Below are 55,630 nucleotides of genomic sequence, written 5' to 3'. Positions count from 1 at the left end.
CGTGCTGGACGAGCTGGTCGACGAGATGCTCCAGGACGGCCCGCCCGCCGACCTGACCGCGACGATCCTGAGTCCGTTCCCCATCGCCGTGATCTGCGAGCTGATGGGCGTCCCGGCCGCCGACCGCCACCTCTTGCACACCTGGACCCAGCTGATCCTGTCCTCCACGAACGGCGCGTCGGTCAGCGAGAAGGCCAGGGGCGAGATGGCCGTGTACTTCGGCCGGCTGATCGGCGACCGGCAGGGCGGCGGTGCGGGCGAGGACGTGACCTCACTGCTGGGCGCGGCCGTGGGCCGTGAGGAGCTGACGCTCGACGAGGCGGTCGGTCTGGCGGGCCTGATCCAGATCGGCGGCGAGGCGGTCACGAACAACTCCGGGCAGATGTTCCACGTTCTGCTCACCCGCCCCGACCTGTGCGAACGCCTGCTCATCGAACCGGAGTCGCGCCCGCAGGCCATCAACGAGCTGCTGCGCTGGATTCCGCACCGCAGCGCCGTCGGGCTCTCCCGGATCGCGACGGAGGACGTGGAGATCCAGGGCGTACGGATCCGGGCGGGCGACGCGATCTATGTGTCCTACCTGGCCGCCAACCGCGACCCGCAGGTCTTCCCGGACCCCGACCGCATCGACTTCTCGCGCAACCCCAACCCCCATGTGGCGTTCGGGTTCGGCCCGTACTACTGCGTGGGCGGCATGCTCGCCAAACTGGAGTCCGAGCTGCTCGTCGGCACGCTGCTGGACCGTGTTCCGGGCCTGCGACTGGGGGTTCCGGCCGGCCAGGTCCCGTTCAAGAAGGGCGCGCTGATCCGCGGGCCCGAGTCCCTGCCGGTCACGTGGTGAGCGCCTCATGACGGCAACCGAAGGGCTGCTCGTGCCGCCCGGCCACGGCCGCACGGTCCGCACACCCGCCCAGCAGGTCACCTTCAAGGTCACCGGCGCCCACTCCCGCACGGCCTCCAGCTTCGAGGTCCTCGTGCCCCCGGGCTTCGACGTGGGGGCCCATGTGCACACGCGCAGCGAGGAGTTGTTCTACGTCCTCGAAGGCGAGCTCGACGTGCTCGCCTTCGAGCCGCGCGTCCGGACCCCGGACAACTGGCAGCGCTGGGAGTCGACTTCGGGCAACCGGGTGGTCCGGGCCACCCCGGGCACGGTCATCGTCGTACCACCGGGGTGCCCGCACGCCTTCGCCAACCCCACCGGCGTACCGGCGAGGATGTTCTTCCATGCCTCCCCGCCGCCTGATCACGAGCGGTACTTCGAGGAGTTGCTGGAGATTCTCGACGCCGGTGGCGCACCGGACCACGAGGCGATCGAGGAGTTGCGGTCACGGTACGACATTCAGCAGCTGACTCCGCTCGGGCATCGTTAGAGCCTGTGTCACATCCCCGGCCGGGCGCCCGCCGCCTGGCCCGCACTCCCCCACTGCCTTAAGGGCGTGGGGGACCCCCAGCCGCGTTGCCGAAACGCCCACGTGGCTCCTCCCCCACGCTCGAACCGGCTTCGCTCGGCTCGCGCGGGGGCACCCCCATCGAGGGCACTCCGGCGCCTTGCGATCGCACGCTCCCCCACTCTCGGCTGCGCCCGAGCGGGGGGACCCCATGACGACGTGCGCGGATCCGACCGGGGATAGGACACAGGCTCTCAGCGGATCGGCATCCCCGACAGCGTACGGGCGATCACCAGTCGCTGGATCTCACTAGTGCCCTCGAAGATCGTGTAGATGGCCGCGTCACGGTGCATCCGCTCCACCGGGTACTCCCGGGTGTAGCCGTTGCCGCCGAGGATCTGCACCGCCTGAGCGGTGACCTTCTTGGCCGTCTCGCTCGCGAACAGCTTCGACATCGAGCCCTCGGCGGCGGTGAACCGCTTGCCGTTGATCGCCATCCACGAGGCCCGCCACACCAGCAGACGCGCGGCGTCGATGGACGTACGCATGTCGGCCAGCTGGAACGCGACGCCCTGGTTGTCGATGATCGGCCGCCCGAACTGCTCCCGCGTCTTGGCGTACTCGAGCGCCACCTCGTAGGCGGCTCGGGCCGTGCCCACGGCCATGGCGCCGACGGCCGGGCGGGACGCCTCGAACGTGGCCATGGCCGCGTTCTTCACGCGCTCGCCGTTGCCCGCCTTGGCCTTCTCCCGGGCACGGGCGAGGCGCTCGTCGAGCTTCTCCTTGCCGCCGAGGAGGCAGGAACCGGGCACACGGACGTTCTCCAGGACGACCTCGGCGGTGTGCGAGGCGCGGATGCCGTGCTTCTTGAACTTCTGGCCCTGGGACAGACCGGGAGTGTCCGGCGGGATGATGAAGGAGGCGTGCCCCTTGGAGCCGAGTTCGGGGTCGACGACCGCGACGACGACGTGGACGTTGGCGATGCCGCCGTTGGTCGCCCAGGTCTTGGTGCCGTTGATCACCCACTCGTCCTTGGCCTCGTCGTACACGGCACGCGTGCGCATGGAGGCGACGTCGGAGCCGGCGTCGGGCTCGGAGGAGCAGAAGGCGGCGACCTTGACATCGTTGACATCGCCGTACATCTGGGGAATCCAGGTGCCGATCTGCTCCTCGGTGCCGTTGGCGAGCACGCCGACGGCGGCGAGGCCGGTGCCGACGATGGAGAGGGCGATGCCCGCGTCACCCCAGAACAGCTCCTCCATGGCCATGGGGATGCCGAGGCCGGTGGGATCGAAGTACTGCTGGGCGTAGAAGTCCAGGGAGTAGATACCCACCTTGGCGGCTTCCTGGATGACCGGCCACGGAGTCTCCTCACGCTCGTCCCATTCGGCGGCCGCGGGGCGGATCACCTCGGCGGCGAACCCGTGGAGCCAGTCCCGGACCTCCTTCTGTTCGTCATTGAGCTCCATGGTGAACTCGGCCATGACCCCTCCAGCGATGCCCTAAGGTGTTACTTGCGGTAACTCCGAGTCTGTTACCGGCTGGTAGGAAAAGTCAACTCTCGAACCCCCTCGGCAGCCCGTTCGATCCGAAGGTGCCATTGGGTGTTAGTTTGCGCAGGCATCACCGAAATCAGCACGGGTGGGGAGAGGCTCATGGACACCACGCAGCGGACCGACCAGGAACGGTCCGCCGACCGCCGCCGGCGCGAGCTGCTGGAGGCCGCCGACAAGGTGGTGCTCCGCGACGGCCCCGGGGCGTCGATGAACGCCATCGCCGCCGAGGCGGGCATCACCAAGCCGATCCTCTACCGCCACTTCGGCGACAAGGGGGGACTGTACGCCGCCCTCGCCAAGCGTCACACGGACGCCCTCCTCGATTCACTGCGGGCGGCGCTGGACGCTCCGGCCGAGCGCCGCGAGCGGGTCGAGGCGACGCTCGACACCTATCTGGCAGCCATCGAGGCACGTCCCCAGGTATACCGCTTTCTGATGCATCCAGCGGAGGGCGGCCAGCCGGGCGACCAGGGCTTCGACGTGGGCCTGCACTCGGCGCCGCTGCTCCGCCGCATGGGCGAGGAACTCGGGACGGTCATCGAGGAGCGAGTCGACCTCGGCCCGGACAGCCGGCAGCTCGCCCGGGTGTGGGGACACGGCATCGTCGGCATGATGCATGCCGCCGGGGACTGGTGGCTGGGGGAACGGCCTTGCACACGTGCGGAGTTGGTGCGGAGTCTGGCGGATCTGCTGTGGGGGCGGCTGGCGGCGGCGGGGGACAAGGTCGGCGGTCCGGGGTTCTGAGGCGCCCTGAAGGGGCGCGGGGCTGTGACATGTGCGGCTCCTCCCCCACTCTCGGCTTCGCTTGAGCGAGGGGACCCCCATCGTGGGCGCGAGCAACCGCAGACGGCCCGCAGACGCTCATCGAACCTCAACGCCCCACGGCGCTCGCGCAGCCTGCCGCAGCACACGCCGCTTACGCCACCCCGAGAGACGGTCCACATACACCTGCCCCTCAAGATGATCGCACTCGTGCTGCAAGCACCGCGCGAAAAAGCCCGTGCCCCGCACCCGCACCGGCTCGCCCTCCCACGTCACGCCCTCGACCACGGCCTCGTCATACCGCTCCGTCCCCGCCTCCAGCCCCGGCAACGACAGACACCCCTCCGGCCCCCGCAGCACCACACCGTCCGTCTCGACGAGTCGAGGGTTGACCACATGGCCGACATGGCGGACGTCCTCGTCGTCCGGGCAGTCGTAGACAAAGACACGCAACGACCGGCCCACTTGATTGGCGGCGAGGCCGACCCCCTGGGCGGCATACATCGTGGCGAACATGTCCTCCACGAGATCCGCCAGTTCATGGCCGAAACCGCTGACCTCGTCACACGGTGCGTGCAACACGGGGTCACCCAGCACAGTCAGGGGGAGAACGCGCCCTCGGGCGCCCGGTATCGAGCCGTGTCGCATGGCCGTAAGAGTACGGTCCTCCCCCTTCGTTCCGGTGCCACGATGGTGCCGCGATTCGGGCGCGTGAGTGGATCTCGATAGGCTTTGGTCCACACGTTGCCGGTACTGGGCGCGACGGGGTACGCAAGGAGGATCGAGAACTGATGGCAGGCAACTCGGACCCGCTCACGCCGCGGGCCAAGCTGGCCGTGACGGCGGGCAAGGCGGTCGCGGCGGCATCGCGTGCCGCGGGCCGCGGCAGCGGATCGGTGATCGGCGGCCGGGTGGCGCTCAAACTGGACCCGGACCTCCTCGCCCGGCTCGCCCAGCACCTGGACGTCATCCTGGTGTCGGCGACCAACGGCAAGACCACGACCACCCGTCTGATCGCGGAGGCCCTGGGCGCCGCGGGCCCCGTCGTCTCGAACGCGCTCGGCGCCAACATGCCGGCCGGCATCACCTCGGCGCTCGCGGGCGGGTCGGACGCCAAGTTCGGTGTCGTCGAGGTCGACGAGAAGTACCTCGCGGGGGTGGCGCGGGACACCGACCCGAAGTGCATCGCCCTGCTCAACCTCTCCCGTGACCAGCTCGACCGCGCCGCCGAGACCCGGATGCTCGCCGAGAACTGGCGCGAGGGCCTGTCCGGTTCGAAGGCCGTCGTGGTGGCCAACGCCGACGACCCGCTGGTGGTGTGGGCCGCGTCCTCCTCCCCCAATGTGATCTGGGTCGCCGCGGGGCAGATGTGGAAGGACGACGCCTGGTCCTGCCCGTCCTGCGGCGGTGTGATGCAGCGTCCGGGCGACGACTGGTTCTGCGGCGAGTGCGGATTCCGGCGGCCGACGCCCAGCTGGGCGCTCTCCGGCGACCACGTCCTCGACCCGCACGGCTCGGCCTGGCCGATCCACCTCCAGCTGCCGGGCCGCGCCAACAAGGCCAACGCCACCTCCTCGGCCGCCGTCGCCGCCGTCTTCGGAGTGCCGCCGCAGGTCGCCCTGGAACGCATGTACCAGGTCCAGGCGGTGGCCGGGCGCTACGACGTCGTGCAGTTCATGCAGCGCGACCTGCGCCTGCTGCTCGCCAAGAACCCCGCGGGCTGGCTGGAGACGTTCTCGCTGATCGACCCGCCGCCGACCCCGGTGATCCTTTCCGTGAACGCGCGCGGCGCCGACGGCACCGACACCTCCTGGTTGTGGGATGTCGACTACGCGCGACTGACCGGCCACCCGATCTTCGTCATCGGCGACCGCAAGCTGGACCTCGCGGTGCGCCTGGAGGTGGCGAACCAGCACTTCCAGGTCTGCGAGAACGTCGACCAGGCCGTGCAGATGGCCCCGCCCGGCCGGATCGAGGTCATCGCGAACTACACCGCGTTCCAGGACCTGCGCCGCCGCGTGGGCAACTGACCAAGAAGGACGATCACTTCATGAGTGACAACAGCCTGCGGGTCGTCTGGGTCTACCCGGACCTGCTCAGCACCTACGGCGACCAGGGCAACGTCCTCGTCGTGGAGCGCCGGGCCCACCAGCGCGGCCTCGACGTGGCGCGCCTCGACGTGCGCAGCGACCAGCCGATCCCCACCTCCGGAGACATCTATCTGATCGGCGGCGGCGAGGACCGCCCCCAGCGGCTCGCGGCCGAGCGGCTGCGCCGCGACGGCGGACTGCACCGCGCGGCCGGCAACGGCGCGATCATCTTCTCGGTCTGCGCCGGGTACCAGATCCTCGGCCACGAGTTCATCAACGACCTCGGCCAGCGCGAGCCCGGCCTCGGCCTGCTCGACGTGGTCTCGGCGCGCGGCGAGGGCGAGCGCTGCGTCGGCGACGTGCTCGGGGACATCGACCCGCGCCTCGCGCTGCCCCCGCTGACCGGCTTCGAGAACCACCAGGGCATCACCCACCTCGGCCCCACCGCGCGCCCCTTGGCGCAGGTGCGCCTCGGCAAGGGCAACGGCACGGGTGACGGCACGGAGGGCGCGTACAACGACACGGTCTTCGGCACGTACATGCACGGACCCGTGCTCGCCAGGAACCCGCAGATCGCGGACCTGCTGCTGAAGCTGGCCCTCGACGTCAACGCGCTGCCGCCGACCGACGACCGCTGGTACGAGGCGCTGCGCAACGAGCGGATCGAGGCGGCTCAGGAGCAGCCCGCGTAAGGCTGGAGGCCCGGTGGGGCGTGTGAGAAACGGTTCCTCAGTGCCCGTCCGGCAGCCCGTCTGACAAGGGCTCCGCTCACGTGTGCGGGGGCGTCCAGCAGGCGGACGCCCGGTACGGCCCCACCCCCTGCCGCCGGTAGGGTGGCGGGGACTCCTGCCGGACAGCGTGGTCCGGTCCCCGGCCCACGTTGAGAAGGTATTTCGGGCTATGCGCATTGGTGTCCTCACGTCCGGCGGCGACTGCCCCGGGCTGAACGCCGTCATCCGGTCCGTCGTACACCGCGCCGTCGTCGACCACGGCGACGAGGTCATCGGCTTCCGGGACGGCTGGAAGGGTCTCCTGGAGTGCGACTACCTCAAGCTCGACCTCGACGCGGTGGGCGGCATCCTCGCCCGCGGCGGCACCATCCTCGGCTCCTCCCGGGTCCGCCCCGAGCATCTGCGCGACGGTGTGGAGCGGGCCAAGGGCCATGTCGAGGAACTCGGACTCGACGCGATCATCCCGATCGGCGGTGAGGGCACCCTCAAGGCGGCCCGGCTGCTGTCCGACAGCGGCCTGCCCATCGTCGGCGTGCCGAAGACCATCGACAACGACATCGCGGTCACGGACGTCACCTTCGGCTTCGACACGGCCGTCGGTGTGGCGACCGAGGCCCTGGACCGGCTGAAGACCACCGCCGAGTCCCACCAGCGCGTGCTGATCGTGGAGGTCATGGGCCGCCACACCGGCTGGATCGCGCTGCACTCGGGCATGGCAGCCGGTGCCCATGCGGTCGTCGTCCCCGAACGCCCCTTCGACATCGAGGAGTTGGCCGCGCGTGTCGGCGAACGCTTCGAGGCGGGCAAGCGGTTCGCGATCGTCGTCGCCGCCGAGGGCGCCAAGCCCAAGGCGGACACCATGGAGTTCGACGAGGGCGGCAAGGACGTCTACGGTCACGAACGGTTCGCCGGGATCGCCCGCCAGCTGTCGATCGAGCTGGAGCAGCGCCTCGGCAAGGAGGCCCGCCCGGTCATCCTCGGGCACGTCCAGCGGGGCGGTACTCCGACGGCGTACGACCGTGTCCTCGCCACCCGGTTCGGCTGGCACGCCGTGGAGGCCGTGCACCGCGGGGAGTTCGGGCAGATGACCGCGCTGCGCGGCACGGACATCGTGATGGTGCCGCTGGCGGAGGCGGTCAGGACGCTCAAGACCGTTCCGGAGGAGCGGTACGCCGAGGCGCAGTGCGTCCTCTGAGCCGTACGTAGCTGAAACCGCCCCCGGTCGCGAGCGCGGCCGGGGGCGGTTCTACCCTGGTGCGGACAGATGGCGCACAACCAGTACGAACCAGGAGCCGGCGGATGGATCACAGCGGGCACGGCACGACCATGGATCTGCCGCCGTTCACGCTGGGGCGCGGGCTCGAATGGTCGGCGGACCCGTTCTTCCTCATCGGCTGCCTGGTGGCGCTGGGCCTGTACGGCTGGGGGGTCGCGCGGCTCGTCCGGCGCGGTGACAAGTGGCCGGTGGGCCGCACGGTCGCGTTCACCGTCGGGGTGCTGACCGTCCTGCTGGCGATGTGCACCAAGCTGAACGACTACGGCATGGTCATGTTCAGCGTGCACATGGTGCAGCACATGGTGATCAGCATGCTCTCCCCCATCCTGCTGCTGCTCGGTGCGCCGATCACCCTGGCGCTGCGCGCGCTGCCGGTCGCGGGACGGGACCGCAAGGGCCCGCGCGAACTGCTGCTGGCACTGCTGCACAGCCGCTACATGCGTATCGTCACGCACCCCGTGTTCACCATCCCGATGTTCATCGCGAGCCTGTACGCGCTGTACTTCACACCGCTCTTCGACTTCCTGATGGGCTCCAAGCCGGGGCACATCACGATGATGGTGCACTTCCTCGCGGTCGGCCTGGCCTTCTTCTGGCCGATCATGGGCGTGGACCCCGGTCCGCACCGCCCCGGTTATCTGATGCGGATGCTGGAGCTGTTCGCGGGCATGCCGTTCCACGCGTTCTTCGGTATCGCGTTGATGATGGCGTCCGAGCCGATGGTGGAGACGTACAAGAACCCGCCGGCCTCGCTCGGCATCGACGCCCTCTCCGACCAGAACATGGCGGGCGGCATCGCCTGGGCGTTCAGTGAGATCCCCTCCGTGCTGGTGCTGATCGCGCTGCTGTTCCAGTGGTACGCCTCCGACCAGCGCCAGGCCCGCCGTCAGGACCGTGCCGCGGACCGCGACGGCGACAAGGAGCTGGCGGCGTACAACGCCTATCTGGCCTCACTCAACGCACGCGGTCGCTGAGTTTCCTTTCCTCCGTCACACCCCTTTTCCTTCTTCGGGTCACTCGCCCCACTCGCATAATTCCCCTTGACTGAAAGGCTTTTCCATTCAGTAGCATGATGTGTGAGCCCTGCTTCCGCTCTGCAGGGTGACGGGGGAACCGCCGGGGGGGAGCGGTCATGACAATGCGCACATGTTTGCGAAAGGCCGGTAAATCAGCGGCTCGAAGGCTCGCTTTTCTGCTGGTGGGGGGTCTGATCCTCAGCGGATGCACCGAGGGTCAGCGGTCGTTCGTGGTGAAGGCCGTCGCTGTCGGCGTTCCTTCTCTCGCACCTTTTTTCGATGAGGGTAGCGGACTGGGCGAGGACCAGCCCGATGTCCTGTCCGAGCAGCCGCGGAGCGGCCTGCAACAGGGCAACACGCCTGGTCTGTACGGGGGGACACGCAAGCCGAAGGTCTGTGACGTCGACCGGCTGAAGGATTTCCTCACCGATCCCGGGAACCGGCGAAAGGCCCAGGAATGGGCTCGTGTCGTGGGCATTACCCCTGACCGGATCGACGGCTACCTCGATTCGCTCACTCCCGTCCTGTTGCGTCACGACACTCTCGTAAAGAACCACGACTACAAGAAAGGCAAGGCGGTCGCCTTCGACGCATTGCTGGAGGCGGGAATCGCGATTCTGGTGGACGAGCAGGGGCTGCCCGCCGTGAAGTGCTCGTGCGGAAATCCGTTGCGTACCTTCGACAAGAATCCGCGGAATATGACGGTCAAGTTCCAGGACGGCAACGAAGAGTGGGAGGGCTACGACCGTTCCGCCGTGCTCACCGTCAAACCCTCGTCCCAGCCGCTGAAGCAGATCGCGCTCGTCGACGTGGAGGACCCGCAGCTGGGCATCAACCGCCAGGTCGGCGACGACGAGGGCGCGAACGACGAGGCGTTCGACACGAGCGAAGAGCGTGCCGTTCCGGACGTGACCGACATGACCTTCGCCGCCGCCAGTCAGCGGCTGTCCGAGGAGGGCCTCGCCGCCGGCCACACCGGGGACGAACTGCCGCCCGGGGACGCGGTGGTGACCGGGTCCGATCCGGGGCCGACGACGCCTCTGCCGTTCGGGGCGTATGTGATGTTGAGCGTCGACCAGGGGTCCTCCGGGGGGTCGGGTTCGGGTGAGGGCTACGACTCCGGCTCCTCGGAGACGGAGACGGATCCGGATCCCGGCAGCACGGACACCTCGGATCCGGATCCCGGCACCACCGACCCCTCGGAGCCGGAGTCCTCGCCGGGCGGGGCCGGGGAATCGTCACCGGGCGAGGAGTCACCGTCGGGAGGCGGAGACACACCAGGGGCCGGGAACACACCTGGAGGTGGCGACACACCGGGTGGTGGCAACACTGCGGGTGATGGCAACGCACCTGGAGGTGGAGACACCCCCGGAGGCGGCGACCCACCAAGTGGCGGCGGCACCCCCGGAGGCGAAGACACACCAGGCGGCGGCATCACCCCGTCGGGCAGTGAGTCGACGCCCGTCGAGAAGCCGCCGCCCCCGGACCCCATGGACCCGGCGCCCACCACGTCGAGCGCACGGCCCCCCGATCCCGCGCCCGACGACCCGGTGTTCAGCGAACCGGCATCCAGCGGCCCTGTGTCGAGCGAACCGGTGTCGTCCGGTGACCCGGCCGCCCCCGACGTCCCCGCCGAGAGCCCGGTCCAGGCACAGGCGAGGCACCGCCCAGGCACCGCGGAATCCCGGGAGTGACCCGATGGCATCAGGATCACCGCAGTCGGGAGTCGGCCGGGTCATCGCCGACCGGTACCTCCTGCTGAACCGGCTGGGCAGCGGCGGCATGGGCCATGTCTGGCTGGCCCACGACCAGCAGCTGGCCTGTGAGGTCGCGCTCAAGGAGATCGTGTTCCGTGACCCGGCCGAGGCCGACCTGGACCGCGCGGCCCGGGTCGCGCGGGCCCGCGCCGAGGCCCGGCACGCCGCCGGGCTGCGCGGCCACCCGCACGTGGTGACCGTGCACGACGTGCTGGAGCACGAGGGCCTGCCCTGGATCGTCATGGAGTACGTGGCGGGCGCCCTCGACCTGCGCGCCCTGGTCACCCGGCGCGGGCCCCTCGCCCCCGCCGAGTGCGCCCGCATCGGGCTGGCCGTGCTGGACGCGCTGACCGCCGGGCACGAGCGGGGCGTCATGCACCGGGACGTGAAGCCGGCCAACATCCTCCTGGCGCCCGACCGCACCGGGTCGCCGTACGCCCGGATCCTGCTCACCGACTACGGCATCTCCGTGCAGCCGGACGGCGGCGAGACCCGGTACACGCGCACGTCCGTGCTGGTCGGCACCGCCGGGTATCTGGCCCCGGAGCGGGCGCAGGGCGGGCCGCCGACGGCCGCGGCCGACCTGTTCTCGCTGGGCTGCACGCTCTACTACGCCGTCGAGGGGTACAGCCCCTTCGAGCGGGACTCGGAGCTCGCGGCGCTCACCGCGGTCGTACTGGAGGAGCCGCGTCCGACGCTGCGGGCGGGCGCCTTGGAAGCGGTGCTGGCCGCCATGCTCGCCAAGGACCCCGTCCACCGGATCGCCGTGGAGGAGGCCGAGGCCGCCCTGTCCGCGATCGTGACGCCGCAGACGCACCCCCGGACCCAGCTCGACCTGGGGTCGCAGCCGCAGTGGGCGGACGGGGCGACACGGACGGCGGCCCCTCGGAACCCCGGCCCCGCCGAACCCTGGTACGGCCCGTCCGCCGCGCAGGGGTCCTCGGCACCGCCGGTCCGCGAGGAGTGGCCCGTCCGCCACGAGACCCCGCTCGCCTGGCCTGCCCCACGTGCCACGGTCACGGGCACCGGACGTCGCCGGCGTCAGCGCTCCCGTGTCGTGCAAGCCGTCGTGGCGTCCGCGCTCGGGCTGGCCCTCCTGGGCGGCGGGGCCTGGTACGCGATGGGGATACTGCCGGAGGACGGCGATGCCGACGGGAAGCCGTACGGGGACGCCGTCGGGCTGACCGAACCGCTCAAGGACGGCGATTGCGTGAACGCCGCCTGGCCGGACGCGCCCTTCACCGGCACGCCCCGGCTCCAGGTCGTACGGCAGTGCGTCAGCCACGACACCGACGGACAGGTGATGGCGGTGTACGAGGCCGCCTCCGCTCAGGACGCCCGCGCGGGCGGCGCCGCCCAGTGCGAGCAGCTCACCGAGGAGGCCCGCGAGAAGCTCGCGGACATCCGTACGTACGCCGTGATCCCGACCGACGACGGCTTCGACACCGCCGGGCACCGCGTCGTGTGTCTGCTGATGGGCGCGCACCGGCCGGTGTTCGGGCCGATCGGGGACCATCGCGAGCCGGGCATGAAGTTCATCGACACGGCCACCATGCAGAAGCAGGACTGCCTCGACCAGCTCAGCGACACCGGCGCCCGGCTCGTGTCCTGCGAGGAACCGCACGACGAGCGGGTGCTCGGATTCACCCGGATGGCCCCGGAGACGACGTTCGAGGAGGCGAAGAACCGGGCGCGCGCGGCCTGCGAGAGGGATCTGCCGCCGGAGGACTACGGGTACGACCCCAGTTTCTACGCCTCCGACTACTGGATCAGCGACAACGGCTGGAAGAGGACCACTCATTTCGTCGTATGCACTGTTGTTCCCGAAAACGGGGGCACCATGGAGGGTGACGAAGTCTGAGGAGGGTGTCGCGATGCCCGGTTCTACGAAGGCGATGGGGGTGCTCACCGTCGGTGGGCTCGTCGTGGTGACGGCCTATTCGGTGGCCCTCGGGTCGAACGGCTGGCTGTGGTTCGGCTGGGTGGTCCTCGGCATGATCACACTGGGCATGGTGGCATCGCGCAGCACCTGAGCGCGCAGCGCGCCACCTGACCCTCATTCGCGGGACAGCCGTCCCCCCGAATGCACGCCCGGCTGGTACTTCGGCAGCCGGGCGGTGATCTTCATGCCCGCCCCGACCGCGGTCTCGATGACGAGGCCGTGGTCGTCGCCGTAGACCTGGCGGAGCCGGTCGTCGACGTTGGACAGCCCGATGCCGCCCGAGGGGCTGACGTCGCCGGAGAGGATGCGGCGCAGCAGTTCGGGGTCCATGCCGACGCCGTCGTCCTCGATGACGACCAGGGCCTCGGCTCCCGCGTCCTGGGCGGTGATGCTGATGTGGCTCTTGCCTGCGGCAGTCACAGTCCTGCCCTCCAGGCCGTGCTTGACGGCGTTCTCCACCAGGGGTTGCAGGCAGAGGAAGGGCAGCGTGACCGGCAGGACCTCGGGGGCGATCTGGAGGGTGACGGAGAGGCGGTCGCCGAAGCGGGCCCTCACGAGCGCCAAGTAGTGGTCGATGGCGTGGAGTTCGTCGGCGAGGGTGGTGAAGTCGCCGTGTCTGCGGAACGAGTAGCGGGTGAAGTCGGCGAATTCCAGGAGGAGTTCGCGGGCGCGCTCGGGGTCGGTGCGGACGAACGAGGCGATGACCGCGAGCGAGTTGAAGATGAAGTGCGGGGAGATCTGGGCGCGCAGGGCCTTGATCTCGGCCTCGATGAGACGGGTGCGGGACTGGTCCAGGTCGGCCAGCTCCAGCTGTACGGAGACCCAGCGGGCGACCTCTCCGGCGGCCCGGACGAGGACGGCGGATTCGCGGGGCGCGCAGGCGACGAGGGCGCCGTGGACGCGGTCGTCGACGGTGAGGGGGGCGACGACGGCCCAGCGCAGCGGGCAGTCCTGTTCCTCGCACGTCAGCCGGAAGGCCTCGCCGCGGCCGGTCTCCAGGGGGGCGCCGAGCCGTTCCGTGATCTCGGCGCGGTGGTGCTCGCCCACGCCGTCCCAGGCTAGGACCGAGTCGTGGTCGGTGAGGCACAGCGCGTCCGTGCCGAGCAGGCTGCGCAGCCGCCTGGCGGACTTGCGGGCCGTCTCCTCGGTGAGGCCCGCGCGGAGCGGGGGTGCGGCGAGCGAGGCGGTGTGCAGGGTCTGGAAGGTGGCGTGCTCGACGGGGGTGCCGAGCCCGCCGAGCGCCCGTGGCCGGGCGGTACGGCGGCCGAGCCAGAAACCGGCCGCGAGCAGCGGCAGCACGGCCACGACCAGCCCGGCGACGAATCCGTTCATCTCACCGCTCACCGCCTCCACGCCTCGATCTCCTTCTCGTCGACGGCGGCCCGCACCTGACCGCCGGCCAGTTCCTCCGGCAGATGGAACCGCGCCAGGACGGCCGCCGTCCCCGCCGGCACCTTTCCGGGCGTGGCCAGCGACACCAGCACCATCGTCAGAAACGCCAGCGGCACCGACCAGAGTGCGGGCCAGGCGAGCAGCGCGTGCAGCGTGCCGCCCCCGGGATATCCGGCCATGGTCGCCGCGACCGCGACCAGCGCCGATCCGCCGCCGATCAGCATCCCGGCGGCCGCGCCCGGCGGGGTCAGCCGCCGCCACCAGATGCCGAGCACGAGCAGCGGGCAGAACGACGAGGCGGACACGGCGAAGGCGAGTCCGACCGCGTCGGCCACCGGCAGCCCGCCCACCAGCACGCTCGCGGCGAGCGGTACGGCCATGGCGAGCACCGTGCCGAGCCGGAAGTGCCGTACCCCGCGCGCGGGCAGCACGTCCTGTGTGACGACGCCCGCCACGGCCATGGTCAGCCCGGACGCGGTGGACAGGAACGCCGCGAACGCCCCGCCCGCCACCAGCGCGCCCAGCAGGTCTCCGCCGAGCCCGCCGATCATCCGGTCGGGCAGGAGCAGCACGGCCGCGTCGGCGTCGCCGGTGAGGGTGAGCTCGGGGGCGTACAGCCGCCCCAGGGCGCCGTAGACGGGCGGGAGGAGGTAGAAGGCGCCGATCAGCCCCAGGACGACCACGGTGGTGCGGCGGGCGGCGACGCCGTGCGGGCTGGTGTAGAAGCGGACGACCACGTGGGGCAGGCCCATGGTGCCGAGGAAGGTGGCGAGGATGAGTCCGTACGTGGCGTACAGCGGGCGTTGCTCGCGGCCCTCGGCGAGCGAGGTCGACATGCCGCCGTTGCTGCCGCGGTCGGCCACGGGGACGGGGTCGCCCTCGGCGAAGGTCAGGCGGGTGCCGCGGTCGATGCGGTGGGTGCCCGCGGGCAGGTCGACGCGCTCGTCCTCGTAGGCGCGGCCGTTGACGGTGCCGGTGGCGGTGATGTTCAGCGGGCGGGTGAGCTTGAGGTCGAGGCTGTCGTCGACGCGGACGACCCGCTGTTCGCGGAAGGTCGCCTGTTCGTCGAAGGCGTGCCGCGGCGCGCCGTCGCCCTGCCAGGCGAGGACCAGGAAGAGGGCGGGGACGAGCAGGGCGGTGAGTTTGAGCCAGTACTGGAACGCCTGTACGAAGGTGATGCTGCGCATGCCGCCCGCGGCGACCGTGGCGACCACGACGGCCGCGACGATCACGCCGCCGAGCCAGTCGGGCGCGTCGGTGAGCACGGCCAGGGTCAGCCCCGCGCCCTGGAGCTGGGGCAGCAGGTACAGCCAGCCGACCCCGACCACGAAGGCCCCCGCCAGCCGCCGTACCGCCGGGGAGGCGAGCCGGGCCTCGGCGAAGTCCGGCAGGGTGTACGCGCCCGAGCGGCGCAGGGGGGCGGCGACGAAGAGGAGGAGGACGAGGTAGCCCGCGGTGTAGCCGACCGGGTACCAGAGCATGTCGGGGCCCTGGACGAGCACGAGGCCGGCGATGCCCAGGAAGGAGGCGGCGGACAGGTACTCGCCGCTGATCGCGGCGGCGTTCAGTCTCGGGCCCACCGTGCGGGAGGCGACGTAGAAGTCGGACGTCGTGCGCGAGATGCGCAGGCCGAACGCGCCGACGAACACGGTGGCCACGACGACGAGGGCGACCGCGGGGACGGCGTAGTTCTCGTTCATCGTGCGTTCTCGGTCATCGTGCGCTCTCGTTCATGGGCTCAGCGGTCCTCGACGAGCCGGACGAAGTCCCGCTCGTTGCGTTCGGCGCGCCGGACGTGCCAGCGGGCGAGCAGGACCAGGGGCGGGTAGACGCCGAAGCCGAGGACGGCCCATTCGAGGCCCGAGCTGTCCGGCATCGAGTAGAACACCAGGGGCAGCGGGCCGACGAGCAGCACGAGGACCGCGAACACGCCCACGGCGGAGCGGAGCTGGCTGCGCATGAGGGAGCGGACGTAGGTGTGGCCGAGGGTGGTCTGTTCGTCGATCTCGGTGCGGGGGCGGTAGTAGCCGGACGTGCGGCGGGTGCGCCGGGGCACCCCGGTGACGACGACGCGGCGTTCGCTCGGATCGTGGGGCATGTCCGCCTCCTCAGCTCGTGGTCCGGCGCATCAGCAGGTCACGCAGCTCGCGGGCGTGGCGACGGCTGACCTGGAGTTCGATCTCGCCCACCAGGACGCTCACGGTGCCCGCGTCCAGGCGGAGCTCGCCGATGTGGCGCAGGGCGACGAGGTGGCGGCGGTGGATGCGGACGAAGCCGCGGGAGCGCCAGCGTTCTTCGAGGGTGGACAGCGGGATGCGGATGAGGTGGCTGCCCTGGCCGGTGTGCAGCCGCGCGTAGTCGCCCTGGGCCTCGACGTGGGTGATGTCCTCGACGGCCACGAAGCGGGTCACTCCGCCGAGCTCGACGGGTATGTGGTCCGGGTCGGGTTCGTGCACCGGTATCGGCGGGGTGGAGTCGAGGAGCTCGGCGGCCCGTCGTACGGCCTCGGCGAGGCGCTCTCTGCGGACGGGCTTGAGCACGTAGTCGACGGCCTTGAGGTCGAAGGCCTGGACGGCGAAGCCTTCGTGGGCGGTGACGAACACGACGAGCGGCGGCCGGGCGAAGCCGGTGAGCAGCCGCGCCAGGTCGAGGCCGTCGAGGCCGGGCATATGGATGTCGAGGAAGACGACATCGATCGCCTCGGGGCCGTCGGGGCCGGACTCCAGGGCCCGGTTGATCCGGCGCAGCGCCTCGGTCGCGTCGCTCGCGCCCTCGGCACTGGTGACCCGGGGGTCCGCGTTCAGGAGGTAGAGGAGTTCCTCCAGGGACGGTTTCTCGTCATCGACGGCGAGCGCGCGCAGCATGAACGTGGAGTGTAGGAGCAATTCGCACGCCTGCACATGCGCGGGCGGCGGACACCGTCTCCGGGCGGTCGTCGCTGGATACAGTGCCCGCATGAACAGCAAGTCCGCGATGTTCGACGAGCTCGACCGCAAGATCGTCACGGCTCTGGTGGCGAACGCCAGAACCAGTTTCGCCGAGATCGGCGCGGCCATCGGTCTGTCGTCCACCGCGGTGAAGCGGCGCGTGGACCGGCTGCGTGAGACCGGGGTGATCACCGGGTTCACGGCCACGGTGAAGCCCGCGGCGCTGGGCTGGCGCACAGAGGCGTACGTCGAGGTGTACTGCGAGGGCGCGGCGCCGCCCCGGCGGCTCGCGGAGGTCGTACGGAACCATCCGGAGATCACCGCGGCGATGACGGTGACCGGTGGCGCGGACGCGCTGCTGCATGTGCGGGCCGTCGATGTGGAGCACTTCGAGGAGGTGCTGGAGCGGATCAGGGCGGAGCCGTTCATCCGGAAGACGATCAGCTACATGGTGCTCTCGCACCTGCTGCCCGAGAGCCCCGAGGCGGGGGCCACACACGGCCCCGAGGCGGGGACCGTGCACGACGCACCAACCGTGCGCTGAGCAGCCCCAGCACGCAGGATTCCTGCGCCGACACGCAACGCTCGTCGCTTGTCGCTCCTCTCCCCCGGTTCTTACCTTGGTGTCATCCCTCAGCCCGACACCGCAGGAAGCGGAGGAACCCCTCTGTGCCCGACAGCCGTGTGCCGCGCCCCCGGCGCTTTCTCGTCTGTGAACCCAGACATTTCGCCGTGCAGTACGCGATCAACCCCTGGATGCATCCCGATGTACCCGTCGACGTCGATCTCGCGCAGGACCAGTGGCAGGACCTGATCCGCGCCTACCGCGCCCACGGCCACGCCGTGGACACCGTGGAGCCGGTCGCGGGTCTGCCCGACATGGTCTTCGCGGCGAACTCCGCGCTCGTCCTCGCGGGCCGTGTCTTCGGCTCGCTGTTCCACGCGCCCGAGCGGCGCCCCGAGTCCGTCGCCTACGACACCTGGTTCAAGACCGCCGGGTACGACGTGTACCGGCCCGAATCGGTGTGCGAGGGCGAGGGCGACCTGATCCCGACGGGCCGGTACGTCCTGGCCGGCACCGGATTCCGTACGACGCCCGAGGCGCATCGCGAGGTGCAGGAGTTCTTCGGTGTCCCGGTGATCGGTCTGCGGCTGGTGGACCCGCTGTTCTACCATCTGGACACGGCGCTGTTCGTTCTGGACGAGAACAACGACGAGAACAACATCGCGTACTACCCGGAGGCGTTCTCGCCGGGCAGCCGCGAGGTGCTCGCCCGGCTCTACCCGGACGCGGTGCTCGCCACCCGCGAGGACGCGCTGGCCTTCGGCCTGAACTCGGTGTCCGACGGCCGCCATGTCTTCATCTCACCGCGGGCCGAGGCGCTGGCCGCCGAGCTCGCGCGCCACGGCTACGTTCCCGTCCCCGTCGACCTGTCGGAGTTCCACAAGGCCGGCGGCGGCATCAAGTGCTGCACTCAGGAGATCCGCTCATGACCGCACTCGCCCGCACGCGTTCGTCCGACGACCTGATCCGTGCCGAGGAGCCGGTCCTCGCGCACAACTACCACCCGCTGCCCGTGGTCGTCGCGCGAGCCGAGGGCGCCTGGGTGGAGGACGTGGAGGGCCGCCGCTATCTGGACATGCTGGCCGGCTACTCCGCCCTCAACTTCGGCCACCGACACCCGGCCCTGATCGAGGCCGCGCACCGCCAGCTCGACACGCTCACCCTCACCTCGCGCGCCTTCCACAACGACAAGCTCGCCGAGTTCGCCGAGGGCGTCGCCGAGCTGACCGGCCTGGACATGGTCCTGCCGATGAACACGGGCGCCGAGGCCGTGGAGAGCGCCGTGAAGGTGGCCCGCAAGTGGGCGTACGAGGTGAAGGGCGTGCCCGCCGACCAGGCGACGATCGTGGTGGCGGCCGACAACTTCCACGGCCGTACGACGACCATCGTCAGCTTCTCGACCGACCCGGTGGCCCGCACCGGCTTCGGCCCCTTCACACCGGGCTTCCGCGTGGTCCCGTACAACGACCTGGCCGCGCTGGAGGCGGCGGTCGACGAGACGACGGCCGCCGTGCTGATCGAGCCCGTCCAGGGCGAAGCGGGCGTGATCATCCCCGACGAGGGTTACCTCACCGGCGTCCGCGACCTGACCCGCCGTACGAACTGCCTGTTCATCGCGGACGAGATCCAGTCGGGCCTGGGCCGCACCGGCCGCACGCTGGCCGTGGAGCACGAGGGCGTCCTGCCGGACATGGTGCTCCTCGGCAAGGCCCTCGGCGGCGGCATCGTGCCCGTGTCGGCGGTGGTCGCGCGCCGGGACGTGCTGTCGGTGCTCCACCCCGGCGAGCACGGTTCGACCTTCGGCGGCAACCCGCTGGCCGCGGCGGTCGGCTCGGCGGTGGTCGAGCTGCTGCGCACCGGCGAGTTCCAGCGCCGGGCCACCGAGCTGGGCGTCGTCCTGCGGGGCGGTCTGGAGACGTTGGTGGGCAGGGGGGTCGTCGGCTTCCGGGCGCGCGGGCTGTGGGCAGGCGTCGACATCGACCCGGCGATCGGCACCGGGCGCGAGATCAGCGAGCGCCTCATGGGTGAAGGCATCCTGGTCAAGGACACCCACGGCTCGACGATCCGGCTGGCTCCGCCGCTGACCATCACCGCCGAGGAACTCCAGGGTGCCCTTGGGGCGTTGGAGAAGGTGCTGACGCAGGGGGTCTGAAAGCCGGCGTGTCACCGGCCGAGGGCTGTGTCTACTGGCGTCTACGGGCCGAGCAATGCCATCGGACGACAGAGAGTGACACCTTGGTGGTGACGCCCGACGACGGACGCGCCTAAACTGATCGCTCCCCCGGGGGAACAGAGGAGTGCGCGGTGTTCTACTACCTGCTCAAGTACGTGATTCTCGGACCGCTGCTGAGACTGGTCTTCCGCCCTCGAATAGAGGGCCTCGAACACGTACCGTCGTCGGGCCCGGCCATCGTCGCGGGCAACCATCTGTCGTTCTCGGACCACTTCCTGATGCCCGCCGTCCTCAAACGGCGCATCACCTTCCTCGCGAAGGCCGAGTACTTCACGGGCCCCGGCATCAGAGGGCGCCTGACGGCCGCATTCTTCCGCAGTGCCGGGCAGATCCCGGTCGACCGCTCCGGCAAGGAGGCGGGCCAGGCCGCTATCCGCGAGGGGCTCGGTGTACTGCGCAAGAGCGACCTGCTCGGTATCTATCCCGAGGGCACCCGCTCCCACGACGGCCGCCTCTACAAGGGCAAGGTCGGCGTGGCGGTCATGGCCCTCAAGGCGCAGGTCCCGGTGATCCCCTGCGCGATGATCGGCACGTTCGAGGCGCAGCCGCCGGGCAAGATCATCCCGAACATCCACCCCGTGGTGATCCGCTTCGGCGAGCCTCTCGACTTCTCCCGCTATGCCGGCATGGAGAACGAGAAGGCCGTCCTGCGCGCCATCACCGACGAGATCATGTACGCGATCCTCTCGCTCTCCCAGCAGGAGTACGTCGACAAGTACGCGGCGGTCGCGAAGGCGGAGGACGCCGAGGCGGCGAAGGAGCGCAAGTTCCCTCGGCTGCCGCTGAGTTGAGGCGCGCGATCTGCCGAGAGCAGATCGGGTGGGATCTCGCCGGGTGAGCCCGTACGGTCGCCGCATGAGACGTGCTGTGGTGATCGGAGCGACGGGACAGATCGGCCGCGCCGCCGTGGGCGCGCTGGCGCGGGACGACTGGGAGGTGACGGCCCTCTCGCGGGGCGGCGGACGCGACGAGAGCTGGCCCGACGGGGTACACGTCACACGTGCGGACCGGAGCGACGACGCCGCTCTCGCCGCCGCGATCGGCGACGGCTGTGACGTGCTGGTCGACATGGTCGCCTACGGCCCCGAGCACGCACGGCAGCTGACCGCACTGGCCGACCGGATCGGCTCGGCCGTGGTGATCTCCAGCATCTCGGTGTACGAGGACGACGAGGGCCGCAACTTCGACACCCAGGCGGAGCCGGACGGCTTCCCCGAGTACCCGGTGCCCCTGCGGGAGGACCAGCGGACCGTACGGCCGGGCGAGACCTCCTACAGCACGCGCAAGGCGGGCCTGGAGCGTGAACTCCTCGACGCCGCCGACCAGTTGCCGACGACGTTGCTGCGCGCGGGCGCCATTCACGGGCCGCACTGCCGAACGCCCCGCGAGCTCTACTTCGTGAAGCGCAACCTGGACGGCCGCCGCCGGCGCGTACTCGCCCACGGCGGCGAGAGCCGCTTCCACCCGGCGAGCGTGCACAACATCGCCGAGCTGATCCGCCTGGCCGCCGCGCGACCGGGAACGCGCGCCCTCAACGCCGTCGATCCCGACGCGCCCACGGTCACGGAGATCGCGGCGGCGATCGACGCGGTGATGGGCGTCGAGGCCGAGAACGTCCTCGTCGACGGCCCCGCCCCGTCGCCCACCGTGGGCGACACACCGTGGTCGGTCCCGGTGCCCGTGATCTGTGACATGGCAGCGGCGGAAAGGGAGTTGGGCTACCGCCCGGTGGTCCGGTACGCGGAGTCGCTCCCGGAGACGGTCGAGTGGATCAGCCACCGGCTCGCCGGACGGGACTGGCGGGAGGCGTACGCCAAGATGTTCCAGTTGTACGGCGACCTGTTCGACTACGCGGCGGAGGACGCCTGGCTGGACGGGCGCGGGGTGTGAGCTTGTCGCTGATCAGGTGATCGGGGGCCGGGTGATCGGGGCGATCGGGGTGATCAGGCAGGAGGCTTGAAGGACGCAGGTGCGACAGGGTCTTCTCATTCATCCGCTCCCTCCCTCATACCCTCGCTCCCTCTCTACCGGCCCAGTGACTCCAGAGCCTCGTCCAGCACTCGCCGGAGCCGCAGCGCGTCCTGCGCGAGTGCCGTCACGAGGACGGCGGGCCCGGCGAGCGGGGTGAGCGCGGCACACTCGCCGAAGAGCCGGACCTCGGGCTTCCGCTCCCCGAACTCCGGTCGTACGACGACGAGTTGCCCCAGCGCGCGGTGTCCCGCCAGCACGGCGGGGCCGTCCCAGCCACCCGGTGCCTCTGGCCCGCAGGCCACCTCCTGGTCGAGCAGGGGGCGTCCTCCGAGTCGCACGGTGAGCCGGCTGGTCAGCCGCCCGGGGTCCTCCCCGGCACGCCCGAGGACCTGCTCCTCACGGAACACCAGCCGGGCGCCCGGTGCGAGGTCGACGCGCGAGGAGACGTACAGCTCGCTGCCCTGCGCGGAGATCAACTGCTCGGGCAGCCAGTGCAGTTCGGCTGCGTCGGCCACGGTGAGCCGTACGTCGTACCGGGCCTCGCCCTTGGCCTGCCCCGGCAGGGCGATGGTGGCGGCGGCCGACCCGAAGTGCAGTCGGGCGCCTTCCCCGGCCTGTGCCTCGACGGTGAAGTGGTCACCGCCGAGCGGCCCGCTCATGGCCCCGACGAGCATGACGCGCGCCTCGTCGCCGCTCGCCCTGGTCCGGCGCAGGGCAAGGGGGCCCTCGCCCTCCAGTACGGGCAGGGCCGTGCCGCCCCGTCCGTCTCGCCGGGCCGCGATCCGTGCGGTGGCCCGTACTCCGGCGGTCGTCATGCCGTCCACGCGGTCAGCTGCTCCCGCACCCAGACCGCCACGGCCGTGACCCCCGGCTCACTCCTCAACGACTGGAACACGACCGGCAGTTCGGCCCGCTGTGCCTTGGCGTCCGCGGCCATCCGGCCGAGGTCGGAGCCGACGTACGGGGCGAGGTCGGTCTTGTTGACGACGAGCAGGTCGGCGGTGGTGACACCGGGGCCGCCCTTGCGCGGGATGTCGTCCCCGCCGGCCACGTCGATGACGAAGATCTGCGCGTCCACGAGACCCCTGGAGAAGGTCGCGGTCAGGTTGTCACCGCCGGACTCGACGAGGATGAGGTCGAGGGGGCCCACCTCGTCCTCCAGGTCCTCCACGGCTTCCAGGTTCGCGGAGATGTCGTCCCGGATCGCGGTGTGCGGGCACGCCCCCGTCTCGACCGCGGTGATCCGCTCGGGCGGCAGCACGGCCTCGCGCAGCAGGAACTCGGCGTCCTCGCGGGTGTAGATGTCGTTGGTGACGACGGCCAGGGACAGCTCGTCCCGCAGGGCTTGGCAGAGTGCCGCCACGGTGGCCGTCTTGCCGGAGCCGACGGGGCCGCCGAGGCCGATGCGCAGGGCACGGCGGCCTCCGTCGGCGCGGTGCGCGTCCGCGCTGACGGCCGAAGGGCCGTCGTGGGTGTGGGTGTGGTCGAGGTGCATCTGTGCGGCTCCTGTCTTTCGGCCACGAGGGTCTCCGACCGTGATCCTTCCGACCACGGCCACTTCACTTGGTCACCACCAGTCAGTCTCCGACCGCTGCCGACGTTCTCGCCCTCGCCGCCCCTACCCGTCCCATCCCCGGGGCTCCGCCCCGGACCCCCGGGTGGGTGGGACAGTGCGGGCGAGTGGGTGGTTCATCGGCCTGAACGGCCTCGTCCTCAAGCGCCGGACGGGCTGAGGGTGCCTGGGGTGGGCTGGAAGTGTGCGGCCCGGTGGGTGGTGGGTCGGCCTTGCGGCCTCGTCCCCGGACTGCGGTCTCGTTCTCGAACTGCGGCCTCGTTCTCGAACGCCGGACGGGCTGAGGGGGGTGCGAGGCCCGCTTCCTGACCTACCGAGTCGGGTGGTGGGTGGGTACAGGCCCGGGGGTCCAGGGGGCGGAGCCCCCTGGCGGGGTCGAAGGGGCGGAGCCCCTGGAGGATGGGACGGGTAGGGGCGGCGGGGGCGGAACTCTCCTACGAGGCGAACAGGCGTACAGGCCACGCGGCATGCACCTCCGCACTGATCTCCAGCAACGGCCCCGAAGCCGCAGGCAGCACATCAACGCCACCGTCGACCACTCCCCGAGCCGCCTCGACCGCCTCCCGCACCACGAGGTCCATCTCCGACGCCAACCGCGCCAACACCGCCGTGGCGTCGAACGGATCAAGGCTCAACAACCGCACGGTCGCGGTCGCCGGCCCACTGACGCTCTCGTACACGGAGCAGTACGCGGCGTCAGAGGGCCCGAGCCCGGCGGCCCGGGCGGCCAGCCCGAGCACAACGGGCTGATGCGCCCCCTTGGGGAACTCCCGTGCCAACGCGTCGAGTTCGGCCGAAGGCCACGTCGCCCGGGCCGCCCGCATCAACTGCCGCCCCAGCTTCCGCGCGGCAACGCGCAACGCGGGCGACGGCGTCCGCGCGTCCGCGGCCGCGTCCAGCGACACCGGGTCGATCCCCAGCGCGGCGGCCGCGGCCAGCGAGGCAGCCACCAGCCCCGCCGTATGCAGCCGCCCCCGGCAGAACGACTCCAGCCCCGCCGCCCCAGTGATCCGCCCCGCCTTGACGGCCGCCTCGGCCCCGCCGGAGTGCGCATGCCCCCCGGCGGGAAACCGGCCGTCGGCCAGGACGAGTAGTGCTGCCCGTGACATCAGAACGCCCTCAGAAGAGGAAGTACCGCTGGGCCATGGGCAGTTCGGCGGCAGGCGTGGCCTCGACCAGTTCCCCGTCGATGTGCACGGCGAAGCTGTCGGGGTCGACCTGAACGCGCGGCCGGGCGTCGTTCTCGCGCAGGTCCGCCTTGGTCACCCCCCGCGTCGACTCGATCGCGACGAACCGCTTCCCCAGCCCGAGCCGCTCGGGCAGCCCGTCCTCGATCGCGAGCGGCGCCACGAAGTTGAACGAGTTCGAGGCGGGCGCCCGCCCGATCGCCCCGTACATCGGCCGGGGCAGGATCGGCTGCGGCGTGGGGATGGACGCGTTGGCGTCGCCCATCTGCGCGTACGCGATCTGCCCGCCCTTGACGACGAGGTGCGGCTTGACGCCGAAGAACGCGGGCTCCCACAGCACGAGGTCGGCGAGCTTGCCGGTCTCGACGGAGCCGATCTCCGTCGCCAGGCCCTGCGCGAGCGCCGGGTTGATCGTGTACTTGGCGACGTACCGCCGTACCCGCCGGTTGTCCGCGCGCCCGTCTCCCGGCAGCGCGCCCCGCCGCCGCTTCATGACGTGTGCGGTCTGCCAGGTCCGCATGATGACCTCGCCGACCCGGCCCATGGCCTGCGAGTCGGAGGAGATGATCGAGATGGCGCCGAGGTCGTGGAGGATGTCCTCGGCCCCGATGGTGGACGGCCGGATGCGGGACTCGGCGAAGGCGAGGTCCTCGGGGACGGCCGCGTTGAGGTGGTGGCAGACCATCAGCATGTCGAGGTGTTCCTCGGCGGTGTTGACGGTGTAGGGCCGGGTCGGGTTGGTGGAGCTGGGCAGGACGTGCGGCTCGGAGACCACGGTCATGATGTCGGGCGCGTGCCCACCTCCGGCGCCCTCGGTGTGGTACGCGTGGATGCCGCGCCCGCCTATCGCGGCGAGCGTGTCGCCCACGAAACCGGCCTCGTTGAGGGTGTCCGTGTGGATGGCGATCTGGACACCGGTCCGGTCGGCGACCGTCAGGGCGGCGTCGATGACAGCGGGGGTCGAGCCCCAGTCCTCGTGCAGCTTCAGGCCGAGCGCGCCGCCGCGGATCTGCGACAGCATCGCCTCGTGCGAGACGGTATTGCCCTTGCCGAGCAGACCGAAGTTGAGCGGGTACTGCTCCATCGCCTCCAGCATCCGCGCAAGATGCCAGGGGCCGGGGGTGACGGTCGTCGCCTTGGAGCCCTCGGCCGGGCCGGTGCCGCCGCCGACGAGCGTCGTGATGCCGGAGGCGAGGGCCTCGTCCGCGATCTGCGGGCAGATCAGGTGCACGTGCGCGTCGATGGCGCCGGCCGTCACGATCCGCCCGTTGCCCGCGATGACCTCGGTCTCCGGACCGATGACGAGGTCCGGGTGCACCCCGTCCATCGTGTCGGGGTTGCCCGCCTTGCCGATCCCGGTGATCCGGCCGTCGCGGATGCCGATGTCGGCCTTGACGATGCCCCAGTGGTCGACGATGACGGCGCCCGTGATGACCGTGTCCGGGGTGCCGTCTGCGCGCGTAGCACGCGCCTGCCCCATGGATTCGCGGATGACCTTGCCCCCGCCGAACACGGCCTCGTCACCGGCGAGTCCCGGCCCGCCGGAACGGTCCTCCTCGATCTCGATCAGCAGATCGGTGTCGGCGAGCCGGATGCGGTCGCCGGTGGTGGGACCGAACAGGTCGGCGTACGCGGCACGCGATATCTCAGGCATCGAGAGCACCTCCGGTCTCCCCGCGCAGGCCGGGCACCACGCGGGCGCCGGTGAGCGGTACGAGTTCGACGTCGACGGGGATCCCGGGCTCGAAGCGCACGGCGGTGCCGGCGGCGACGTTCAGCCGCTTGCCGCGCGCGGCGGCGCGGTCGAACTCCAGGCCGGGGTTGGCCTCGGCGAAGTGGTAGTGGGAGCCGACCTGGACGGGCCGGTCGGCGGCGTTGAGGACGGTGAGCCGGATGACCTCACGGCCTTCGTTGTAGGCGATCGGCCCGTCGGCGAAAAGGATCTCTCCGGGAATCATGGCTGGCCCTCCCCCGTCAGACGATCGGGTCGTGGACGGTGACGAGCTTGGTGCCGTCCGGGAAGGTCGCCTCGACCTGGACGTCGTGAATCATCTCGGGGATGCCCTCCATGACGTCGTCCCGGGTGAGCAACTTCCGCCCGGACGCCATGAGTTCGGCCACGGTACGACCGTCGCGCGCGCCTTCGAGGATGTGCGCCGTGATGAGGGCGACGGCCTCCGGGTGGTTCAGCTTCAGCCCGCGCGCCCGGCGCTTCTCGGCCACGTCGGCGGCCACATGGATCAGCAGCCTCTCCTGCTCGTGCGGGGTCAGTTGCACGGCGTCCCACCTCATATCCTCGCTCCGGACCGTGCGGGGTCCGGTTGCCGCGGCCACCGGGCAAATCCCTGGTGGCGTGGGCGCAGGCTAATTGGGCGGCGTTTCGGTGACGTTAACCGCGCTGTGATCCGGCGGCGGGCGCGTCGGAGCCCGTCATGCTCATCAGCCCCTGAAGTCCCTCCCTGAGCGCTGTCACGGGTACGGGGGCGAAGAGCGCCCGCTGCGCGATGTACCCCTGGGCCAGCGCGATCATGGTCCGCGCGACGCTCTCGGCCGGTACGTCGTCCCGCATCATGCCCGCGTCCTGGTAGCCCTGGACGACCTTGACCCAGGCCGCGCGCACCGCGTCGTACCCCTTGTCCACAAGTGCCGAGAGCTCTTCGTTGCGCAGGGTCTCCGCCCACACCTGGACGACCAGGCCGGGGAAGGCCGTACCCCCGTCGGGAGCCCAGGCGGCGTGCGCGCCGAGCATCTCGTCCAGGACGGACGTCACCAGCACGTCGGGCGGCGGGGGCGGGCTCTGCCGGGCCGCGCCTTCGAACTTCGCCCGGATCTCTCCCAGCACCTCGGTGACGATCGCGGCGATGAGCTGCTCCTTGCCGCTGAAGTAGCGGTAGACGGCTCCCGCCGAGAGGTCGGCCTCCTTCAGCACGTCCTGCATCGACGTGGCGTGGAACCCGTTGCGGGCGAAGCAGCGGGCGGCGGCGTCGAGGATCTGGCGGCGCCGGGCGTCGAGGCGTTCCTGGGATACACGGGGCATGGCAACCAACCTAAAACGAACGTTCCTTCTTGACAAGGCGGCACGGTCGCAGGATGGTGAGGGAGTAAGTAAAACGAACGATCCTTCTTTTAGCGCTCACCTTCGGCGTCCGGCCCCCGGGCTGCCCCGACCCGACCGAGGAAGACCATGACCACCACATCCGCTACGCCCGCCGCGGCTCGCTCACCACTCCCCCAAGGCCGCCGCATGATCGCGGTCATCCTGCTGATCCCGACCGTCGTGGCCCTCGCGCTCTGGGCCTTCACCTGGCCGGCCGCACGCACCGCACCCCGCGACCTGCCGCTCGGTGTGGCGGGGCCCGCGGCGGCGACCGCGCAGGTGCAGCAGCAGCTGGAGCGCCAGGAGGGCGCCTTCGAGATCCATCACTACGACGACGAGGCCGCCGCCCGGGAGGCGATCGAGGACCGGACCGTATACGGAGCGGTCGTCGTCACCCAGCAGGGACCGGAGCTGCTGACCGCCTCGGCGGCGAGTCCGCTCGTGGCCCAGCTGTTGCAGCAGGCCGTGGCCGAGCAAGCCCCTGAGGGGACCTCGGTCACGACCACCGACGTGGTACCCGCCGCCGCCAACGATCCGCGGGGCACCGCCTTCGGCGCGAGCGTGCTGCCGTTGGCGCTGGCCGGGGTCGCCGCCGGGTCCGCGGTCACCCTCCTGGGGCTGCGCGGGACGGCGGCGGCCGGTGCCCTCGTCGGTGCCGCGGCCCTGGTCGGCGTGGTCGGCGCCGCGCTCGCGCACAGCTGGCTGGGCGTGCTCGACGGCAACTGGTGGGCCGAGGCCGGGGTACTGAGCCTCTCGACGCTGGCGGTGAGCGCCGCCGTCGCCGGTCTGGCCGCTCTGGTCGGACAGGCCGGCATCGGACTGGGCGCCCTGCTGGTCGTCTTCTTCGGCAACCCGTTCTCCGGCGTCTCCACCAGCCCTCACATGCTCCCCGAGCCGGTCGGCACGATCGGCCAGTGGCTCCCGCCGGGCGCCGGCGCGAACCTCCTGCGCTCCGTCTCCTTCTTCGACGGCGCCGCCGCCACCGGCCCCGCCCTCACCCTGACCTGGTGGGCCGCACTCGGCCTGGGCGCGGTACTCCTGGGCAACATGCTCAAGCAGCGCGGAGGGGCTGCCGCCCGGTCAGCGGAACGGGAGCCGGCCCTGGTGAACTGAGCGGGGCGTCCGGCCCCGGGGCCCGACTGAGGGCCCACCCGGGCCGGGCCAGCGCCCGCGCGGGGCCCTGACCGGAGCCCGGTCAGGGCCCCGCGCGGGTGCCTGACTGAGGGCCCACCCGGGGCCGGGCTTGAGCCCGAGCAGGGGCCCAACCAAAGCCCCGTCCAGAACCCGCGCGGGGGCCCAACCAGGCCGACCGGGCCGACCGGAGAGCCGTGCCTGACGAACCGGCCAGGCACCCCGACCACGGGAACCGGCCCGACGATCCGCCCCGGAGAACTCACCGAGGACCAAGCCCGGCACGCAGCCGGGGCCCGGCCGCAAATCCCGCCACACACACATCCCCGACCAACAATCCGCCCAGGCACCCCGGCCATGACAACCAACCCGACATTCCGCCCCGGGGAACTCACCGAGGCCCCAACCGGAGACCTGACCAGAACCCGACCGCACATCCCGGGCCGACAACCCGACCAGACACCCCGGCCACGGCAACCAACCCGGCAATCTGCCCCGGACAACCAACCAAGGACCCAACCAGAGACCCGGCCACACACCGCCAACCGACGATCCGGCCAGGCACCCCGACCGCCACGGCCGCTCACGAGGACCAGCCACTGGAACCGGCCGGGTGGACCGCCCCGAAACCCCGGCCGAGGATCCGGCATCCGCGTACCGGACCGACCGTGCGCCCCCGCTGTAGCGGACGGGGGCGCACGGTCTTCGACGTCCATCGGCCTCGGACCCGGACTCGAACCCGACGCACCCCGAAGCGCCCGCCCCGATGAAGACGCTGTTGGCACAGCCGATCGACGGCCGCCAAGTGCTCCGGAGTTTCAGTGGCACGCCACACTCACGGCGTCCCGCTGAGACCGTGCGCGCCCACCTGCTCCCGCCCGACCGGATGGGCCAACCGCGTCCTACGAAGCGCTGTGCCCCCGATGCTCCGCGGCGATCCCGAAGCGCTGCCTCTCGCGTGGTGCCGGGGCGACCTCGCGGACGGTGGAGACGGAGCTGATGACCGGCTCCTCCGCGGGCTCCTGCAGCGCTTCGAGGCGTTCCAGGTCGGCGGCGGAGACGAGGGCGACGAGGGGCTTGCCGTGCCGCGTCACGACGACGCGTTCGCTGCCGTACACCACGCGGTTGATCAGATCGGCGAGCTCAGCCCTGGCTTGCGTCACCGGAATCTCGTAGGCCATGACGTCCAGCTTAAACCGGGGCGCTGACAACCCTCGGAGAGCGGAAGATCCCGTTCTGCCCCAGGGCGCCTGATTCGTTCATACGACCGGGCAGTCGCCCGCAGGTGGCGGCCATGACAACCGAGGAGGGGTACATGTCCAGCATGTCCAGGCGTTCGCTGCTGGGGCATTCGGGTACGGCGGCAGCGGGTGCGGTGCTCGCGGCCGGCGGCACGGCGAGTGCCGCCCAGACCGGGGCCCAGGAGACCACTGAGACCACCAAGACCACGGTGGAGTTCACGACCGGCACCGAGTTCACCGGTCACATCAACATCCCCGACCTGGAGGCCGGCGCCAGATTCACCTTCACCGTCGACGCGACGGAAGCCCCGGAGTCGTACAGAATCACTCCCCTGGACGTCTTGAACGCCCTCAACGAACTCGCCGCGTCGCGCGGTTAGCCGCCGATCACGTTCTACGGGACCCGGCCCCCGCCCCTCTCAACTGACCCCCTCCATGCCCCATCCGATCCCCACGGAGCCCTGTGCTCCGCGGGGATTTTCGCTGTCAGCCGAGCATCACCCCCAAGCTGCGTACGTCCTGTACATTTTTGACAGAAGTCGATCAGAGGATTCATGAGGAGGCGTGAGCCATGGACCGTCCGTCCGCCCGCTATGTCCTGCCCGAGTTCACCGAGCGCACGAGCGCGGGGCAGCGGACGCTGGATCCGTACTCGAAGCTCCTGGAGGAGCGGATCGTGTTCCTCGGGACGCAGATCGACGACACGTCGGCGAACGACGTGATGGCGCAGTTCATGCACCTCGAGTACCAGTCGCCCGACCAGGACATCTCGCTGTACATCAACTCCCCCGGCGGCTCGTTCAGCGCGATGACGGCGATCTACGACACGATGCAGTTCGTCGGATGCGACGTGGAGACCATCTGCCTGGGCCAGGCCGGGTCGGGCGCCGCGGTGCTGCTGGCCGCGGGCACCCCGGGCAAGCGGTTCGCGCTGCCTGACGCCCGCTTGGTGATCCATCAGCCGTCACTGCTCGAACCGGTCGAGGGCCAGGCGAGCGATCTGGCGATCCAGGCCGAGGAGTTGACGCGCAACCGCCGGATGCTGGAGGAGATGCTCGTACGGCACACGGGTCAGACCCTGGAGCGGGTGCACGCCGACATCGAGCGGGACAAGATCCTGGACGCGCAGGCGGCGCTGGAATACGGCCTGGTGGACCAGATCATCCGGAGTCGCAAGGCCTCCCACGCCCTGCCCGGCGCGAGGTGAGCGCCGATGCTGCCACCCGAACTGCCCCCGCTGCCCGCGCTGACACGCGCCGAGGCGGAGTTGATCGACCGTTACCTCGACGTGGTCGACCTGCTCGGCCGGATCAACCCGTCCCGCGCGGGCGACACCTATCGCGGACTGCGCGCCGCCCAGGCCCTGGTGAGCAAGGCGACGGCCCTGCGGGACGCACTCGCCCTGATGCATCAGCGCGGGGAGCATGAAGTGCACGCCCCCACCCTCACGCAGGCCCTGCGGGTCCTCGACGGCGAACGGCGCGCGGCCCGGGTCACGCTGCCGCCCGGCACGGCGGGTTGACGCGAGCCGACCGATCCCGGGTCGCACGCCGGAGCGAGGAGGCGTCCGGCCCGGGCTTCCCACGGACCACGTGGCGTCACTCCGATGACCCAGACGTTCATCCTTTCAAAAGCCCGCAGAAGTTGCGCAACGCGCGTATGTCCAGGGCGGAATCGGACACTCCGTTGCTGGTACGAACGCCGTCGATCTCCTGGACACCCGCCCATGGGAAGGGGTGTCCACCCGAACGGGTGAGTGGTGAGTAACACCACAAATCCCTGATTCCGCTCGGCATTTCCGACATCCGTGCGCCAAGATCCCTTCCGACGACAAGCCCCCGCCGCAGCGGCGGGGCGATCCGGGCGGACGCCGAGTCCTGCCGCCGCCCGGATGACCGGTCGACAGAGGTGGATCGGCAGGAGTGGAGGACCCAGCAAGGCGGGCCGCCGGAGATATCCGGGCGGTCCTTGGGGTGAAGCCGCAGCACGCGGCCGGGCAACTTCGCCAGCCCGAATCCGACAGGTCATCCTTCACAGGCGGCTGACGAAGGGTTGCGCATGACTGCGCTCAATCGTGTCCCGTCGCTGTTGACCCGGGCCGGCACGGCCTCGGCCCTCACCCTGGCCGCCGTCGGCGGCAGCATCGCGGTTCCGGGCGTCGCCTCCGACGCCGATGCGGCAACCGCTGCGACAAAGGCACTCAAGGTCGCGGCCTCCAAGAAGGGATCCCCGTACAAGTACGGCGCCGAGGGCCCCAAGCGGTTCGACTGCTCCGGGCTGACCCTCTACTCGTACAAGAAGGCGGGCAAGTCGCTGCCCCGTACCGCGGCGCAGCAGTACAACAAGACGAAGCACGTCTCCGCCAAGAGCCGCAAGCTCGGAGACCTGGTGTTCTTCCACTCGGGATCGAACGTCTACCACGTCGGCATCTACGCCGGGAAGGGCAAGATCTGGCACTCCCCGAAGACCGGGGATGTGGTGAGGCTCCAGAAGATCTGGACGAGGAGCGTCTGGTACGGCCGGGTCGCGTGACCTGCTCGCGGGGGCGGCGGCCCTGATCGCCGCCGCCCTCGCGGGACGCGCCCCTCCCGGGTGCGTCACGAACCGCCGCCGAACCGCCGCGTGCCCCGGCATCGCCGCCCTCACCAGGCGTAACGCCGACCGGAGTGGTTACCCGTGTATCCATGGCCGACCAACGCACGTCCCCGGCGTCAGCGGCACGCGGCGAGGCTCCGCCGGCACGCCATGAGACCCCGCTCGAACGCGCCGACCGCAACTTCGTCGAGCTGCTCCAGGAGCTGCGCGTCACCCAGACCGGCGTGCAGATCCTCTTCGCGTTCCTGCTGACCCTGGCGTTCACCCCGCGCTTCCCGGACCTCGACTCGGTCCAGCGCGCCACCTACGTCACCACGCTGCTGCTGGCGGTCCTCTCGGCCGCGCTCTTCACCGCCCCGGCCGCGCTGCACCGTTCCCTGTTCCAGCAGAACGCCAAACCCGTCATCGTCCAGGTCTCCTCCCGGCTGGCCACCTTCGGCCTGGCCGTGCTGACGCTGACGTTCGCCGGGTCGGTCCTGCTCGTCGTGGACGTGACGCTGAACCGGGGTGCCGGCATCGCCGCCGGAGGGGGCACGTTCCTCGCCTGCGTGGCACTGTGGGGCGTCCTGCCCCGGCTGGTGCGGCGCACCCGCCTCCGCGGTGACACCACCCCGCCGACGGCTCCGCCGGAGGCACCGCCGCGAAGGCCGCGACAGAGATGAGCCCCGGACCCGCTCAGGGCTCCTGCTGCCCACCCGTCGTCACCGGCCGCACACGTGCCGTCCACGGCAGTTCGATCGCGACCGTTTTACCGCCCTCGCGGGTGGGTCTGACGCTGAGTCTGCCGCCGCACTCGGCGGCGAGCCAGCGGATGATGACCATGCCGCGGCCGTTGTCCTGCTGGACGGCGGCAGGCAAACGTTTCGGGAAGCGCGGATGGCTGTCGGTGACGCCGATGCGCAGCTGCTCGTCACGGTCGAGCGCGACGTCCACGGTGAACGTGGGCGACTGCCCGAGCGTGTGCTGGACGGCGTTGGTGGCGAGTTCGGACACGATCAGGCGTACGGTGTCCGCGATTTCGGTGTCGCCCGGCAGGCCCCATTCGGCCAGCACGTTCGCGACGTATTTGCGGGCCGCGGAGACCGAGGCTGGATCGCTCGGCAGAGTGACGGATGCTTCCTGGTGGTCTGCCATGGCGACGTCGTCCCTTTCCCACACGGGACCGGTGTCCGACACGGAGCGGATGGTTCGAGACGGTCCCGGACTGGTGCTTGCGCCAGATTGCCATCACCAGGGCCGTCATGGTGCCGATCCGCCAAGACATGCATATATCTGTCGCTCGAAGCGGTGAACTCTCCGACGACCGACCGTATTTGGGAGCCCCCTCGGTCCATCCTCTACCGTCGCCCTGACACCGCGCGCCGGGCGAAAGGAGCAGACCATGCGGTACGGTCCCGCGGTGCGCCGTCGCAAGCTCGGTGCCGAGTTGCGTGTCCTGCGCACCCGTGTCGGCCTCACCAGTAGCGAGGCCGCGCGCCTCGTCGGCTGGCACCAGTCCAAAGTGAGCCGGATCGAGACCGGCGCCAGCGGGGTGAAGCCGGAGGACGTACGGCTGCTGCTGGACGCGTACGAGGTGCGGGACGCCGAACTGCGCGAGTTTCTGCTGGTGCTGGCGGGAGGCGAGGACGGCGGCGGACGGCACAACTGGTGGCACGCCTATCGCGGGGTCCTGCCGCCGACGTACCGCGACTTCATCAGCCTGGAGTCGCAGGCCAGCGGGATGCGCACGCTGGAGACCTCCGTGGTGCCGGGGCTGTTGCAGACACCGGAGTACGCCCGCGCGGTCACCCGGGCCGCGGTGGAGGGGCTGGAGGACGACAAGCTGGACGCGCTCGTGGAGGTACGGCTCGCCCGGCAGGACGTGCTGCGGGCGGAGCCGCCGATAAGGCTGAACGCTGTCCTGGACGAGGCGGTTCTGCGGCGGGAGGTCGGCGGACCGGAGGTCATGGAGCGACAGCTGAGGCGGCTGAGGGAGGCGGCGACTCTGCCTCAAGTGCGACTGCAGGTACTGCCGTTCACTGCTGGGGCGCACATCGGCATCACCGGCCCTTTCGTAATCTTCTCATTTTCGAGCACATCCGATCTGGATGTGGTTGTTCTCGACCATTTGACGAGTAGCCTCTATCTGGAGCGGAAAGAAGACCTCCAGGCCTACCTTGAGGCCTTCAACGCCCTTCAGTTCCACGCCCTTTCGCCCAAGGAATCGTTGGATTACATCGCCGGGTCAGCTGGCGGCGTGTAAGGAGGCACCATGTCTGCACTGCCTCGGTCCGTACCTTCCAGTACCGCGCTACGCGGTGTGCAATGGCGGCGCAGCAGCCGCAGTACCGGAATGAACAACTGCGTCGAGACGGCCCGCCCGGGCCCCGGCCCCTGGGCCGGACTGGTGGCCGTACGCGACTCGAAGAACACGGCGGGGTCCGCCCTGCTGTTCGCCCCCGAGGTGTGGGAGGAGTTCATCGCCACGCTTCACTGACCCTGTCCGCGATCACCGGACCCGTTCGGTCACCGGTGGTCACTTCCACCGATCGCGACGCACGGCCGTGTCACGCCGACTCATGGTCGCGTCTCGCAGATCACCCGCACGGCCCGGTCGAGCTGCCCGGCGGTGAGATCCGCCCGGGCGGTCAGCCTCAGCCGTGAGATGCCATCCGGCACGGACGGTGGGCGGAAGCAGCCGACGGCGAGACCCGCCGCGCGGCAGTCGGCCGCCCACCGCACCGCCTGCTCCGGCGACGGGGCACGCACGGAAACGACGGCGGCATCGGGCCGTACCGCTTCGAGCCCGGCCGCCGTCAGCCGTGTGTGCAGTTCCGTCGCCACCTCGCGCGCCCGCGCGGCACGCTCCGGTTCCCGGCGCAGCAGTCGCAGCGCGGCGAGGGCCGCACCGGTCGCGGCCGGGGCCAGACCGGTGTCGAAGATGAAGGTGCGGGCCGCGTTGACCAGGTGGTCGATCACCCGGGCCGGGCCGAGCACGGCGCCGCCCTGGCTGCCCAGCGACTTGGACAGCGTGACCGTCACGACGACGTCCGGCGCACCTGCGAGCCCCGCCGCGTACGGAGCGCCCCGGCCCCCGTCGCCGAGCACCCCGAGCCCGTGCGCGTCGTCGACGACCAGCCCGGCGCCGTACTCCCGGCACGCCTCGGCCAGTCCCGCCAGCGGGGCCGCGTCGCCGTCCACCGAGAACACCGTGTCGGACACGGCGACGGCGGGCCCCGTGTGGGTGCCGAGCGCCTTGCGGACCGCCTCCGGGGCGGCGTGCGCGACCACCTGGGCCGTCCCGCGCGCCAGCCGGCAGCCGTCGATCAGTGAGGCGTGGTTGCCCGCGTCCGACACGATGAGGGAGCCGTGCGGGGCGAGGGCGGTGACGGCGGCGAGGTTGGCGGCGTATCCCGAGGAGAAGACGAGCGCCGCCTCGACGCCGCAGAAGGCGGCCAGTTCGCGTTCCAGGTCGCCGTGCAGTTCGGTGGTGCCGGTGACGAGCCGGGAGCCGGTGGCTCCCCCGCCCCACGTCCGCGCGGCCTCGGCGGCGGCCTCGGTGATCTCGGGGTGGCGGGCGAGCCCCAGATAGTCGTTGCTCGCCAGGTCGAGGAGCGGCGAGTCGGCGGGGCGCGGACGCAGGGTCCGTACGAGCCCGGCGCGGCGGCGCGCCCGCGCCTGCTCGTCGATCCAGCCGAACGCCATCGGTCCTCCGGTTTTTGTAGGCAGTGCACAGACCCTAGCTGTGCGTCCCACCACACAGGATGTGGCAATACCCACACGTCGAACTGTCTGCGTTGTGCGAACTCTCCTTGGCCCGGAGCGGTCGCGTAGGACAGGATCGGCTCTCATGGACCTGCTGAACACGCTGGTGGACAAGGGGCTTCGGCGCGAGCTGCCGACCCGTGAGGAAGCGCTGGCCGTCCTGGCCACGTCCGACGACGACCTGCTCGATGTGGTGGCCGCGGCCGGCAAGGTGCGCCGGCACTGGTTCGGCCGACGGGTGAAGCTCAACTACCTGGTCAACCTGAAGTCCGGGCTCTGCCCCGAGGACTGCTCCTACTGCTCCCAGCGGCTCGGCTCGAAGGCCGACATCCTCAAGTACACCTGGCTCAAGCCGGACGAGGCCTCCCAGGCCGCGGCGGCCGGTTTGGCGGGAGGCGCCAAGCGGGTCTGTCTGGTCGCCAGCGGCCGGGGGCCGACCGACCGGGACGTGGACCGGGTCTCCACCACCATCAAGGCGATCAAGGAACAGAACGAGGGCGTCGAGGTGTGCGCCTGTCTCGGTCTGCTCTCCGACGGCCAGGCGGAGCGGCTGCGCGAGGCGGGCGCGGACGCGTACAACCACAACCTGAACACGTCCGAGGGGACGTACGGGGACATCACGACCACGCACACGTACGCCGACCGCGTCGACACCGTCGAGAAGGCGCACGCGGCCGGGCTGTCCGCCTGCTCCGGGCTGATCGCGGGCATGGGTGAGGCGGACGAGGATCTGGTCGACGTCGTCTACGCGCTGCGCGCGCTGGACCCGGACTCGGTTCCGGTCAACTTCCTCATCCCGTTCGAGGGCACCCCGCTGGCCAAGGAGTGGAACCTGACGCCGCAGCGGTGTCTGCGGATTCTGGCCATGGTCCGCTTCGTCTGCCCGGACGTCGAGGTGCGCATCGCGGGCGGGCGCGAGGTGCATCTGCGCACGATGCAGCCGCTGGCGCTGCACCTCGCCAACTCGATCTTCCTCGGCGACTACCTCACCAGCGAGGGCCAGGCGGGCAGGGCCGACCTGGAGATGATCGCGGACGCCGGGTTCGAGGTGGAGGGGGCCGACCAGGTGACGCTGCCGGAGCACCGGGCGGCGGCCGGGGGCGGGTGCGGGTCCCACGAGGGGGACGGCGGCTGCGGGTCCCAAGGTTCGCGGAGGGTGTGCGGCTCGGCCGCCGAGGAGGTCCCGGCCACGGTTCCTTCCGACCCTCCCGATCCTTCCCATCCTTCCGAAGCACGCACCGACCTTGTCGCCGTACGCCGCCGTGGCGCCGGAACGGATCTCGCGCCCAATGCCTGACCTGCCCGTGCCCGGCCTGCGCGTGCCCGGCCTGCCCGTGCCTGACCTGAGTGTGCCCGAACTGCTCGATCTCGACCGCCGGCACGTCTGGCATCCGTACGGCCCCATGCCCGGCCGTGTCGAACCGCTCGTCGTGGAGTCGGCGAGCGGGGTCCGGCTGCGGCTGGCGGACGGTTCGGGCGAGCTGGTCGACGGCATGTCGTCCTGGTGGTCGGCCATCCACGGCTACAACCACCCGGTGCTCAACGAGGCGGCCCACGAGCAGCTCGGCCGGATGAGCCATGTCATGTTCGGCGGGCTCACGCACGAGCCCGCCGTACGACTGGCGAAGCACCTTGTCGACATGTCGCCGGATGGTCTGGAACATGTCTTCCTCGCCGACTCGGGCTCGGTGTCGGTCGAGGTCGCGGTCAAGATGTGCCTCCAGTACTGGCGTTCGCTCGGCCGCCCTGCGAAACAACGCCTGTTGACCTGGCGCGGCGGTTACCACGGAGACACCTGGCAGCCGATGTCCGTGTGCGACCCCGAGGGCGGGATGCACGAGCTGTGGCAGGGGGTGCTGCCCCGGCAGGTGTTCGCGGACGCGCCTCCGGCCGCGTACGAGGAGTCGTACGCCGATCACCTGCGCGACATGGTCGAGCGGCACGCCGGCGAACTGGCCGCCGTGATCGTGGAGCCGGTGGTGCAGGGGGCGGGCGGGATGCGCTTCCACTCCCCCGCGTATCTGAAGGAGCTGCGCGAGGTGTGCGACGCGCACGACGTTCTGCTCGTGTTCGACGAGATCGCGACCGGGTTCGGGCGTACGGGGGCGTTGTTCGCGGCGGAGTACGCGGCCGTGACGCCGGACGTGATGTGCGTGGGCAAGGCGCTGACCGGCGGTTATCTGACGATGGCGGCAACCCTGTGCACGGCGCGCGTGGCCGAGGGGATCTCGCGGGGCGAGGTGCCCGTGCTCGCGCATGGGCCGACCTTCATGGGCAACCCGCTGGCGGCCGCCGTGGCGTGCGCCTCGATCGAACTGCTCCTCGGGCAGGACTGGCGGACCGAGGTGAAGCGCATCGAGACGGGTCTGCGGGAGGGGCTGGCTCCGGCCTCCGGCCTGCCGGGCGTGACGGACGTACGGGTCCTGGGCGCCATCGGAGTGGTCCAGCTCGACCACTCCGTGGACATGAGCGCGGCGTCGGCGGCCGCCGTGCGCGAGGGCGTGTGGCTGCGGCCGTTCCGCGATCTCGTCTACACGATGCCGCCGTACGTCACGGGTGACGAGGACGTGGCACGGATCGCGCGCGCGGTGTGCGCGGCGGCGCGGGAGGGGTGACATGGCGGTCCTGGTGGTCACGGGGACGGGCACGGAGGTCGGCAAGACGGTCACGACCGCCGCCGTCGCCGCGGTGGCCGTCGCGGCCGGGCGGTCCGTGGCCGTCCTCAAGCCCGCGCAGACCGGCGTACGGCCTCACGAGCGCGGCGACGCGGACGAGGTGGCCCGCCTCGCGGGCGCCGTGACCGTGCGCGAACTCGCCCGCTACCCCGAGCCGTTGGCCCCCGCGACCGCCGCCCGGCGCTCCGGCCGCCCGCCCGTGCGCCCCGAGCATGTGGCGGACGCGGCGGCCAAGCTGGCGGTGGACCACGACGTCGTGCTGGTCGAGGGGGCGGGCGGCCTGCTCGTACGGTTCGACGAGACGGGCGGCACGCTGGCCGACGCCGCCGAGTTGCTGGACGCCCCCGTGCTGTTGGTGACCTCGGCCGGGCTCGGCACGCTCAACACGACAGAGCTGACAGCTCGTGAACTCCACCGCCGTGGGCTCGACCTGACAGGTCTCGTCATCGGCAGCTGGCCCGACGATCCCGATCTGGCCTGCCGTTGCAACCTGGCGGACCTGCCGGTCGTGGCCGGGGCGCCTCTGCTGGGCGCGGTGCCCTTCGGGGCGGGCGCGTGGGCACCGGCCGACTTCCGATCGGCGGCGCCTGGTTGGCTGGCGCCGCAGCTGGGCGGGGGCTGGGAGGCCGAGGCTTTCACGGCACGGGAAGCCAGGGCGGCGCGCTCCGGTTGAGGGCGCGGTGCCCGGCGTCGGGAGGCGGAGTGGCATGGTGCGCGACTGAGCGGCGGGGTGCCCGGTGTCCGGCTGGGGGTGGGCCCGGTGTCCAGTTGGGGAGGGAGGGTCCACGGTGTCCTATTGAGGAGGCAGGGCGCCTGGTCCCGCTCGGTCGTCGCCGGGGCTCGGCCGATCCGCGGACCCGGCCGCTCCGGGCACCCTTCTCCCGCGGCCCCAGCCCATGTGGACACCCCTCCCGCACGGCGCCCCAACCCCTCCGGGCCCCCTTCCCCGTACCCCCAATCCTCGGCGGTGCTGCTCTCCGCGAGGGGTCAGCCATCGTTGTCACCCAGCAGGCGTACCAGCTCGATCCGGGATCTGATGCCCAGCCGGGTGAACACGCCCCGCAGGTGGTGGTCGATGGTGCGGGGGCTGAGGAGGAGGTGGGCGGCGATCTCGCGGTTGGTGGCGCCCTCGGCGGCCATGCGGGCGATCATCAGCTGCTGGGCAGTCAGGCGGGTGGTGAGATCGGCGGTGTCGGGGGCGGGGGCGGCGCGTTCGCCGAGGGCGCGGAGTTCTGCTCGGGCCTGGGCGGCGCAGTGCGGGGAGCCGAAGTGTTCGAAGGCCTCCAGGGCGCTGTGGAGGCGGTCACGGGCCCGGGTGCGGTGGCGCAGGCGACGGAGGGCGGCGCCGAACAGCAGCTCCGTGCGGGCCCGTTCGAAGTCCCGGGTGCCGGAGGCGTGCAGGTCGAGGGCCGCGCGGTAGTGCTCGACTGCTTCTTCTGCTTCTTCTCCGGTGGCGAGCAGGGCCCGGCAGCGGGCGCTGAGGGCGAGGTCGTCGGGGCTGCGGACGGTGCGGGCCCAGTGGTCGTAGTCGGCGTGGGCCTGCCGGGCCACGCGGGTGTCACCGGTGCGGGCGGCGGCCTCGACGTAGTGCGGGGTCGCGAGGTGCCGGATGGCGCGGTGACCGTGCCCGGGGCCGAAACCGGCGAGGGCCCGCAGCCGGGCGGCGGAGGCCTCGTAGCGGCCGGTGCTGAGGTCGAGGAAGGCGAGGGCGAACATGGCCAGCGCGGCGGGCAGCCCGAGCCCGCGCGCCAGGGCGTGGGAGCGGGCGGTCTCGGCGCGCCCCCGGCAGGTCTCCTCGTCACCGGTGACGGCGGCGAACATCGCGAGGGCGGCCTGAAGATGGCAGGCCCCGTTGTCCTGCCCGCTGACGTACGCCTGGTGCAGTGCCTCCACGGCGGCGGCCTCGGCGGCCCGAGGGCGCCCGGTCCAGAAGTCGGCGTACACCCGGAACTCCATGGCCTGCGGAACGGTGACCGTCTCCCCGCGGGTGCGGGCCGAGACGGCGGCGCGCAGGGTGGCGGTGGCGGCCCCGGTGTGGTCGCCGAGGAGCAGCGCGGCGATCCCGGAGTGGATCAGCTGGGTGGGGTCGCCGCCGGGTCCGCAGCGGCCGGCGGCGGCCTTGAGCGCGTCCCGGGCGTCGTCGTAGCGGCCCTCGAACGCGGCGGCCAGCCCGCCGAGGGTACCGGGCGGCACGATCCCCAACCGGTCGGCGACGGCTCCGGCTTCGCGGCAGCGGCGCAGGTCTCCGGTGTAGATGGCGGCTTCGGTGGCACGTGCCAGCAGGTGCACGGCGGTGTCCGACGGGCCGCCGAGGCCACCGCCGTACGAGCTGCCCCCGTGCTCGGCACTCCCGTAATCGGAACTCCGGTACGCGGAACTCCGGTCCTCGACCCGCCCGTGCTCGACCGCTGCCGTGAGCAGCGCGTCGAAGGCTTCCGTCGCGTTCCCCGCGCGTAGAGCGAGCACACCGGACAGCGCGTCGTCGTGGGCGGGCACCACGAGACGGCGGGCCCGGTCGCCGTCGCCCGACTGCCAGGCGTCGGCCGCCGCGTGGGCCAGCAGCCGGGTGCGCTCCCCCGGGTCGGGCGAGAGCGTGGCGGCACGTTCGGCGAGGGCGCAGGCCAGGGAGGGTTCGGCCGAGCGACGCGCTTTCTGTGCCGCTCGGGTGAGTTCGGCGGCGAGGCGGCGGCTCGGGCCGAGGGCGGCGGCGCCGCGGTGCCACGAGCGCTGGGGACCTTCGCTGTCGCCGCGCAGGACCCGGGCGAGGAGCCGGTGGGCGTCGAGCCGGTCGGCGGCCGAAGCGGTCTCGTACGCGGCGATCCTCGTCCACGCGTCACGGAAGACGATGCCTCCGGCCGTGGCGTGCGCGAGGCCGGCCGTCTCGGCGGCGTCGAGGGCGCGGGTGTCGAGGCCGGCGGCCGCGACGGCCCGCAGGAAGGCATGGCTGGGGACGGGGTGTTGGTCGGCCGCGGCGAGCAGCAGCAGGAACCGGGTGTCGTCGGGCAGGGTCCGTATCTCGCGGCGGTGTGCGCGCAGCAGTTCGGGGGCGAGGGCGGAGGGCTCGGCCGGGAGCGGGTCGAGGCCTGTGGACTGACGTTCGGTCAGGGCCGGTACGAGTTCCGCGACGGCGCGGGGATCGCCGTGCGCGGCACGCAGCACGCGCGCGCGTACACCGTCGGCGAGTGGGATGTCCGGGCTCGGCCACGCATGCCTGGGGGGCGGTGGCGAACGATGCGGAAGCTGTGGGGGGTTCACCGGAGTCACCACACCCACCAGGTTACTTATGAGTTAACCAACCAGTAAAGACCGGCGATTTCACCGATGCGGCGCGCGTGGACGCACCGGACACTCCAGGCAACCCCACCCGTTTCAGGAGGCACCATGCAACGCCGCATGCGTCGCATCGCCGCGGCCGTCTCGGCCGTGACCGCCACACTCCTTCTGTCGCTCTCCCTGTCCGCGACCCCCGCTCAGGCCGCGGCCCGCAACCCCGTCGTCTTCGTGCACGGCCTGAGCAGTTCGTCCAGCAGCTGGGACGACTGGGTCTCCTTCTTCGAGGCGGACGGCTACACGTCCTCCGAGCTGTACGCCTGGTCGTACAGCTGGGGGCAGTCCAACGCCACGACGGCACGGCAGTTGTCGACCGAGATCCAGCGCGTCCTCGCACAGACCGGCGCGGCCAGGGTCGATGTGGTCGTGCACTCGATGGGCGCGCTCAGCTCCCGCTACTACCTCAAGAACCTCGGCGGCACCGAGTACGTGGACGACTTCGTCTCCACCGCCGGGGTGAACCACGGGACGACGGTCGCCGGCTGGTGCCGGTGGCTCTTCACGTCCTGCGCGGAGATGTACACCGGCAGTTCGTTCCTGACCTCGCTCAACTCCGGTGACGAGACCCCGGGAAGCGTCTCGTACGCCAGCTACTGGTCGAACTGTGACGAGGCGCTCACCCCGGACACGAGCGCGATCCTGAGCGGTGCCACGAACGTCGAGGTCGGGTGTATCTCGCACGACCTGATGAACAACGACCGCGGGGTGTATCAGCAGGTGCGGAATTTCATCGCCTGACCAGCCCCTCCCTTTCGGGGATGACCCACGCCGGTCCGTCGCGCGGTCCCGAGCCCGTCCACGTGTCCGGGCCGGGGCCGTGCCGACGGGTGAGGCTGGGCGTCCTGGGGGACAATCGCGGTAACTGCCGTCCTCCTCGGGAGGTCCGCCATGGCCCGCGCCACCGCCGCCAAGGACGCCGTGCACCATCCCCTCTTCGCCCGGTTCCACGCGAAGTTGAGCGTGGCCGCGGAACGGAGGGTGGGCCCCTTGCGCGACGATCTGCTCGCCGGGCTCTCGGGGCGGGTCATCGAGATCGGCGCGGGCAACGGGCTGAACTTCGCGCACTACCCGGCCACGGTGTCCGAGGTCATGGCCATCGAACCGGAGCGTGTGCTGCGGCAGTTGGCCGTCAACGCGGCCCTGCGCGCCGAGGTGCCCGTGGACGTCGCCCCCGGCACGGCGGAGGCCCTGCCGGTCAAGAGCGAGGCGTTCGACGCGGCCGTCCTGCCCTTGGTGCTGTGCAGCGTGCGGGACCCGGGGCGGGCGCTCGCGGAGACACGGCGGGTGCTGCGCCCCGGCGGCGAGCTGCGGTTCTCGAGCACGGCCGGGACTGCGGCCCCACTAAAAAAAGGGGTCGCACACCTGCCCAGCTCGTACTACTTGAACCCTCCCCCTGCCAAGGCAGGGGGATTCCTGGCTCACAGTGCCCAGTCCCTCAGCGAGGGTCCGAGTCTTACCCGATCAAGACCAGCCGAGTTGGAACCAGCCCGGTTGCCCCGAAAGACAAAGAGGTTGCACGCGCTTGGTTCTCGCAACGCGCGTCGCTCATGCTACCCGACGGGACGAGTTCGGAGAGACCAGTCTCTCCGGGTCAAAGGCCCCACTGGCGCAGTTCCTGTGCGATGTCGTGCACGTCGGCGTTGCCGTCCTTCACCAGTCTGGCCAGTTCACGGACCTGCTCGGGCGAGGTGACGACCTTGACGCCGCTGGCGACGAGGTAGGCGTAGGCGACCGCGGAGGCGAACAGCGCGTTGGAGCGCTCCAGCGCCGGTACGTGGAGCAGGAGTTGGAGGAGGGCGGCGGCACGGGTGTGCGGGTTGTCGTAGACGGGGGTGTCGAATATCTCGGCCTCGTGCCGGGCGACGGCCGCGACGAGAGCTCCCCAGTCGGTGACCTGGGGGTCTCCGGGCGTCTTGTGTTCGGCGAGCATCAGGAGCCAGGCGAGGTCGATTCTGAGGTGACTCAAGGGATCAGTGACGTCCCTCGCGGCGGCCCTCGCGCTCCCCGCCGAACTCCTCGGCGAAGACGGTCTCGTACTGCTTCATGAAGTCGGCGGCGGCCTCCACGAACGTGTGGCCCGCCTCTCCGGCGTCCTGCCGGACCAACTCCTCGATGTAGCGGTTCACACTCATCCCGCGCTCCGTGGCTCGTTCCCGGGCGGCTCGGGCCGTGTCCTCGTCCACCCTGACGTTCAGCTGGGTCTTGGCCATGCCTTGACGCTAGCGCCGGAGTGCTAGCAGGGGCAAGGGTGCCCGCGCGGGCCCGACACCCCCGAGGCCGGATGGGTGCCCCTTACATCGGCATCAGGGATTCCGACCTGCGACGGAGGGGGTCTGGCACTTGATGGGGATACCGGGTGTGCGCCTGATCACACTAGGCTCGGCCGAGGACACCGGGAGTCCTACCCAGTCCGTTCCAGGAGGCCGTTTTGTCCACAGCAGCTGCCGAGCACACCCTCGGCCGCGCGGAAGCCGACGGGATCGCCGCTCGTGCCCGGGGCCTGACAAAGGCGTACGGCACGGGCGAGACGACGGTGCTCGCCCTCGACTCGGTCGACGTGGACATCGCGCGCGGCCGCTTCACGGCGGTCATGGGCCCCTCGGGCTCCGGGAAGTCCACGCTCATGCACTGTCTGGCGGGGCTCGACACCGTCTCGGCCGGTCAGGTGTGGCTCGGGGACACCGAGATCACCGGGCTGAAGGAACGCGAACTGACCCGGCTGCGGCGGGACCGGATCGGGTTCATGTTCCAGTCGTTCAACCTGATCCCGACCCTGAACGCGGCCGAGAACATCACCCTGCCCATGGACATCGCGGGCCAGAAACCCGACCAGAAGTGGCTCGACGAGGTCATCGACACGCTCGGCCTGCGCGACCGGCTGAAGCACCGGCCCGCGCAGCTCTCCGGAGGCCAGCAGCAGCGCGTCGCCTGCGCGCGGGCGCTGGCCTCCCGGCCCGAACTGATCTTCGCGGACGAGCCGACGGGGAACCTCGATTCCCGGGCCGGGCTCGAAGTCCTCGGCTTCCTGCGCGAGGCGGTCGACAACCTCGGCCAGACCGTCGTCATGGTCACCCACGACCCCGGCGCCGCCGCCCACTCCGACCTCGTGCTCTTCCTCGGCGACGGGCGGATCGTGGACCGGATGGAACGGCCGACGGCCGAGGCGGTCCTGGAACGCATGAAGCGGTTCGACACCATCCGGGCGACCTTCGACGGCGACGGCGCCCCCGCCGACGTACCGCAGGAGAAATTCCTCGGAGAGGCCGCCGGGAGGCGCACCGACCGGACCGGCGGCGACCCGACCACCGACGACCAGGCCGGCGACAAGGACTGAGGCTGTGCTCAAGGCGACGCTCCGGAGCTTTCTCGCGCACAAGGGCCGGCTGCTGCTCTCCGCCCTGGCCGTCATCCTGTCCGTGGCCTTCGTCTCGGGCAGCCTGATCTTCTCGGACACGGTCACCCGTACCTTCGACCGGCTGTTCGCCTCCACATCGGCCGATGTGACCGTGGGCCCGAAGGACGACGACCTGGACTCCCAGCTCCCCTCGGGGGCGGTCGAGACCGTGCCCGCGTCGCTCGCCGAGCGGGTCGCGCGGATCGACGGCGTCGCGGACACCCACGTCGACGCGGCCGTGGAGAACATCACCGTCGTGGACCGCGACAACGAATCGGTCGGGCCGACGACGGGCGCCCCCACCATCGCCACCAACTGGTACGTCACCGACCGCAGTCCCGTCGAGCTGACCTCGGGTCACGCCCCCGACGGCCCCGGCCAGGCGCTGCTCGACGCGGACACCGCGGACAACAAGAACGTCGAGATCGGCGACACCCTGACGGTGCTCGCCCAGCCGGGCTCCTTCGAGGTGGAGATCGTCGGCATCGCCACGTTCACCACCACCAACCCCGGTGCCGCGCTGGTCTTCCTCGACACCCCGACCGCCCAGTCCAAGCTGCTCGGCAAGCCCAATGCCGCCACGAGCATCTCGGTGACCGCCGCGCCCGGCGTCAGCGACGCGCAGCTCGAACAGCGCATCGCCGCCGAACTCGGGCCCGACGCCTACGAGTACCAGACGGCCGACGAACAGGCCGACTCCGCGGCGGCCGAACTCGGCGGATTCCTCGACGTCATCAAGTACGTGATGCTCGGCTTCGCCGGGATCGCGACACTCGTCGGGGTGTTCCTCATCGTCAACACCTTCTCGATGCTCATCGCCCAACGCACCCGCGAACTGGGCCTGTTGCGCGCGCTCGGCGCCGACCGGCGGCAGGTGCGCCGGTCCGTGCTGACCGAGGCGACCCTGCTCGGCCTGGTCGGTTCGACGCTCGGGCTCGCCTCCGGCATCGGGCTCGCCTTCGGGCTGATCGCGCTCATGGGCCTGCTGGGGATGAACCTCAAGTCCACCGAGATGGTGCTCGGCTGGGCGACGCCCGTGGCCGCGTATGTCGTCGGGGTCGGCGTCACCTTTGTCGCGGCCTACCTCCCGGCGCGGCGCGCGGCGGGCGTGTCGCCGATGGCGGCGCTCGCGGACGCCGAGGTCTCCGGTGTGGGGCGGCCGCTCAAGACGCGCGCGGTGGTGGGCACGGTCGTCGGGGTGGCCGGCGCCGCCGCGCTCGTGGGCTGTGCCGTCTCCACGGACACCGCCTCGGCGGCCTCGCTGCTGGGCCTCGGCGTGGTCCTCACGCTCATCGCGACCGTCATCTCGGGCCCGCTCCTCGTCCGCCCGTTCATCCGGGTCCTCAGCCCGTTCATCCGGGTCCTCGGCAGGGCCTTCCCTGCGCTGTTCGGCTCCATCGGCCGGATGAGCCAGCGCAACGCCCTGCGCAATCCCCGCCGTACGGGTGCCACCGCGTCCGCCCTGATGGTGGGGCTCGCGCTGGTCGGCGGGATGTCGGTGGCGAGCGCCTCGATGACGAAGTCCTTCGACAACGAGATCGACCGCACCCTGGGCGCCGACTTCGTCGTCCAGAACCAGAACTTCCTGCCGTTCCCGCAGGAGGTCACCGACCAGGTCCGCGACACGGACGGTGCCGGTCTCGTCGTACGACAGCGGTTCACGCCCCTGGCCGTACGCCTTCCGGACGGCGAGCGGATCGAGACGACGGCCTCGGCCTACGACCCGCAGCTCGACGACGTCGCCGGCATCACCTACGCGCAGGGCGACAGCGCGGCCGCGCTGGCCGACGGTGCCATCGCCATGGACGTGGACTTCGCCAAGGACCACGATGTGACGGTCGGCAGCACGATCCCCGTGGAGTTCCCGGCCGGGCGCGACGCCGAGCTGACCGTGGCCGCACTGACCGATCTGGAGACCGCCGAGGGTTTCGGCATGCAGGGCGGGCTGTTCTTCGGCTTCGGCACGATCGAGGAGTACGTGCCCGACGGGCAGGACTCCGCGCTGTACGTCAACGCGGCCTCCGGCGTCGACGCCGACGAGCTGCGTTCGGGCCTGGAGCGGACCCTCGACCCATATCCCCAGGTGCAGGCCCGCGACCAGGCCGACTACAAGGAGCTGGTCCGCGAGCAGATCGCCGTGCTGCTCTACCTCGTGTACGCGCTGCTCGGTCTCGCGATCGTCATCGCGGTGCTCGGCGTGGTCAACACGCTCGCCCTGTCGGTGGTCGAGCGCACCCGCGAGATCGGCCTGCTGCGCGCGATCGGGCTCGCCCGGCGGCAGCTGCGCCGGATGATCCGGCTGGAATCGGTGGTGATCGCCGTGTTCGGCGCGGTCCTCGGGCTCGGGCTCGGGCTGATCTGGGGCGTCTGCGTCCAGCAGGTGCTGGCGCTCCAGGGCATGACGGCGTTCGCGATCCCGTGGGGCACGGTCATCGCGGTCGTGGTGGGCTCGGCGGTCGTGGGCGTCGTGGCGGCACTGCTGCCGGCGTTGCGTGCATCGCGCATGAATGTGCTGGCGGCGATCGCACACGAGTGATCGACTCGCGTGCGTCCCGCGTGCGCCCTGCGCTCGCTGTGGCTCAAGTGCCGTGCCGCTGAGGAGAGTTCATGTCGTCACGCCCGTTCCGCTTCGGTGTCGGCCTGCTCAGTGCCGCACCCGCCGACGAGTAGCGTACGAAGTGCCGACGGGCCGGCATACCGAGGTGCTCGGCTACGACGTGATCCTGGTCCCCGACCACCTCGGTATGCCGGCACCCTTCCCGGCCCTGGTCGCCGCGCCTTAGGAGGATGGGCACCTTCGTGCTCAACGCGGGCTTCTGGAATCCGGCGCTGCGGGCGCGTGCGGTCGCCACCACGGACGCGCTGACCGGCGGGCGGGAAGCCGGAACCGATCACGGCCGAGGACTCGACGAACGGGTGGCCCGGTACCAGGAGTTCGCCGCCGGGCGCGCGGAGCCGGCCGAGCGCAACCTGCTGATCCAGGTGATCGCGATCACGGACGACCCGAGCGCCGCCGTCCAGGAGTGGAGGCACTGCACCGCGAGTGACCTGCGCATACGGCCGGGGCAGCCCTCACCGAACCGAACGCTTCGAGCGCGTGCTTCACTAGCAGGCCTCGGCCGGCCCTCGCACTCGTCGACGCGGAAAGACGCGGAAAGACGCGGAAACCGGGACCCCCGGCACATGGTTCGTATAACGGCGAATGCACACGAAGTTTACGGGGGCTTGTGTTCTGTGGAAGCCTCAGTGGCGTAATGTGCGCGCTGTGAAGGATCTGTGTCCTCGTGCTCAAAGCCGACCTGCGCTGCACGTGACACGGATCTCCAAGCCTGGGGGGGCTGCGAACATTGACGGACATCGGAACATACGGGGTTGATGCGGCACGGGCGTCCGGCGGTCTGTCCGCCGGGGGAAGCACACAACCGGCGACTCTGGGGAACCACGCCAAACCTCGCTGGTATCTGCCGGCGCTCCTGTGTGTGGACGTCGTCGTCACGGCCGGGTCCGTGTTCCTCGTCTTCGACGCGGCAGGACAGGCGCACCCCGTGCGTACCGCTGCGGCCGCCACGCTGGCCTGGGTCTCCGTCCAGGTGGTCAGACGCCGGTACGGGAGAGCCGAACTCGGCGAGTCGCGAGGAGCCCTTCCCGTACTGCACGACTGGCTGATTCTGATCGGTACGCTCGCGGTGCTGGCGGTGGTCACCGCGCGCATCCCGGACCCGCCGGCCGCACTGGCCGCGCTGGTGCCGAGCCTGGTGGGCACGCTGATCTGCCGGCGCTGGGTCCACCGCCATCTGACCGAGGCCCGGCGCGGGGCCCAGGCCGTCGACCGGGTGCTGGTGGTGGGCGAGCCCGGTGCGCTGGACGACGCGGTGCGGCGGCTGGCGTCCCGCACCGACCATCCGTGCGCGGTGGTCGGCGCGGTGGTGATCGACGACGATGCCATGACCGACGGCGCACCCACCGGCGAGGCCGACTGGTCGGACTTCGGCGTGGACGGCGGGGCCGGCCGGTGGCTCGTGGACGCCGCGCGTCGGCACCGCGCCGAGTTGGTGCTGCTCGCCCCTGGCAGGCGGCTCACCGGCGACCGGCTGCGCGAACTGTGCTGGGCGCTGCACGACGCCGGTTTCGAGGTGGCCCTGACACCCGGCCTGGTCGAGACCTCGGTCAAGCGGCTCAAGGCCTATTCGGTCGCCGGGCTCACCGTGCTGCGGATAGAGCCTCCGCTGAGCGGTGGAGCCCAGGTCGCCCTGAAGACCGCCGCCGACCGCTGCGCCGCGGCTCTCGGGCTGCTGCTCCTGTCCCCGCTGCTGGCGCTGCTGGCCGTCGCCATAAGGCTCGACTCGCCGGGTCCCGCCCTGTACCGGCAGCAGCGGGTGGGCCGGGACCAGGAGACCTTCACCATGTGGAAGTTCCGCAGCATGGTCACCGACGCCGATCGGCGCAAGGAAGAGCTCGACGCGCGGAACGAGAGCGACGGGCACATGTTCAAGATGCGCCGCGACCCCCGGGTGACCCGGGTGGGCCGGGTCCTGCGCCGGACCTCCCTGGACGAACTGCCCCAGCTGTTCAATGTGCTGCGGGGTGACATGTCCCTCGTGGGCCCGCGTCCGCCGCTGCCCGAAGAGGTCGCCTCGTACGACGCGGTGGCGCTGCGCCGGCTGCGTGTAAAGCCGGGCATGACCGGCCTGTGGCAGGTCAGCGGACGTTCGGATCTTTCCTGGGACGAAACGGTTCAGCTTGATCTGCACTACGTCGACAACTGGTCGTTCAGCAGTGATCTCGATGTGATGAGCCGTACACTCCGCGCCGTCGTCGACGGTCGCGGAGCGTACTGAGTGAGGTGCTCAGTGACGAGTGCCAGCCCCGCTGTCCGGTGCCGCCTCCTCGCGGTGGGCCAGCCACCAGGCGTACGTGGCCGCGATGCCGTCCCGCAGCTCGACGCGCGGCTTCCAGCCGAGCGACGTCAGCCGGGAGACGTCCAGCAGCTTGCGCGGTGTCCCGTCCGGCTTGCCGGTGTCCCAGGCGATCCGGCCGGTGAACCCCGTCACCTCGGCGACGGTCTCCGCGAGTTCCCTGATCGTCAGGTCCTGACCGCAGCCGACGTTGACCGGTTCGTCACCGTCGTATCCGCCCAGCAGGGCCGCGCAGGCGTCCGCCAGATCGTCGACGTGGAGGAACTCCCGGCGCGGGCTGCCCGAGCCCCACAGTGTCACCTCCGCGAGACCGGCCTCGTGCGCTTCGTGGAAGCGGCGTATCAGGGCCGGCAGGACGTGCGAGGTCTCCAGGTCGAAGTTGTCGCCCGGCCCGTAGAGATTGGTCGGCATGGCCGAGATGTAGGCGGCGCCGTACTGCCGCCGGTAGGACTGGACCTGGCAGATGCCGGCGATCTTCGCGAGTGCGTACGGCTCGTTGGTGGGCTCCAGCGGGCCGGTCAGCAGCGCGTCCTCACGGATGGGCTGCGGCGCGTGCTTGGGGTAGATACACGACGAGCCGAGGAAGAGCAGCCGGTTCACCCCGGCCGCGTGCGCGCCCGCGATCACGCCGAGCTGGATGCGCAGATTGTCCTCCAGGAACTGCACCGGCCGCGTGCTGTTGGCGAGGATTCCGCCGACCTTGGCCGCGGCCAGGACCACGGCGTCGGGGCGCACGTCCGCGAGGAACGCGGCGGTGCGCTCGGCATCGCGCAGATCGAGGTCGGCGCGGTCACGGGTGATCACCTCGTGGCCGTCGGCGGTCAGCCGACGGACCATCGCGGAGCCCACGAGCCCGCGGTGGCCCGCTACGAAGATCCGGGCCTGCGCGAGCAGGTACGGCGAAGGCTGGGCGGGGGGCGGCGGTGCCGCGTGCGAGTCGGTCATGGACCGGATCATGCCAGGAGCAAGGACCTGGTCCCCACACGGATCCGCATTTTCGTCACATATCGCAAGACGGATAGCAAGACAGATTGCAAGAGAACACAGGGGATGGGGCCGGTGCGCGGCTCGTCCGGAAGGAGCTGCCACGCATGAGCAAGACCGCGCTGATCACGGGGGTGACCGGTCAGGACGGCTCGTACCTGTCCGAGCTGCTGCTGTCCAAGGGGTACACGGTGCACGGCCTGGTGCGGCGCTCCTCCACCTTCAACACGGAGCGCATCGACCACATCTACCAGGGCCCCCAGGAGTCCGGCCGGTCCTTCGTGCTGCACCACGCCGACCTCTCGGACGGGGTGGCGCTGGTGAACCTGCTGCGTGAGATACGCCCCGACGAGGTCTACAACCTGGGCGCCCAGTCCCATGTCCGGGTCTCCTTCGACGCCCCGCTCTACACCGGTGATGTCACGGGACTCGGGGCGCTGCGGCTGCTGGAGGCGGTGCGCGCCGCAGGCATCGACACCCGCGTCTACCAGGCCTCGTCGTCGGAGATGTTCGGTGCGACCCCGCCGCCTCAGAACGAGGACACGCCCTTCCATCCCCGCAGCCCGTACGGCGTCGCCAAGGTGTACGGGTACTGGGCGACGGTCAACTACCGCGAGGCGTACGGCATGTACGCGGTGAACGGCATCCTCTTCAATCACGAGTCCCCGCGTCGCGGTGAGACTTTCGTCACGCGCAAGATCACCCGCGCGGTCGCCCGGATCAAGGCGGGTCTGCAGAGCGAGCTCTACCTCGGCAACCTGGACGCCGTGCGGGACTGGGGGTACGCCCCCGAGTACGTGGACGCCATGTGGCGGATGCTCCAGCAGGACGAGCCGACCGACTACGTGGTCGCCACGGGCGTCGCGGCGACCGTCCGGGAGTTCCTGGAGACGGCCTTCGGACACGCGGAGCTGGACTGGCGCGAGCACGTCCGCCACGACGCCAAGTACGAGCGCCCCAGCGAGGTGGACGCGCTGATCGGCGACGCGAGCAAGGCGGAGCGGCTGCTCGGCTGGAAGCCCGAGGTACGGGTCGACGACCTGGCCCGGATCATGGTCGATGCCGACATCCGCCAGGTCCAGGACGAACTGGCCGGTGTCGCCGTGCGCGTGGACCGCTGAGGCCGCTGAGGCCAACGCAGCCCAGCCGGGCGGGACGGCCCGTCGCGGTCTGCTGAAGCTGTGATTTTCACGCACACGTGGTCTTAAACCATCGAACAGCCGTTAATGTACGGCTCATTCATCACTCGGGTGTCAGGTGAACCAGCTCCGCTGCCGTTTCCGGCACCCACGTATCAAGACGTTCTGTCTTGGGGGGCACATGAGATCAACCAGAGGGCTGCACGCTGCCCTCGTCCTTTCCCTGGCGGCCGGTCTGGGGGCCGTCGCCGTTCCACAGGCCACCGCGCTCACCGAGCCGGTGGCCTTCACCGCCGACGATCTGCCCACCTGGCAGACCAACGGGACCGTCTGGGCGCTCGCCCAGACGGACGGAGTGGTCTTCGCCGGCGGCACCTTCTCCGCCGTACGCCCGCCGCAGGGGGGCTCCGGAAGCCAGCAGGAGGCACTCAACTTCGTGGCGCTGGACGCCGCGACCGGTGCACCGACCGACTGCGAACTGTCGTTCACGGTCGGTTCGGGCAACGCCACCGTGCGGGCGCTGGCCGTCTCCCCGGACCAGCAGACGCTCTACGCGGGTGGCTACTTCGGCGCGGTGAACGGCGTGGGCGTGTCCAGCGTCGCCGCCATCGACATCGCCACGTGCACTCCGAAGGCCGGGTTCAACGCCGCCTTCCCCGCCACGGTCCGGGCGCTCGCCGTCACCGACGACACCGTGTACGCGGCAGGTGACTTCGGCCAGGTCAACGGCCAGACCAGGCAGCGCTTCGCCGCGGTGACGGCCGGCAACGGCGCGCTGCTGCCGTTCACGGCCAACGCCGACGAGCCCGGTCGCGCCATCGAGGTCGCTCCCGACGGGGAGCACGTCCTGCTCGGCGGTGACTTCTTCGAGGTCAACGGGGCCAACTCGCACGCCCTGGCCGTGGTCGACGCCGACACCGGCAGTCTGACAAAGGCGTACCCGAACGGCTTCATACCGACCAACTCGGTGGTCAAGGACATCGACACCGACGCGACCGGCTTCTACACCGGCAACGAGGGCACCGGCGGCGGTGTCTTCGACGGCCGGATCGCGCTGGAACTGAGCACCTTCGAGCAGCGCTGGCGGGACACCTGTCTGGGCGCGACCCAGGCCGTCGAGTCGCACCAGAGCGTGCTGTACAGCGCCTCGCACGCGCACGACTGCTCCAGCGTCGGCGAGTTCCCCGACGGACGCCGCTACCACTTCCTCGCCCAGCCCACGACGTCCACCGGCAAGCTGGGCTGGTTCCCGGACACCAACGACGGCATCGGCGAGGGCATCGGTCCGCGCGCTCTCACCGTCGCGGCCAAGGACGGCGTCGAGTACCTGTGGTCCGGTGGGGAGTTCACCACCGTCAACGGCGCCGCCGCCCAGGGCCTGACCCGCTTCGCCTCCACCGGTGACACCGGCCGGCCCACCACTCCGGTGGCGAGTGCGGCGAGCATCGAGCCCGGCACGGTCCAGGTCCGCTGGCGCACCAGCCTCGACCTCGACGACAGCCGTCTGACCTACAAGATCTACCGGGACGGCTCCGGCACGCCCATCGGCACCGTGGACGCCGACTCCCTGCCCTGGGAGCGCCCGCAGGCCTCCTTCACGGACACCGGCCTGACGCCCGGCAGCTCCCACACCTACCGGGTGACGGCCACGGACGCGGCGGGCAACGTCAGCGGGCTCTCCGCCACGGCGACCGTCTCCGTCGCCGTCTCCGCGGAGCCGTACGCCTCGGCGGTCGTCGCCGACGGCGCGCACCAGTACTGGCGGTACGACGACACGGTCGGCCCGTATGTCGCCGACTCGTCGCCGGGTGACTCCAGCGGCCTGCAGTCCGGCGGACCCTCCCTCGGCCAGAGCCCGGGCGCGGTGACGGGCGCGAGCACGGCGTACGGCTTCGACGGCTCCGACGACAAGCTGTACAGCGACCGCCGCACCACGGTCGGCAGCGCCTACACCGTCGAGACCTGGTTCAAGACCACCACGACCCGGGGCGGCAAGCTGATCGGCTTCGGGAACAACACGACCCGCAACAGCGGCAACTACGACAAGCACATCTACATGACCAACTCCGGTCAGCTCATCTTCGGTGTCTACACCGGCACGACGCGGACCATCTCCACCCCGCGCTCGTACAACGACGGCCAGTGGCACCACGTCGTCGGTACCCAGGGCCCGTCCGGCATGACCCTGTACGTCGACGGTGCGCGGATCGGCGGCAACACCATCACCACGCACCAGAGCTACGCGGGCTTCTGGCACGTCGGCGGCGACAACCTCGCCAGCTGGCCGTCCCGTCCGGCCAGCAACTTCTTCGCCGGCCAGCTCGACGAGACCGCCGTCTACCCGACGGCGCTGAGTGCCGCCCGGGTCGCCGCGCACTACGCGCTGGCCTCCCAGCAGGGCGACACCGTCACCACGGTGCAGGCGGACGAGGACACGTACGTCAACGCGGGCGCGACGGGCACGAACTACGGGACCAGCACCTCGCTCGCGGTGCGCGGCACCTCGGCGTACGAGACGTACCTGCGCTTCCAGCTGCCCGCCGCGCCCGCCGGTACCGAACTGACCGCAGCGGCGCTGGAGGTGAAGACCAACTCGGCGTCGTACGCGGGATCCACCGACCCGGTGCAGATCCGGCCGGTCACGGGTGCGTGGACGGAGAGCGGCGTGACGTACGCGACGAAGCCGTCCCTCGGCTCGGAGTCGCTGGGCACGCTCACCCCGCCGACCACCATCAACACCAAGGCCACGGTGCAGTTGGACGAGGCCGCGATCGCCTCGGTCCTGGACGGCGAGTACAGCCTGGCCCTGACGGCCGACGGCACGGACTCGCTGTGGCTGTGGTCGAGTGAGGCGTCGGCCTCCGAGGACACGCCGCAGCTGATCCTCACGTTCTCGCCGGCGTAGGCGCGGCAGCGGTTCTACATGGTGCCCCGCGGTGGGGGGGGGGGGGGGGGCCCCCCCCCCCCCCCCCAAACACCCCCCCACGCCAAACCAACAAAAAACAAAACCCCCAAACG

At 70.9% G+C, this 55,630-nt stretch carries 52 protein-coding genes, 2 pseudogenes and 1 riboswitch (1 of these 55 only partly in view); of the genes and pseudogenes, 34 read left to right on the top strand and 20 right to left on the bottom strand.

The window, feature by feature from the left end:
• A protein-coding gene (locus tag ACWD3C_RS05080; protein ID WP_451140186.1) for a cytochrome P450 crosses the window boundary here: on the top strand, window positions 1-841 show its 3' portion. It extends 389 nt beyond the left edge of the window; only the last 841 of its 1,230 coding nucleotides appear in the window; its start codon lies beyond the left edge, outside the window; its stop codon occupies window positions 839-841.
• 7 nt (window positions 842-848) lie between these two features.
• Window positions 849-1,370, top strand: coding sequence for a cupin domain-containing protein (locus ACWD3C_RS05075; RefSeq protein ID WP_451140184.1), 522 nt, complete (start codon window positions 849-851; stop codon window positions 1,368-1,370).
• 272 nt (window positions 1,371-1,642) lie between these two features.
• On the opposite strand, the gene ACWD3C_RS05070 is transcribed toward ACWD3C_RS05075, so the two are convergent.
• On the bottom strand, window positions 1,643-2,872 hold the full coding sequence (locus ACWD3C_RS05070) for an acyl-CoA dehydrogenase family protein (protein WP_451140182.1): 1,230 nt from the start codon (window positions 2,870-2,872) through the stop codon (window positions 1,643-1,645).
• A gap of 171 nt (window positions 2,873-3,043) precedes the next feature.
• Here ACWD3C_RS05070 and ACWD3C_RS05065 point away from each other — a divergent pair, with 171 nt between their 5' ends.
• Complete coding sequence (locus tag ACWD3C_RS05065) at window positions 3,044-3,688, top strand: TetR family transcriptional regulator (protein ID WP_451140180.1); 645 nt, start codon at window positions 3,044-3,046, stop codon at window positions 3,686-3,688.
• Between the two features lie 117 nt (window positions 3,689-3,805).
• Here the strand turns inward: ACWD3C_RS05065 and def are convergent, their stop codons facing one another.
• A complete protein-coding gene (def, locus tag ACWD3C_RS05060) occupies window positions 3,806-4,354 on the bottom strand; it encodes a peptide deformylase (RefSeq protein WP_451140178.1) in 549 nt (182 codons plus the stop codon).
• Window positions 4,355-4,497: 143 nt separating this feature from the next.
• Between def and ACWD3C_RS05055 the strand changes: the two genes are divergently transcribed.
• The 7 genes from ACWD3C_RS05055 (at window position 4,498) to ACWD3C_RS05025 (ending at window position 12,609) form a co-directional block, all read left to right on the top strand.
• A complete protein-coding gene (locus ACWD3C_RS05055; RefSeq protein WP_451140176.1) occupies window positions 4,498-5,736 on the top strand; it encodes a MurT ligase domain-containing protein in 1,239 nt (412 codons plus the stop codon).
• A gap of 20 nt (window positions 5,737-5,756) precedes the next feature.
• Complete coding sequence (locus ACWD3C_RS05050) at window positions 5,757-6,488, top strand: type 1 glutamine amidotransferase (RefSeq protein ID WP_451140174.1); 732 nt, start codon at window positions 5,757-5,759, stop codon at window positions 6,486-6,488.
• A 208-nt stretch (window positions 6,489-6,696) separates the two neighbouring features.
• Complete coding sequence (locus ACWD3C_RS05045) at window positions 6,697-7,722, top strand: 6-phosphofructokinase (protein WP_451140172.1); 1,026 nt, start codon at window positions 6,697-6,699, stop codon at window positions 7,720-7,722.
• A gap of 104 nt (window positions 7,723-7,826) precedes the next feature.
• Window positions 7,827-8,777 carry a cytochrome c oxidase assembly protein gene (locus ACWD3C_RS05040; RefSeq protein ID WP_451140170.1) on the top strand — a complete coding sequence of 317 codons (951 nt, stop codon included), beginning with the start codon at window positions 7,827-7,829 and terminating at the stop codon, window positions 8,775-8,777.
• A gap of 158 nt (window positions 8,778-8,935) precedes the next feature.
• On the top strand, window positions 8,936-10,513 hold the full coding sequence (locus ACWD3C_RS05035) for a DUF6777 domain-containing protein (protein WP_451140168.1): 1,578 nt from the start codon (window positions 8,936-8,938) through the stop codon (window positions 10,511-10,513).
• Between the two features lie 4 nt (window positions 10,514-10,517).
• On the top strand, window positions 10,518-12,437 hold the full coding sequence (locus tag ACWD3C_RS05030) for a protein kinase domain-containing protein (protein ID WP_451140166.1): 1,920 nt from the start codon (window positions 10,518-10,520) through the stop codon (window positions 12,435-12,437).
• A gap of 13 nt (window positions 12,438-12,450) precedes the next feature.
• The gene (locus ACWD3C_RS05025) at window positions 12,451-12,609 is read left to right on the top strand and encodes a hypothetical protein (RefSeq protein ID WP_451140164.1); all 159 of its coding nucleotides are present in this window, start codon (window positions 12,451-12,453) and stop codon (window positions 12,607-12,609) included.
• Between the two features lie 23 nt (window positions 12,610-12,632).
• Here the strand turns inward: ACWD3C_RS05025 and ACWD3C_RS05020 are convergent, their stop codons facing one another.
• Genes ACWD3C_RS05020 through ACWD3C_RS05005 form a run of 4 tightly spaced genes read right to left on the bottom strand, consistent with a single transcriptional unit; the run spans window position 12,633 to window position 16,774 of the window.
• Window positions 12,633-13,850: a sensor histidine kinase gene (locus ACWD3C_RS05020; RefSeq protein WP_451140418.1), complete on the bottom strand. Its 1,218-nt coding sequence runs from the start codon at window positions 13,848-13,850 to the stop codon at window positions 12,633-12,635.
• 8 nt (window positions 13,851-13,858) lie between these two features.
• Window positions 13,859-15,610, bottom strand: coding sequence for a sodium/solute symporter (locus tag ACWD3C_RS05015; protein WP_451140162.1), 1,752 nt, complete (start codon window positions 15,608-15,610; stop codon window positions 13,859-13,861).
• Window positions 15,611-15,648: 38 nt separating this feature from the next.
• Window positions 15,649-16,008, bottom strand: coding sequence for a hypothetical protein (locus ACWD3C_RS05010; protein ID WP_451140160.1), 360 nt, complete (start codon window positions 16,006-16,008; stop codon window positions 15,649-15,651).
• A 10-nt stretch (window positions 16,009-16,018) separates the two neighbouring features.
• The gene (locus ACWD3C_RS05005) at window positions 16,019-16,774 is read right to left on the bottom strand and encodes a LytR/AlgR family response regulator transcription factor (protein ID WP_451140158.1); all 756 of its coding nucleotides are present in this window, start codon (window positions 16,772-16,774) and stop codon (window positions 16,019-16,021) included.
• A 91-nt stretch (window positions 16,775-16,865) separates the two neighbouring features.
• Between ACWD3C_RS05005 and ACWD3C_RS05000 the strand changes: the two genes are divergently transcribed.
• The 5 genes from ACWD3C_RS05000 (at window position 16,866) to ACWD3C_RS04980 (ending at window position 21,525) form a co-directional block, all read left to right on the top strand.
• Entirely contained in the window at window positions 16,866-17,381 is a 516-nt protein-coding gene (locus ACWD3C_RS05000) for an Lrp/AsnC family transcriptional regulator (protein ID WP_451140156.1), read from the top strand.
• A 125-nt stretch (window positions 17,382-17,506) separates the two neighbouring features.
• Complete coding sequence (ddaH, locus tag ACWD3C_RS04995) at window positions 17,507-18,331, top strand: dimethylargininase (protein WP_451140154.1); 825 nt, start codon at window positions 17,507-17,509, stop codon at window positions 18,329-18,331.
• A complete protein-coding gene (rocD, locus tag ACWD3C_RS04990; RefSeq protein ID WP_451140152.1) occupies window positions 18,328-19,554 on the top strand; it encodes an ornithine--oxo-acid transaminase in 1,227 nt (408 codons plus the stop codon). Before ddaH ends, rocD begins: the two co-directional genes overlap by 4 nt.
• Before the next feature lie 152 nt (window positions 19,555-19,706).
• The gene (locus tag ACWD3C_RS04985; RefSeq protein WP_451140150.1) at window positions 19,707-20,426 is read left to right on the top strand and encodes a lysophospholipid acyltransferase family protein; all 720 of its coding nucleotides are present in this window, start codon (window positions 19,707-19,709) and stop codon (window positions 20,424-20,426) included.
• A gap of 76 nt (window positions 20,427-20,502) precedes the next feature.
• Window positions 20,503-21,525 (top strand): NAD-dependent epimerase/dehydratase family protein, encoded by a 1,023-nt coding sequence (locus ACWD3C_RS04980; RefSeq protein WP_451140416.1) that lies wholly within the window; start codon window positions 20,503-20,505, stop codon window positions 21,523-21,525.
• A 134-nt stretch (window positions 21,526-21,659) separates the two neighbouring features.
• Here the strand turns inward: ACWD3C_RS04980 and ACWD3C_RS04975 are convergent, their stop codons facing one another.
• From ACWD3C_RS04975 to ACWD3C_RS04945, 7 genes are all read right to left on the bottom strand, one after another.
• Window positions 21,660-22,421: an urease accessory protein UreD gene (locus ACWD3C_RS04975; RefSeq protein ID WP_451140414.1), complete on the bottom strand. Its 762-nt coding sequence runs from the start codon at window positions 22,419-22,421 to the stop codon at window positions 21,660-21,662.
• The gene (gene ureG, locus ACWD3C_RS04970) at window positions 22,418-23,101 is read right to left on the bottom strand and encodes an urease accessory protein UreG (protein ID WP_451140148.1); all 684 of its coding nucleotides are present in this window, start codon (window positions 23,099-23,101) and stop codon (window positions 22,418-22,420) included. Before ureG ends, ACWD3C_RS04975 begins: the two co-directional genes overlap by 4 nt.
• Before the next feature lie 512 nt (window positions 23,102-23,613).
• Entirely contained in the window at window positions 23,614-24,288 is a 675-nt protein-coding gene (locus tag ACWD3C_RS04965) for an urease accessory protein UreF (RefSeq protein ID WP_451140146.1), read from the bottom strand.
• Window positions 24,289-24,298: 10 nt separating this feature from the next.
• Window positions 24,299-26,020: an urease subunit alpha gene (locus tag ACWD3C_RS04960; RefSeq protein ID WP_451140144.1), complete on the bottom strand. Its 1,722-nt coding sequence runs from the start codon at window positions 26,018-26,020 to the stop codon at window positions 24,299-24,301.
• Window positions 26,013-26,324 carry an urease subunit beta gene (locus ACWD3C_RS04955; protein WP_451140142.1) on the bottom strand — a complete coding sequence of 104 codons (312 nt, stop codon included), beginning with the start codon at window positions 26,322-26,324 and terminating at the stop codon, window positions 26,013-26,015. The genes ACWD3C_RS04960 and ACWD3C_RS04955 overlap by 8 nt, the downstream gene beginning before the upstream one ends.
• Before the next feature lie 16 nt (window positions 26,325-26,340).
• The gene (locus tag ACWD3C_RS04950) at window positions 26,341-26,643 is read right to left on the bottom strand and encodes an urease subunit gamma (protein WP_048819736.1); all 303 of its coding nucleotides are present in this window, start codon (window positions 26,641-26,643) and stop codon (window positions 26,341-26,343) included.
• A gap of 112 nt (window positions 26,644-26,755) precedes the next feature.
• The gene (locus ACWD3C_RS04945; RefSeq protein WP_451140140.1) at window positions 26,756-27,403 is read right to left on the bottom strand and encodes a TetR/AcrR family transcriptional regulator; all 648 of its coding nucleotides are present in this window, start codon (window positions 27,401-27,403) and stop codon (window positions 26,756-26,758) included.
• A gap of 147 nt (window positions 27,404-27,550) precedes the next feature.
• Between ACWD3C_RS04945 and ACWD3C_RS04940 the strand changes: the two genes are divergently transcribed.
• Window positions 27,551-28,576: an ABC transporter permease gene (locus ACWD3C_RS04940; protein ID WP_451140138.1), complete on the top strand. Its 1,026-nt coding sequence runs from the start codon at window positions 27,551-27,553 to the stop codon at window positions 28,574-28,576.
• 920 nt (window positions 28,577-29,496) lie between these two features.
• Here the strand turns inward: ACWD3C_RS04940 and ACWD3C_RS04935 are convergent.
• Complete coding sequence (locus tag ACWD3C_RS04935) at window positions 29,497-29,775, bottom strand: type II toxin-antitoxin system Phd/YefM family antitoxin (protein WP_451140136.1); 279 nt, start codon at window positions 29,773-29,775, stop codon at window positions 29,497-29,499.
• A gap of 134 nt (window positions 29,776-29,909) precedes the next feature.
• On the opposite strand from ACWD3C_RS04935, the gene ACWD3C_RS04930 reads away from it, so the two are divergent.
• From ACWD3C_RS04930 to ACWD3C_RS04910, 5 genes are all read left to right on the top strand, one after another.
• Window positions 29,910-30,215: a hypothetical protein gene (locus ACWD3C_RS04930; protein ID WP_451140134.1), complete on the top strand. Its 306-nt coding sequence runs from the start codon at window positions 29,910-29,912 to the stop codon at window positions 30,213-30,215.
• A 191-nt stretch (window positions 30,216-30,406) separates the two neighbouring features.
• The gene (locus ACWD3C_RS04925) at window positions 30,407-31,042 is read left to right on the top strand and encodes an ATP-dependent Clp protease proteolytic subunit (RefSeq protein ID WP_451140132.1); all 636 of its coding nucleotides are present in this window, start codon (window positions 30,407-30,409) and stop codon (window positions 31,040-31,042) included.
• Between the two features lie 6 nt (window positions 31,043-31,048).
• Entirely contained in the window at window positions 31,049-31,357 is a 309-nt protein-coding gene (locus ACWD3C_RS04920; protein ID WP_451140130.1) for a hypothetical protein, read from the top strand.
• Window positions 31,358-31,725: 368 nt separating this feature from the next.
• Window positions 31,726-31,890: riboswitch (cyclic di-AMP (ydaO/yuaA leader) on the top strand.
• A gap of 3 nt (window positions 31,891-31,893) precedes the next feature.
• Window positions 31,894-32,367, top strand: a complete 474-nt coding sequence (locus ACWD3C_RS04915; protein ID WP_451140128.1) for a C40 family peptidase — start codon at window positions 31,894-31,896, stop codon at window positions 32,365-32,367.
• 152 nt (window positions 32,368-32,519) lie between these two features.
• Window positions 32,520-33,092, top strand: a complete 573-nt coding sequence (locus ACWD3C_RS04910) for a DUF6328 family protein (protein ID WP_451140126.1) — start codon at window positions 32,520-32,522, stop codon at window positions 33,090-33,092.
• Between the two features lie 13 nt (window positions 33,093-33,105).
• Here ACWD3C_RS04910 and ACWD3C_RS04905 read toward each other — a convergent pair whose 3' ends face one another.
• A complete protein-coding gene (locus tag ACWD3C_RS04905) occupies window positions 33,106-33,564 on the bottom strand; it encodes an ATP-binding protein (RefSeq protein WP_451140124.1) in 459 nt (152 codons plus the stop codon).
• 247 nt (window positions 33,565-33,811) lie between these two features.
• On the opposite strand from ACWD3C_RS04905, the gene ACWD3C_RS04900 reads away from it, so the two are divergent.
• Window positions 33,812-34,672, top strand: coding sequence for a helix-turn-helix domain-containing protein (locus tag ACWD3C_RS04900; RefSeq protein ID WP_451140122.1), 861 nt, complete (start codon window positions 33,812-33,814; stop codon window positions 34,670-34,672).
• Window positions 34,673-34,681: 9 nt separating this feature from the next.
• Window positions 34,682-34,906, top strand: coding sequence for a DUF397 domain-containing protein (locus tag ACWD3C_RS04895; RefSeq protein WP_451140120.1), 225 nt, complete (start codon window positions 34,682-34,684; stop codon window positions 34,904-34,906).
• A gap of 80 nt (window positions 34,907-34,986) precedes the next feature.
• Here ACWD3C_RS04895 and ACWD3C_RS04890 read toward each other — a convergent pair whose 3' ends face one another.
• The gene (locus ACWD3C_RS04890; RefSeq protein WP_451140118.1) at window positions 34,987-36,114 is read right to left on the bottom strand and encodes an 8-amino-7-oxononanoate synthase; all 1,128 of its coding nucleotides are present in this window, start codon (window positions 36,112-36,114) and stop codon (window positions 34,987-34,989) included.
• A gap of 145 nt (window positions 36,115-36,259) precedes the next feature.
• On the opposite strand from ACWD3C_RS04890, the gene bioB reads away from it, so the two are divergent.
• The 3 genes from bioB to bioD are packed head-to-tail and all read left to right on the top strand — an operon-like array spanning window position 36,260 to window position 39,522.
• Entirely contained in the window at window positions 36,260-37,471 is a 1,212-nt protein-coding gene (gene bioB / locus ACWD3C_RS04885) for a biotin synthase BioB (protein WP_451140116.1), read from the top strand.
• 37 nt (window positions 37,472-37,508) lie between these two features.
• The gene (locus tag ACWD3C_RS04880; protein WP_451140412.1) at window positions 37,509-38,789 is read left to right on the top strand and encodes an adenosylmethionine--8-amino-7-oxononanoate transaminase; all 1,281 of its coding nucleotides are present in this window, start codon (window positions 37,509-37,511) and stop codon (window positions 38,787-38,789) included.
• A gap of 1 nt (window position 38,790) precedes the next feature.
• Entirely contained in the window at window positions 38,791-39,522 is a 732-nt protein-coding gene (gene bioD, locus ACWD3C_RS04875) for a dethiobiotin synthase (RefSeq protein ID WP_451140114.1), read from the top strand.
• 314 nt (window positions 39,523-39,836) lie between these two features.
• On the opposite strand, the gene ACWD3C_RS04870 is transcribed toward bioD, so the two are convergent.
• Window positions 39,837-42,116 carry a LuxR C-terminal-related transcriptional regulator gene (locus ACWD3C_RS04870; protein ID WP_451140112.1) on the bottom strand — a complete coding sequence of 760 codons (2,280 nt, stop codon included), beginning with the start codon at window positions 42,114-42,116 and terminating at the stop codon, window positions 39,837-39,839.
• Window positions 42,117-42,230: 114 nt separating this feature from the next.
• Between ACWD3C_RS04870 and ACWD3C_RS04865 the strand changes: the two genes are divergently transcribed.
• Window positions 42,231-42,917, top strand: a complete 687-nt coding sequence (locus tag ACWD3C_RS04865; RefSeq protein ID WP_451140110.1) for an esterase/lipase family protein — start codon at window positions 42,231-42,233, stop codon at window positions 42,915-42,917.
• Between the two features lie 150 nt (window positions 42,918-43,067).
• A pseudogene (locus ACWD3C_RS04860) lies at window positions 43,068-43,516 on the top strand (class I SAM-dependent methyltransferase); the annotation flags it as partial.
• Window positions 43,517-43,770: 254 nt separating this feature from the next.
• Here the strand turns inward: ACWD3C_RS04860 and ACWD3C_RS04855 are convergent.
• Together ACWD3C_RS04855 and ACWD3C_RS04850 are read right to left on the bottom strand one after the other, a co-directional pair.
• Window positions 43,771-44,145 carry a fic family toxin-antitoxin system, toxin component gene (locus ACWD3C_RS04855; RefSeq protein WP_451140108.1) on the bottom strand — a complete coding sequence of 125 codons (375 nt, stop codon included), beginning with the start codon at window positions 44,143-44,145 and terminating at the stop codon, window positions 43,771-43,773.
• Between the two features lie 4 nt (window positions 44,146-44,149).
• Entirely contained in the window at window positions 44,150-44,389 is a 240-nt protein-coding gene (locus ACWD3C_RS04850) for a toxin-antitoxin system HicB family antitoxin (RefSeq protein ID WP_451140106.1), read from the bottom strand.
• A 218-nt stretch (window positions 44,390-44,607) separates the two neighbouring features.
• On the opposite strand from ACWD3C_RS04850, the gene ACWD3C_RS04845 reads away from it, so the two are divergent.
• The 4 genes and pseudogenes from ACWD3C_RS04845 (at window position 44,608) to ACWD3C_RS04830 (ending at window position 50,411) form a co-directional block, all read left to right on the top strand.
• The gene (locus ACWD3C_RS04845; RefSeq protein WP_451140104.1) at window positions 44,608-45,513 is read left to right on the top strand and encodes an ABC transporter ATP-binding protein; all 906 of its coding nucleotides are present in this window, start codon (window positions 44,608-44,610) and stop codon (window positions 45,511-45,513) included.
• Between the two features lie 4 nt (window positions 45,514-45,517).
• The gene (locus ACWD3C_RS04840) at window positions 45,518-48,109 is read left to right on the top strand and encodes an ABC transporter permease (RefSeq protein WP_451140102.1); all 2,592 of its coding nucleotides are present in this window, start codon (window positions 45,518-45,520) and stop codon (window positions 48,107-48,109) included.
• A 71-nt stretch (window positions 48,110-48,180) separates the two neighbouring features.
• A pseudogene (locus ACWD3C_RS04835) lies at window positions 48,181-48,594 on the top strand (hypothetical protein); the annotation flags it as partial.
• A 458-nt stretch (window positions 48,595-49,052) separates the two neighbouring features.
• Entirely contained in the window at window positions 49,053-50,411 is a 1,359-nt protein-coding gene (locus ACWD3C_RS04830) for a sugar transferase (RefSeq protein ID WP_451140100.1), read from the top strand.
• Window positions 50,412-50,420: 9 nt separating this feature from the next.
• Here the strand turns inward: ACWD3C_RS04830 and ACWD3C_RS04825 are convergent, their stop codons facing one another.
• The gene (locus tag ACWD3C_RS04825) at window positions 50,421-51,434 is read right to left on the bottom strand and encodes a GDP-L-fucose synthase family protein (RefSeq protein ID WP_451140098.1); all 1,014 of its coding nucleotides are present in this window, start codon (window positions 51,432-51,434) and stop codon (window positions 50,421-50,423) included.
• 146 nt (window positions 51,435-51,580) lie between these two features.
• Between ACWD3C_RS04825 and gmd the strand changes: the two genes are divergently transcribed.
• Both gmd and ACWD3C_RS04815 read left to right on the top strand, forming a co-directional pair.
• Complete coding sequence (gene gmd / locus ACWD3C_RS04820) at window positions 51,581-52,594, top strand: GDP-mannose 4,6-dehydratase (protein ID WP_451140096.1); 1,014 nt, start codon at window positions 51,581-51,583, stop codon at window positions 52,592-52,594.
• Window positions 52,595-52,793: 199 nt separating this feature from the next.
• Window positions 52,794-55,517: a CBM96 family carbohydrate-binding protein gene (locus ACWD3C_RS04815; RefSeq protein ID WP_451140094.1), complete on the top strand. Its 2,724-nt coding sequence runs from the start codon at window positions 52,794-52,796 to the stop codon at window positions 55,515-55,517.
• Window positions 55,518-55,630: the final 113 nt, after the last annotated feature.

It is taken from the genome of Streptomyces sp. NPDC002845, from assembly GCF_053591955.1.
The sequence above is the reverse complement of the archived record's forward strand: the minus strand, read 5'-3'. Positions and strand labels throughout refer to the sequence as shown.

Excerpts from the sequence above, each read along its gene's own strand:
- ACWD3C_RS04900 (WP_451140122.1), top strand. The coding sequence starts at position 33,812 with ATGCGGTACGGTCCCGCGGTGCGCCGTCGCAAGCTCGGTGCCGAGTTG.
- bioB (WP_451140116.1), top strand. The coding sequence starts at position 36,260 with ATGGACCTGCTGAACACGCTGGTGGACAAGGGGCTTCGGCGCGAGCTG.
- ureG (WP_451140148.1), bottom strand. The coding sequence starts at position 23,101 with ATGCACCTCGACCACACCCACACCCACGACGGCCCTTCGGCCGTCAGC.
- ACWD3C_RS05045 (WP_451140172.1), top strand. The coding sequence starts at position 6,697 with ATGCGCATTGGTGTCCTCACGTCCGGCGGCGACTGCCCCGGGCTGAAC.
- ACWD3C_RS04895 (WP_451140120.1), top strand. The coding sequence starts at position 34,682 with ATGTCTGCACTGCCTCGGTCCGTACCTTCCAGTACCGCGCTACGCGGT.
- ACWD3C_RS05050 (WP_451140174.1), top strand. The coding sequence starts at position 5,757 with ATGAGTGACAACAGCCTGCGGGTCGTCTGGGTCTACCCGGACCTGCTC.
- ACWD3C_RS04940 (WP_451140138.1), top strand. The coding sequence starts at position 27,551 with ATGACCACCACATCCGCTACGCCCGCCGCGGCTCGCTCACCACTCCCC.
- ACWD3C_RS04920 (WP_451140130.1), top strand. The coding sequence starts at position 31,049 with ATGCTGCCACCCGAACTGCCCCCGCTGCCCGCGCTGACACGCGCCGAG.
- ACWD3C_RS04915 (WP_451140128.1), top strand. The coding sequence starts at position 31,894 with ATGACTGCGCTCAATCGTGTCCCGTCGCTGTTGACCCGGGCCGGCACG.
- ACWD3C_RS04975 (WP_451140414.1), bottom strand. The coding sequence starts at position 22,421 with ATGACGACCGCCGGAGTACGGGCCACCGCACGGATCGCGGCCCGGCGA.
- ACWD3C_RS04965 (WP_451140146.1), bottom strand. The coding sequence starts at position 24,288 with ATGTCACGGGCAGCACTACTCGTCCTGGCCGACGGCCGGTTTCCCGCC.
- rocD (WP_451140152.1), top strand. The coding sequence starts at position 18,328 with ATGACCGCACTCGCCCGCACGCGTTCGTCCGACGACCTGATCCGTGCC.
- ACWD3C_RS04890 (WP_451140118.1), bottom strand. The coding sequence starts at position 36,114 with ATGGCGTTCGGCTGGATCGACGAGCAGGCGCGGGCGCGCCGCCGCGCC.
- ACWD3C_RS04935 (WP_451140136.1), bottom strand. The coding sequence starts at position 29,775 with ATGGCCTACGAGATTCCGGTGACGCAAGCCAGGGCTGAGCTCGCCGAT.
- ACWD3C_RS05030 (WP_451140166.1), top strand. The coding sequence starts at position 10,518 with ATGGCATCAGGATCACCGCAGTCGGGAGTCGGCCGGGTCATCGCCGAC.
- ACWD3C_RS04925 (WP_451140132.1), top strand. The coding sequence starts at position 30,407 with ATGGACCGTCCGTCCGCCCGCTATGTCCTGCCCGAGTTCACCGAGCGC.
- gmd (WP_451140096.1), top strand. The coding sequence starts at position 51,581 with ATGAGCAAGACCGCGCTGATCACGGGGGTGACCGGTCAGGACGGCTCG.
- ACWD3C_RS04955 (WP_451140142.1), bottom strand. The coding sequence starts at position 26,324 with ATGATTCCCGGAGAGATCCTTTTCGCCGACGGGCCGATCGCCTACAAC.
- def (WP_451140178.1), bottom strand. The coding sequence starts at position 4,354 with ATGCGACACGGCTCGATACCGGGCGCCCGAGGGCGCGTTCTCCCCCTG.
- ACWD3C_RS05020 (WP_451140418.1), bottom strand. The coding sequence starts at position 13,850 with ATGAACGGATTCGTCGCCGGGCTGGTCGTGGCCGTGCTGCCGCTGCTC.
- ACWD3C_RS04815 (WP_451140094.1), top strand. The coding sequence starts at position 52,794 with ATGAGATCAACCAGAGGGCTGCACGCTGCCCTCGTCCTTTCCCTGGCG.
- ACWD3C_RS04850 (WP_451140106.1), bottom strand. The coding sequence starts at position 44,389 with ATGGCCAAGACCCAGCTGAACGTCAGGGTGGACGAGGACACGGCCCGA.
- ACWD3C_RS05000 (WP_451140156.1), top strand. The coding sequence starts at position 16,866 with ATGAACAGCAAGTCCGCGATGTTCGACGAGCTCGACCGCAAGATCGTC.
- ACWD3C_RS05055 (WP_451140176.1), top strand. The coding sequence starts at position 4,498 with ATGGCAGGCAACTCGGACCCGCTCACGCCGCGGGCCAAGCTGGCCGTG.
- ACWD3C_RS04905 (WP_451140124.1), bottom strand. The coding sequence starts at position 33,564 with ATGGCAGACCACCAGGAAGCATCCGTCACTCTGCCGAGCGATCCAGCC.
- ACWD3C_RS04910 (WP_451140126.1), top strand. The coding sequence starts at position 32,520 with ATGGCCGACCAACGCACGTCCCCGGCGTCAGCGGCACGCGGCGAGGCT.
- ACWD3C_RS05015 (WP_451140162.1), bottom strand. The coding sequence starts at position 15,610 with ATGAACGAGAACTACGCCGTCCCCGCGGTCGCCCTCGTCGTCGTGGCC.
- ACWD3C_RS05075 (WP_451140184.1), top strand. The coding sequence starts at position 849 with ATGACGGCAACCGAAGGGCTGCTCGTGCCGCCCGGCCACGGCCGCACG.
- ACWD3C_RS04960 (WP_451140144.1), bottom strand. The coding sequence starts at position 26,020 with ATGCCTGAGATATCGCGTGCCGCGTACGCCGACCTGTTCGGTCCCACC.
- ACWD3C_RS04865 (WP_451140110.1), top strand. The coding sequence starts at position 42,231 with ATGCAACGCCGCATGCGTCGCATCGCCGCGGCCGTCTCGGCCGTGACC.
- ACWD3C_RS04945 (WP_451140140.1), bottom strand. The coding sequence starts at position 27,403 with ATGCCCCGTGTATCCCAGGAACGCCTCGACGCCCGGCGCCGCCAGATC.
- ACWD3C_RS05040 (WP_451140170.1), top strand. The coding sequence starts at position 7,827 with ATGGATCACAGCGGGCACGGCACGACCATGGATCTGCCGCCGTTCACG.
- ACWD3C_RS05070 (WP_451140182.1), bottom strand. The coding sequence starts at position 2,872 with ATGGCCGAGTTCACCATGGAGCTCAATGACGAACAGAAGGAGGTCCGG.
- ACWD3C_RS05010 (WP_451140160.1), bottom strand. The coding sequence starts at position 16,008 with ATGCCCCACGATCCGAGCGAACGCCGCGTCGTCGTCACCGGGGTGCCC.
- ACWD3C_RS05025 (WP_451140164.1), top strand. The coding sequence starts at position 12,451 with ATGCCCGGTTCTACGAAGGCGATGGGGGTGCTCACCGTCGGTGGGCTC.
- ACWD3C_RS05035 (WP_451140168.1), top strand. The coding sequence starts at position 8,936 with ATGACAATGCGCACATGTTTGCGAAAGGCCGGTAAATCAGCGGCTCGA.
- ACWD3C_RS04930 (WP_451140134.1), top strand. The coding sequence starts at position 29,910 with ATGTCCAGCATGTCCAGGCGTTCGCTGCTGGGGCATTCGGGTACGGCG.
- bioD (WP_451140114.1), top strand. The coding sequence starts at position 38,791 with ATGGCGGTCCTGGTGGTCACGGGGACGGGCACGGAGGTCGGCAAGACG.
- ACWD3C_RS05005 (WP_451140158.1), bottom strand. The coding sequence starts at position 16,774 with ATGCTGCGCGCGCTCGCCGTCGATGACGAGAAACCGTCCCTGGAGGAA.
- ACWD3C_RS04825 (WP_451140098.1), bottom strand. The coding sequence starts at position 51,434 with ATGACCGACTCGCACGCGGCACCGCCGCCCCCCGCCCAGCCTTCGCCG.
- ACWD3C_RS05065 (WP_451140180.1), top strand. The coding sequence starts at position 3,044 with ATGGACACCACGCAGCGGACCGACCAGGAACGGTCCGCCGACCGCCGC.